This is a genomic window from Limnospira sp. PMC 1279.21 (assembly GCF_032349615.1).
Classification (GTDB): domain Bacteria; phylum Cyanobacteriota; class Cyanobacteriia; order Cyanobacteriales; family Microcoleaceae; genus Limnospira; species Limnospira fusiformis.
This window is the reverse complement of sequence record NZ_JARPLU010000001.1, coordinates 1,462-59,132: the sequence shown is the minus strand read 5'-3', so window position 1 is coordinate 59,132 and position 57,671 is coordinate 1,462. Positions and strand designations below refer to the sequence as shown.

Sequence of the window (57,671 nt, the reverse complement as noted above, 5' to 3'; positions counted from 1 at the left end):
TGATGAGTTAGGATTAGAGGCAAGTTTCGAGGATAATATAGTCCGGGTGTTACCGTTGAGAGTGCGTTACGGTGAGACATTGGTGGGGTTTCAGGGACAACTAGATTTAGATGAGCAAATACCTTCGGGTCAGTTGCGGGTTAAGAATTTCCGCTTAGAAACCATAGAAGAATTTTATGACATCCCCAATATTGCTTTGAGTGGACAATTAAACCTGCGCGCTTTGTTAGCGGGGAGTTTAGATAATCCCCAAGCCTCCGGGGAATTTACGGTACTTGAAGGCTTATTTAATGATGAACCCCTGAAAGAGGCGCGGGGTAGTTTTAACTATAATAACGCCCGGTTTAACCTAGGTGGAACGGTGTTAGTGACGGAACAAGATCCTATAGAATATCGTGCATCAGTACCCTTTAGATTACCCTTTGCTAAGGTGAGACCAGAAAGTAATCTGGTCAGCGCTGAGGTGCAAATGCTGAATGAGGGATTCAAGATTATTAATTTACTCAATCCAGAAGTGAGTTGGGTTGAGGGACAGGGTCTTGTACAAATGCGGGCGCGAGGAGTCCTAGAACAGGCTGATGATGGCTCAATTAAGAATATTCTCATAGAACCTGATGGGGTGTTGAAGCTGGAAGATGTGGTGTTGAGGCTGGCTAGTAATAACAGTTCGATTACGGGTTTATCGGGAACAGCAACTTTCCTGAGAAATCGCCTGCGGGTTAAGGGTATGGAAGGGGAATTATTGGGAGACGCTGGGACGGGAAAGGTTGTTATCGATGGGGTATTGCCAATTTTTGAACCAATGAGACCGGAAGATCCAGATATTGACTCGCCCCTGAAAATGGTTCTGGAAAATTTAAAGTTAAATTTAGCCCTATTGTATCAGGGAAAAGCGGCGGGAGAAATTGTGATTGGTGGGACGGCTTTGCAACCGGGAATTGGTGGTCAGGTGGTGTTGTTTGATGGGGCTGTAACTTTACCGGAAGCAGACCAACCCCCGGCTACGGATAACGGAGATAGTCCAGAACTGCTAAATACTGGACCGGTAGAGGTGAGCTTGAATAATTTTATGTTGACTTTGGGAGAGCATATTCAAGTGCGATCGGCTTCTATTACGCCTATTTTTGATGCCCCTGTGCTGAATTTTAACGCCAATGGCACAATTATAGTTAATGGAGATTTAGATAGTTTGGAGAGTCTTCGCCCCCAGGGAACTATTGAATTGACGGGAGGCGCGGTGAATTTGTACACGAGTCGATTTCAGTTAGACCGGGGTTATCCTCAACGCGCTACTTTTGTTCCTGAGCATGGACTTAACCCGATTTTAGATGTGCGACTGGTGACTAGGGTATCGGAAACGACTCCGGCTGTGGCTTCAACTTCTGCTTTTGAAACGGAACTTATGGAAGTACCTAGGGCTGCTCAATTTGGTACGGTACGCACTATTAGGGTAACTGCTTTGGCTCAGGGTCTGGCTTCTGAGATTAACGATATTCTGGAGTTACGCAGTTCACCACCGCGATCGGAAATTCAACTGTTAGCTTTGTTAGGAGGTAGTGCGATCGAGGGAGTAACGGGGGATACGACTTTAGTGTTGGCAAATATTGCTAGTGCGGGACTGTTTAATGAGATTCAACAGAGTGTTCTTGCTGCTACTGGGTTGACTGAATTTCGCATTTATCCGGCGCGGGTGTCTCAGTCCCAGGAACGTTCGGGTTCGACGGCTTTGGGTTTGGGACTAGAGGTGGGTTTGGATGTTACTAATGATGTGTCGGTTTCGGTGAGTCGGGTTCTGGCGGCGAACCAACCTACTCAATTTAATCTCAACTATCGGGTTAATGACCGCTTGCTTTTGCGGGGGGCTACGAATTTTGGCAATGAAAGTGAGGTCAGGTTTGAGTATGAAACACGATTTTAGTCGGGGTTTTAACAGGGCTGAATTTGGCTAATGGCAATAATTCATCAACAGCAACACGACAGTTTTTCAGGAGCAGTCAACTATGTATAACATGAATCAATCCCTGCAAGTGGCTAAACAAGCCACCAGAGATATTGAAGGCTGGTTATCTGGTCTGCCGGAAACTGTGGCTATTGAAAATGTGGAAGATAACCCGCAATATCAAAGGGTTGATGTTGATTTGATTTGGATAACTCAAACCGGATCCTATCAAGTGGAAATTAAGGGCGATCGCTACCACAAAACTGGTAATTTCTTTTTGGAAACTCACAGTAATAAGGAACGCAATACACCCGGCTGTTTTCTCTACACAGAGGCAGATTGGGTGTTTTACTACTTCGTGACTCCCCGTCTGCTTTACCAATTGCCTATGCCAGCCACCCGCCACTGGTTTCTTGAGAATATTAACCGTTTCCGCGAAAGGTCAACTACCACCAATGTGGGTAATAGCTATTATACCACGGTGGGGCGATTGGTTCCGATTAATGTGGTAATTGCTGAAGTTGCTAACATTGCCAGACATCAACTATAATCAGCATTAATTTAATTATTTAAATAATCGTTGATAATCCACATAAAATCGATTTTTATAGGTTTACAGTAGTATTAATCCGGTAAATCTCTATAATTCGCTATAGCCTCCCCCTGAGCATATTTAAATTCTGGTGGGGAAACTGACGCAGCATGATAATTATGGAAGGGGGTACTTCCAGCGATGGTTATACTGAAAGGGTTGGGTATTTCTGAACATCTCCAATCGAACGGGCCCCCCCAAGTGGTGGCGATCGCCCCTGTAAATGGCTTCTACACTGACATTAGAGGCAATTGCTCAATTAAATTTTTCTAAATTTGCGTAAATTTAGTGGTTGTCGCTGATAGGTAGATAGCACCCTAAATCGAGGTGGAACTGTCAGCGGTTTGATTTCGATAGGGAGTGCGATCGCACTTTTTGGAGGCGGTTTCGGTTGCTTACACCGGGAGGTAAGGCGATCGATGTATTCCACCAACTCGACCCAACTCATACCCAGCCAACAACATGAGCAGTAAAAAAACATTCGTCATAGTTGCCATTTCCTCAATAGCCGGAGGAATTATTGGCACATTTTTCGCTTCCCCGGTTTCCTACACGCTGTATGAACCCTCTCGAGGTCGAGGCTTTTATCGAAATTGTCAGCCATTTGGCGACCTAATTTGTAATGAAATGAGAAATCGAGAAATGTATTCGGGTCAAAGCTTCCGCACCCGTTCAGTTTTGGACTCGAGAGCCACATTAGAGCGACAATTAATGTACGGAGGAATAGGCGTTTTTGCGGGATTAACTTCTGGTTCTGTACTCGCGGGTGTCCTGTCCCAAATAATGAAAGATAAAACTGAAACCAAATCCTAAGATGCCAAGACTGGACAGGAACGTTGAAAGTTTAGACCAGAAGATGTAGTGCGATCTTCTGTTTAGACGATCGCATCATTTCCCGTTTGAGAGATTTTCGAGGTGTAAAAACTAACTGATTTCAATTCCGGCACTGGCGACATTCACCCAGGGACGAGTCCTAAATCGCGATGGCGCGATCGCCATTCATACCTTGTACTGAGAACCCATAGAAAAACGCGATCGGAATTGGGCTAAAATTGGGCATTTCGGCTGACTGTCAGTGGTTTGATTTCGATAGGGAGTGCGATCGCTCTCCGATGCCTTGATTTAGAAAAGTTTACAGTCAAAGACCCTGCCTGGTGTGATAATATTATATAAACCCATAATTCCCTGCCAAATATCATTTGGTAACAAATCCCCGCCAGGGGACGGATATCTAAAATTATCCGCTATATTTCCGCTATCTTTTGAAAGCAGAGACAGTGACTAAGAAAGAAGCAATCGCTCTCCTAAAGGAACAGGGATGGACAAAAGCTGATGCTGAACGCGCTTTAACTGCGCTTGACTTCAGTACCAACCCTGATCGCCTCGTGATCCTCGAAGCCGCCATCCAGTTCTCCGGAGCGGAACTACTGAACCGCCAGCGACTCCAAGCTGCCCAAAAAGGACAGGTCGATCGCAAGCGAAAAGAACTCGCTGAGAAAGAAGAAAAAATTCACGATCTCATCAAACAAATTGTCAACCTGAAAGAAAATGCCTTCTCTGCAGAATTAGTCGAACTCCAAGCGGAATTACAGGCTTTAGAAAGCGATCGCGATGCCATCCTAGCCGGTAAAGATGAGCTAGAGAAAAAAACCGAAAAGCTGAAAGAAGTTAACGATATGCTAATGAAAGATAACCGCAGACTCAGAAATGTGTTGGATCAGATCAAACTCAAAATTGCCCAGGACATGAAATCCCTGCTGCGATCTAAAGACAGCGAAATCCGTCGAGCGGCTATCCGTCTGTTCCAAAAAACCATCGAGTGAGAACCCTTGTAATCTTTGGAGTCATGCTTTATGGCACGTCAAAAACGAACCTTTCTGGGGATGAGTTATCGGGAAGTTCAGAAATGGAACTCTGAGAACCGAACAAAACTCGACCGTCAGCAGCAACAAAAACTGAAAGAAGAAGGCTTTCGTAACGTGGGCTGGGAATCCGTCATCGGCCTTTATCTCGCCCTGGACGCATTAATCAACTCCGAACCCGAACCCGAGTTAGAATCGAGTCTGGAAGAACTGTTTTTAGAAGCGGCACGCATTGGCGATAAATATCAAACAGAGGAAGATAGGGCGACTTTCCAAAGAGAGTTTGACCGAGAAATTGCTGAAATTAATGCCCTAATTGAAGAACAGTTCCCCCAACCTCAAACCATCGAATTTATCGACTACAGCCGATAAGTTAACTACTGATAATTTATGGCAATTTATTGACAGCAAAAATCCATGATTCCCCCAAAACCCGATCCCGAAAATCTCGAAAACCTTGACCTAAAAGACCTTTTTAAACTCGCCCAAAAAATTGGGGGGCGACGCTACCATAAATTGACTGCCGACCACTTTGCCGACTATCGCCAATTTGACTACTGGCGTTATATTAACGGTGATTCAGAATGTGGCTCGACTCCGGAAAGTAAAGAATGGGTACGGGACAACTCCGATCAAGCCTGCCCGATTTGCGATCGCCCTTATACCTATGAAAATGGTCGAACTATCGACCACAAACTCCCCCGTTCCCAATATCCATGGCTCTCCCTAGACTTCCAAAATCTCTGGGTGATTTGCCGCGCCTGCAACCAAGAAAAAGGCGAAATGCACTGGTTTGAATACGAGCATTATATTTTCGTTAACTACCCCCATTTCTACGAAGCTGTCCGAATTTATAGACCGAAAAAACTCCTCAAAACCCTAGATAAATCTACTTAAAAATATCACCCCATTTCTACCCCATCCCCATGGTAAATAGACTACTATAGTCAACCACCCACAGGCGATCGCCACCTAAAATATAAATGGGCCTATCAAATTTGGCATTTCTTCTGGAAACTGTCAGCAGACCCAAGGAAGACCGGGAGAGGGAGTCAATTGCTCTCAGCGTGGAAATTAAGGGCGATCGCTGCTACCACAAAACTGGTCATTTCTTGGGTCTCCCCCTGAGTATATTTAAATTCTGGTGGGGAAACTGACGCAGCATGATAATTATGGAAGGGGGTACTTCCAGCGATGGTTATACTGAAAGGGTTGGGTATTTCTGAACATCTCCAATCGAACGGGCCCCCCCAAGTGGTGGCGATCGCCCCTGTAAATGGCTTCTACACTGACATTAGAGGCAATTGCTCAATTCAATTTTTCTAAATTTGCGTAAATTTAGTGGTTGTCGCTGATAGGTAGATAGATGATCAGCCCACCGGATGGCCATCTCTAACTGAGGATCACTGAAATGGGAGGATAACGTTTAGAAAAGTTTACAGTCAAAAAGTAGATTTGTGTTTAATAATAAGGAGATAACATTAGGCGTTTAAGCATTAAGTTCAAAATCGTAAAAGTGCCTCACTGTAAGGGTTATAGATTCTATTGACCCACATTTTGTAGCACCCTTTTTTAGAACTTTCGCCGCAGGAGGGGCGATTTTAGATTTTAGTAGTCAAAGGAGATGCGATCGCGCTTCCTTTCATGCTTTGTATTTTCAGCAATATACAGTTAAGTTTTACTAAGTTTCACGATTGAGATATGGTTAATTCTACAGCCCCAAATATAATAGCTCTACAGGTAATTAGAGAGGCAGTTTGGCATTTAGCAAATTGGGCACAAGCCAAATGGCCCCCCAATTTTAATGTCCCAGAAGAGAATCCGGCGATCGCTAGAGCAAAACAATTGTTATCTTGGACAGAGACTAGCCAGATTCAACCCTTACACCTTTTGTTTGATGCGGTGAATCTATCACAGCCACAATCTCATCAGCATTATGTACCCGCTATCGCCATTGAGGATAGCAACCCTACAATTCCTTATCCTACAAATGAACCAGTTCAAGCCGAACAAATTAATTTTTTGCAACAAAAAATTAGAGAAACTATCGCTAATTTAAGGCTAGAAGATTGGGAAAACTTGTCACTATTAACCTTGCTTTTAGAAAAGTTTGGCTCCTGTTTATCATTAGGATTTGAAAATGTAGCTTTTTATGATTTGGTCAAATCAACTGCGGCGATCGCCGCGATTTTATCAAATGATTATCAAGCATCAAAGATTAGCTTAATAGCGGGTGATTTGTCTGGAATTCAAGACTTTATCTATACCATTTCATCTGACGGAGCCTTGAAATCACTAAGAGCTAGAAGTTTTTATCTGGAATTAGTGACGGAAGAAGTAGCCCAACAACTGCTAAATAAATTAAATATACCTCGGACTAATATTATTTATGTTGGCGGCGGCAATTTATATTTATTAGCTCCAGAACAGAATAATAATGAAAATTTAGTTGAACCCATACGAGATGCTTTCAATGAATGGCTGATTGATGAATTTCAAGGCAAAGTATTTTTAAGTCTGGGAACTCAAAATTTTGATATCGAGGAAATTGGAACGGCTAAATTTGCCCAACAATGGGCAACCATTACTCAAAACTTAGCTCTCCAAAAAGCTCGCAAATTCGATCATCATTTGGATAATTTATTAGCGATTCAGGAAACCTATGAACCTTGTCGGGTTTGCCATCGAGATGATGAGGAAAACTTAAAACCGCTTAACCATCAAGAAGCCGATTCAGTTTTAGCTTGTCCGACTTGTCGGCAGATGTTTCGCCTAGGAAGTGAACTTTTTAGGGTAGATGCGATCGTGCGATCGCCGGTTCGCGATAGTATTGCCAAAGCCTTAGATAGCTTGCAGATTAAGTTACCAGGACAGAGTATATATTATCACTTATTTCGGGGAAAGCAGCAAGTTAAAAATTTAGAAGAATCGGAAACTGTTTTTTTGGTAAATAATTGGAAAGTTGCCGACTATCAAAATGGCAACTCAGTTTCTTTATTACTCGGCAACTATGCTCAAAATAGTCAGGAAGAATATGGAACAATGACAGCCAATGAAATGGCAGATCTGGCTAAAAAAGACGGTTGTATTCCCAGAGTTGGTTATTTGCGAATGGATGTAGACAAATTAGGGCAGATTTTTGCCAAAGGTTTAGGAAATGATCAAACCTTACCTCGGTTAGCTGGATTATCGCGCCAAATGAGTTATTTTTTTAAAGTTTATTTGAATAGTCTGGCTCAATTTCGTCAGGAAAATTTACATAATACAGTGTTTCATAGACTAACTGGAGAACGCCAAAATTTAGTATTTATTTATGCGGGAGGAGATGATTTATTTGTGAGTGGCGCATGGCATGAAGTTGTGGAATTTGCTTTTGATGTTTATCAATGTTTTCGCGCTTATACTGGGCATCACCCAGACATCAGCCTTTCTGGCGGTATTAGCTTGTCAGTTGCTAAATTTCCTCTCTACCAAGCAGCAGAGGAATCTGGACAAGCAGAAGATCAAGCTAAAGCAAATGGTCGGGACAGCTTGGGATTATTTGGGAGTGTATTTAAATGGGATGAGTGGTTGGGAACTGAATTAAAAAATTTGCCAAATATGCCACGGAGTCCGCATAATTTCCTCAAACCGAAGGAATTGCAAACTTATCTTGCTAACGAAATATCACCGAGTCTTTGGGGAGTGTTGCCATTTGTTAAACAATTGCATCCATCCCTAGAAATAAACTATTCTCGAAGTTTTATAAGGAATCTATTGGCAACAGCAGAACTTCAGGATAAAATGATAAAAGAAGCTGCCAGCAAACCCCAGGAGTATCAGTGGGATGTCCGTTACTTCCTGCACCTGCCCAAAATTGCTTATACTTTAGCCAGGCTACCAGATCATGTTCGTAATCATCCTAATTTTGAACCAATTCGTACTTCTCTGAAAAACCCCTATAATGCTCCCTACTTTCGAGCGATCGCCACCTGGCTAGAGATGCTTAACCGTTCTTCAATTAACAGTGAATAAAACCCCGCCCGCATTCTCAGTCAGACCCTGCTCATATAAAAACCGGAAATTCTTATGACTTCCAATCAACCGAGACGCAATTCAACACCTCAATCAGCATCGTCCCCAACTCCGGACAGAGAGATGATTAAAGCTATTCACAAGCTGAACCAGGACAAGAAAAATGGGACTCTCAAAGATTACCCAATTCGAGATCTGGTTAAACACGCTGAGATGTTCGGGCCTTATCTCAAAAACCGGAGGTTAGAGACCAATCAGATCCGCAAGTTTTTGGATGCTATTAATCGTTTGAAAGCCAAACTGGCTCAAACTGAAGAAAATCAGAATCAGCTTTTTGCCGAAATTGAACCGGAAATTGTACTTCTCAAACCAAAATTAGCTTATGCAGCAGCCAGACAAGAGGCAGCCAAACCTTTGAGTGATGTTATGTCTGCTGCTATCGATCATGTACATTCTTTAGAAGATTTTGAACGCTTAGTTCAATTGATCGAGTCCATTATTGCTTATCATAAAGCCGAAGGAGGAAAATAATGACAGTTATTGAAAGACCTCAAACCCCCCTAGTTGGAAAGTTAAAAATTACCGGAACTTTGATTGTTGAAACCGGACTGCATATCGGTGGTGGCGGAGAAACATTGGAAATTGGAGGACTGGATAAACCTGTAATTCGCGATCCGGTGAGTCAATATCCATATTTGCCTGGTTCTTCGATTAAAGGTAAACTTCGATCAATTTTAGAAAGATGGCTTAATAAACCTTTAAATCGAGGGGGAGGAAGCGGAACATACCGTTATGAAAGTGATGATATAGAGAGTGGCTATACAGAGATTCAAGCGGATCAGTATGTTGAATATGAAGGTGCAAAAACCTGTCAAGTTAGCCGTCTCTTTGGCTCCACTGGTGGTTCTAAGTGTTGGATTCCTACTAATATTGCTCAGTCACAGGAATTAGGTGGTCAGGGAAATAAAACCATTAATGGTGTATCTCATACGAAGATTAAAGGCAGAAATTGTCCGGCTCGCTTGATTGTTCGGGATTGCCATTTAACTCCTGAATCAGCCGAGCAACTTCGTAACATTGACACTGGGTTGTATATGACCGAGTGGAAGTTTGAGAATGGATTAGATCGGGTGACAGCAGCGGCTAACCCCAGACAATTAGAGCGAGTGCCAGCCGGAGCAAAATTTACTTTTGAAATGGTCTATACTGTTGAGGATGAAAATCAGGCGATTGAAGATGTAAAAAACTTGGCGATCGCTCTGTCAATTTTAGAAGATGATGCCTTGGGAGGACATGGTTCTAGGGGTTACGGAAAAGTGAGATTTGAGAACTTTAATTTTGATTACCGTGATGCCAAACAATACGAAAATATTGCCAGTGGTGGCGGTACTTCTATTAACTTCCCATCCCTCAAAAATACGGCTGAATTTTTAAGCAGATTTAGCGAAATTCAATCTCAGTTACCAGGCAGTTAAACCTAAATTATGAGCAACTACAAGCTAGTTAGCCTCAATTTCGGACAACACTCTACCCATTTTGGTGAAGTCGGAATTGGAGTTGAAGAAACGAGCGAACGAGTGCGTTCTGATACATTATTTAGCGCGCTAATTATTGCCTATGCTCGGTTATTTGGAAAAGATGCTGTTGAAGATTTACTAAAATCTTTTGACTCATCGCCTCCTTTTCGGGTCAGCTCAACATTTATTTACTCTGAGAATGGTCAAAAAAGGATTGACTACCTACCAAAACCGCTCAAATTTCCGCGCGGGTATCCGGTGGGGAATGACTTGGAATTTACCAAGACTTACAAAAAAATTCACTACTTACCTCTGGATATTTGGCAACGCTGGTATCAAGGTAGTGGTTTTACGGTAACCGATCGCACCGAATTGATTGATTATACTAACCAGGCTAACAGTTCTGGTAATCTTAAAAATTCGGGAATTTTCGACTATAGCCAAGCCTATCAAATCCATAAAACTCCCAAAGTGGCGATCGACCGAACAACTCGGGCGACCAATTTCTACCATACTGGTTTTGTGCAATTTAATAAGTCCTGTGGATTGTACTTTTTAATAGATTTGGTTAAAGTAGATAAAGACCTAGAAAATAGACTTTTTGCCGCCTTAAATTTATTGGGGGATGAAGGCTTAGGCGGTGAGCGTTCCAGTGGCGCAGGACAGTTTAAACCCACTTGGTCAGATCTATCTGATACATGGCAAAACTTGCTTAACTGTCCTCAATCAACCGACTACAGTTTAATCAGTTTGCTTTGGGAAAATCCGATTTCGGATACACTCCATAATGATAGAGCTAGTTATGGAATACTGGAACGAGGGGGATGGATTTCCTCTCCCTTTTCTGGGCGACAACTGCGACGCAAAAAAGTGCGGATGTTTGTGGAAGGCTCGGTATTTCCGGTGCGTACTGACGGACAATTAGCGGATGTAACTCCCTACGAATTTCAAAAATTGCATAAAGTGTATCGGAGTGGAATTGGTTTTAGCTTGCCTATTATCCTATAACAACAAGAGTCATGGTTTCAGCTTTCAATATTTCCAAGCCTCAAGTTTATGAAACTAGAACAATTCAGTTATCGAGTCCGCTTTTACACATTGGCTCTGCGGTGTCTCGGCTCAACCCATTTGAATATGTTCAAACCAGTCAAAGAGTCTATCTTCCAGAGCAAGAAGCTCTGGCTAGAGAATTGTCAAATCGAGGCAAATTGCAGGATTATATCAGTGCGATAGAGCATCGACAAGAAATTCTCAGTATTCTGAGATCAACTTTTGGTGAAAATTGGCAAGATGCTAAAGATGTTTTGGGAAATCCTATTTTTCCACCAGGAGCAATTGATAGGAAATGGACTGATGAAAAAGTAACTGATTTACGGCCCATGATTCGTAATGGATTCGGACAGCTTTACATTCCCGGCAGCTCAATTAAAGGTGCCATTAGAACAGCGATCGCTTATTACTTACTCAAAAATGCTGAGAAGTACGGAGTTCCTAATTCTAACCGAGTGAGTGCGATCGAGGAACGACTGAGGCAGCAGTTAGATAATAACCACTTGCAAAAACAACAAAAGTGGGCAGACGATCAGCTATTCATGGATAGTTTATTTGCGGATTTCTCATTAAATTATCAGGGAAAATCAATGGCAGCGGCTACCGGGCCGAATACTGATATTATGCGAGCTGTTCAAGTCACTGATTCTCAACCTCTAATAGAAAGGAAAGTGACGATGAAAAATAACAAAATAGTTACTTTTAACATTCCCGTTGTAGCTGAAATTCTGGTTTCTAGTCACTTTGATAATGATAATGCTAAATACAGAGCTTCTATTTATGCAGAAGTTGTCAGAAATGTTAAAACCCAGTTTACTTTGTCCTTAGATACGGAAATGTTATCCTGGTTTCAACACAAAAGAGGCATGAAAATTCCTTTTAAATCCGTTGATGAATTGCTGAATATTTGCCAAAGTTTTGCTAAAGAACAGTGGGATGGAGAACATGATTACTGGATGATGGTCAAAAACAAACAGCATCAAGGTAAAAATCTTGATTTTGCAGCAATTAGAGATTTTTATGAACCAGAACAATGCCCTTATCATTTGCGAATAGGTTGGGCTAGTGGGATGACCGGAACCACGGTAGGATGGCTATTTGCAGATGATTTGAGATCCCAAATTAGAGATACTTGTGGGATAAGAGCTCCCCAATTTGAAGCTCCCAAATCTCGTCGTACTGTGGTCGATCCTAATGGCAATATTAAATATGTCCCGGGGTGGGTAAAGTTTCGAGGATAATTAATGCTGATTCGTTCAACTTGGACATTGACTGTTTGTGAACCGATGACACTTCCTAGGTCTTACGGCTTGGAGTTGGTCAAACAACTTCATCATCAATTGGGGTTAGGAATTGGTCTCAATATGATCCCCGACACCAGCTTTTCTAGCATCATGGGACGGTGCTTGGGGGCTGGAGATTTCATTACATTTCAACCTGAAGAGTTGTATCAGCTAACCTTTTCTGGTTTGCAAGAAAAAAGTTCTAAAGCGATCGCATCTCTTGATTTATCAGGTGGTTTAGAATTTTTAGGAGTTCAATTTAAAGTTACCGATCGCCAAGATAATATCACAAGTTACGAACAACTTTACACTACCTTAGTAGCTAATGAACCGGAGCCAATTTTTGAGTCTCAACTCAAGTTTACAACTCCCACTTCTTTCGCCCAAAAAGCCATAAAGCTCCCCCTTCCAGTTCCCGGACTGATGTTTCGGAGTTGGCTGCAATCTTGGAATAATTTTGCTCCGATTTATTTGGGTAGTGGAGAATTGATTACTTATTTAGCAAATGCGATCGCTCTTAAACGTCATCGAATTTCTACTCAGCTATGTAGAATTGGGAAAGACTCAGTTAATGGATTTGTTGGTGAAATCACCTTAAAGGCATTGTACAAAACCGACCCCCTACTGGTGAATGTCGCGAATTTGTTGGTTCAATATTCTGAGTTTTCAGGAACTGGAATTAAGACAAGATTGGGAATGGGTCATACAGAAACTTATTCAAGGATTAATTAATTATGAGAACCGCTATCACGAAAATCATTTCTTTTCTGGGATTCAACTCTTACCAAGTTACCAAATATCAACATCCTACCCAGTCAATCTCTTTAACAACCAAATATTACCAAGAGGCTTTGGCTGAATTTTATCAGCCCCAGAAAATATATATTTTCTTGACTCCAACAGTTGAAACAAAATGTCCTGGTAGGGGAGACCAGAAAGAAGACCGCTCAAATTGGCATCAACTTGAAGAAATATTGGCACACAAGTTTCCTGAACTTGAGATTGTCCCAGTCAAAAACATTCCTGAGCGGAATAGTCCAGAAGATATCTGGACAATTTTCAATAAAGTTAATGAATGTTTGGAAGATGGCGATCGCGTCATTTTTGATATTACTCATTCATTTCGCTCTGTGCCAATTGTTGCGCTTTTGGCAGTTAGTTATTTTCGAGTGGTGCGAAATATTACCATTGAAGGTTTGCTTTATGGTGCATTTGAAGCTAAGGAGAATGGCATTACCCCCACCTTTGACCTTTTACCAGTAGTCCGCTTGTTTGACTGGCTTACAGCAACCGATCAGTTTCTGAAAACTGGGAATGGTGAAGACTTGGCGAAATTGTTGCAAGAGGCACAGGGTCATACTCAAGCATTGGGCGATCGCATTTTAGAAATTTCTCAAGGTTTGCAGTTATTGCGTCCCATGGATGTCATGACCGCCGCCGCAGCTTTACCGGAAAGTATTGAACAAGGTAAACCAGACTTAGCACGAGTTGTTCCACCTTTTGAACTATTATTAAATCGTGTGGTGAGTGAGTATGGTCAATTTGCTTTAGCTGAACCGAAAAACTATCAAGTCAATGGCAAAGCTGCATTACAGAAACAGCTTTTTGAGATTGAGTGGTATGCCAAGAAGGGTCTATATGTCCAAGCTATATCACTAGGACGGGAATGGCTACCTTCTCTCCTCTGTTATCATTTTGAACTCGATCCAATGGAGAAACAAGCACGGGAGGAAATGGAAATCCTTTGTTGTGGTGGTAAAGTGGGAGAGCGTGAGTCAATTTACCGCAGTCAATATAAAGAGATTGAACCATCTAAGCGTAAGATGATCAATCAGTTATGGAATAATCCCCCTTGTAAGTTGGCTAATTTACGCAATGATGTTCTTCATTCTGGTTTCCGTAAAGATCCGAAAAGTGTTGAAGAGATCAAACAAACATTACAAAAAATTGTCGAAGACCTGAAAACAATTGCTCAGGTCTGGGGTGTATTTGATGAAGAATAGAAAAGCCCAATTTTAATAGTTAGCGTGTCATTCATTCCTCCCAACCCAGAGGGAGTCAAATATGCTTCACAAGTAAAAGTTGAGCCAGATCGCCTGTGAAAATCACTAATTGAGAACAATCAACATGAGACTTGCCATTTCGGAAACTTGGCTAACTATCAGTTAGTCACATCGGACAAGCCCCCCAAGGGGGAGCGATCGCCCCTGTAAATGGCTTCTACACTGACATTAGAGGCAATTGCTCAATTAAATTTTTAGATATTTGCGTAAATTTAGTGGTTGTCCCTGATAGGTAGATAGATGATCAGCCCACCGGATGGCCATCTCTAACTGCAATCGGAGGATAACCTTTAGAAAAGTTTACAGTCCCAAGGTAGATTCAAGTAGATTTGTGTTTGATAATAAGGGGATACCATTAAGCCTTTAAGCATTAGGTTTAATAGAGTGAAAGTGCCTCACTGTAAGGGTTATAGATTCTATTGACCCACATTTTGTAGCACCCTTTTTTAGAACTTTTGCCGGGGTGAGGGACGATCGCCTCTGGGTTAAGGTGGCGGCGCGGTGGTGGTGGGATGCGATCGCCAACTGGAAGTCTGGCCATAGACTCACCCAGAACCGATTGACCCGACCACCATGTTTAGACCTTTTTATTGGAACTTTTCCTATGGGCGTTATCTATATCGGCGATCGCAATACTGGCAAAACTTCCCTAGTCCTGGAACTGGCTCATCCCAGCAGCCAGTTCGTCAAAGTCACCGATCCCCTTTACGATCAACTTAAAGCCCTTCTGTGTGACAAGGGAAAAACCAAGGCTACCGATGCCAGCCAGGCTACCCACGATCGCCAACTGGAGATCGAAGTGACCCTGCCCAGCCGACCCAAAAACATCTATACCGAATGGATAGATACACCGGGGGAAATATGGCGCGCGACTTGGAAAAACGACAACCCCGACGAGTGGAGAAAATTTTTGAAAACCGCTCACAGCAGTCAAGGGGTGTGCCTAGTCCTGTCCCCCTACCGGGAAATTATCCGCCAGGGGGATGGCATCATTCAGGAAGACTTTATCACCCGCAAACAATGGATTAAACGATTTGAGCGCTGGGTAAAATTTTTCCGCCAAGACTGTCGCCAAGCCAAACATCTGGTTCTGTGTCTGAACAAAGCGGACCTGATCCGAGGCATCGACCTGAAAGAAGAAGCCCAAAAACTAGCCTACCATCCCGTCAATGCCGAGATGAACTGGATGCAACGCAACAACTACGTTTTCAAAAGGTTTTTCAGTCCCCTACAATCCCACATCGCCGAACTGAACCAATATACCTCCGGTTTATCCGTGAAATGTTTCATCACTAGCATTTACAGCCGGGAACTGGTGGAACTTCCTTGGATTTATCTGGGCACTTATCTTAGTAGTAACCAATAAAGGAGTCAGCTATGGGCAACATTTGCGTAATCGGCCCCAGGGCATCTGGAAAAACCACCTATCTCGCCGGACTCAGCTACTTTTCTGAGTACCGGGGTTCCCGCAGTGAATACAGCATCGAACCCCTCAACGACGAGACTCACAAGCTGGCGGAAGATGCGGAACAGACAATTTGCAACGGGTTAGCGGTTGAACCGACTGTGCTAGGCGATCGCATCAGAAGTGTGGATGACCTTCCCGACTACTCCTTTAAAATCGAAGTCAAACAGAGATTCCTCAGACCCCGAATCGATATCCAACTGACCGTTCGCGACTACCCCGGCGAAGTGTTCGATAAAATTCTCCACTCTTCCCCAGACCCGATTATGGAAGAATTTATCGACGAATGTTTTAGGGCTGACGTGGATGGTTGTTTGCTGTTGTTTACGGAGTGGGAAAGCAGCCGAGATCGTTTTTATAGCCAATTGATCAAGCAATTTTTAAAAATTATGGACGAACACGATCGCCTAAATAACTATCGCCTAGCCGTAGCCATGAGTAAATGCGAACGGGGGGAAATTTGGCCGGGAAGATTGGACCCGGAAACCGACCTATTTGGCATTTACTTGAAAAAAACCCTCAAAACCCTCAAAAAATCCGTTCCCCCCAAAAACTTGCAGTTTTACGCCATGTCAACCTTCGGCGTGTCGGGACGGTATGACCCTCGCCCCAACCGGGCGGATGCTCGGGGAACTAACGGACGAGTCTCGACTTTACGAGAACCGAACCAGTGGCAACCTTACAATTTAGTTGAACCGTTGTGTTGGTTAAGTACCGGCCAAATCTGAACTTTAAGAGTGAGTCGATCATGCTATTTGACAACCAAACCAACTCGACATCATTATCCGTCAAAACCTTGGGCGGAGATTCCGTGGTGCGAATTATCGGCGATCGCAGTTCCGGGAAAACCACTTATTTGGCATCCCTGGCTTACTGGCCCAACGCCAGCCCCGATAATCCCGTGCAAACCGTCTCCCCCGTCGGCGAAGACAGCGAGGAACTGGTAGACAAAGCCAGAGACATCCTAGAACAGGGATTATTACTGGAACCCACCAACCTCCACGATATCGACGCGGTGAAGGATTACACCCTCAGCATCACCCTCAAAGATCGCTTTTCCTGGTTGCGGGGGTCGGGAAAGATGGTGCAAATCAACGTCAGTTGTAAGGATTACAGCGGCGAGTTTTTCCGGGATTTGGTGCATAAAAGTGGCGATCCGATGCTGGATGATTACCTCGACGATTGCTGTTTGGCGACCGGGTTAATGGTACTCGTCGATGGAACCGCTCACCGCAAGGATAAGGACTATTGCGCGGGGATAGAAAAACTGTTGGTGGAACTCGATCGCGCTGAGTTGAAGAACCAACATCGACGGATTGCCTTTGTGTTGACTAAGTGCGAACAGTCGGAGTTGTGGGTGAACCGCCACGAACCGAAAAAGTTGGCAAACATGAGATTTCCCAAACTCTCCGCCCAACTGCAAAGCTATTCCAAACTAAACCGCGTGGGGGTGGAGTATTTCACTACTTCCGCCTTTGGGATTTTGGGGAAACAGTACCCCGAACCCAACTCGAAACGGTTGAAGCGATCGCGTGATGGGACAACTTCGGTGATTAAAAAACCGAGAGTCTGGCGGCCCTTTGGTTTAGTCGCCCCCATTTACTGGCTTTGTACCGGAAAACGCCACCCGGAACTCGATCGCGACTAATGCGATATTCCCGATGTCCTCATTTGCAATCTTTTCACAGCCATGACGATGATCTACATTCACGAATTTAGTACCGGAATTGAAGTGAAACGAACTTCCGATGGCGGGTGGGAATCGGGGGGATTTACCGGACAGTACATGAATTGTACCCGTGAAATTCCCCCGGAGATATTAAATGCCATTTCTAGTGGCGAATTTTCCTTGTCAGAAGGGGGCCTCCAAGATCATCCGGCGATAGTGGGGCGACAAGTCGGGGGATATTCCGTGGTAGCCGTCGTCAGCCGGGGACGGGACGATCGCGGGCGGGGCCTATCGCTATACCGCTATTTTTGGTGTGAGGGAAAGGACTATATCGAAGCAATTTTGCGAACGATGATTTCGCGACCGTCGAATAAAGTTGATCCTCTCGTCTTCGATCCCTATAACCAACCCCCGTCAACCGGATACCCTTTAAACCCGGATTCACAGCCTGTTTCATTAGATAAATTGGCAGAATATTTAGACTCATCGCCACCCATCGTTATTCCCCATGAACAACCCTGTACGCATTTGATATTAAACGAGATAGCGAAAGAGATAGCGAAACGACAAGGCCAGGACTATTCTTGGGCTTATAAGGTAGCGGCCTTAGAAAATCCCTGGTATTTCCAAGTAATTTATCCCGCCAGTTCCGAAGCGGAAGACAATTTCAAGGAAGTTTTAGCCCGTCGTCCCCGTGATTCCGTATTTATCTCTGGGGAAGCGGGGATTAAAACCGCGATCAAAGCCATCATAAAAGGTCGCGTCAAACCCGAACACATAAACAGCTTGGAAATCGCTTTAGCCCATCCCCAAATCGATGCTCAATTTTGGAACAAACTCTTAGATGGTCTAGGAGCATCCAAAGCCTACAAAGACAAAATATACTCCGAACCGATGGTTAGGCTGTTGACCTTAAAAGCCCTACTGATACCGAAATTCTTGCCCGACTTTTTGATTTGGATACAAACCGCCCCCAAGCCGGATGACTGTTGGGAATCTTGCCGGAAATTGCAGGCATCGATTGTCACAGAGTACCAAAAGAATATCGGCGGCTTGCCATGTCTGACTCGAAATGTTAAGGACGGAATTTATAGTCTTCTCTCGCGCTTAATCACCAAACCAAAATCCTCCAAATCCGACAGCACAATTAAACATAAACTCCGTGGTTTAGTGCATTCCAAATTTGATATCCCAAAACTTGTTAAAGCGACTAAATTATTACTCACCCAAAAGGATGGGTTTTGGTCGCAGGTTTACCGCGTGTCTTTCACCAAAGATTTGGCAGATGCTCTCACCCAAATACCAGATTTATGGGAACCAGGAATCATCACAAATTACCCAGAAGAACAGCAGAAATTCTTAACAAATTTACAGCCTTTTTGGAGATATCCCGGCAAAACTGACAAGAACTATTTATCCTTAGCTCAATTCTTTGAAGAAGTGGAGGAGCCACATTTCGCCGCCATTTTTTATCAAATCTCAACCGGTGAGGTTCCTGCAAATATATTTTACAGCCTATCTCGAAAGGGCAATGTTAAAAAAGGAACATTGTTCGAGATGACGCTAATTCGCAAAAAGGGATTGCTCGACCATATCCATTCTGCTTTAGATGCAGGGATTTATTTTGTCACAGAAAATTTAATATTGATTATAAGAAGGATGGTAATAGGTTTATTATTAGGTACAATAGGATTAATAACAATATTGTTAATAAGTAGTTTGTTGATATCTCTGTATGAGAAGGATTTGCAGGCAAGTATGGACGAGAAAATAGCCGCTCTAGAGGAGGAATTAAAATCTGCACAGGCATCAACAACAGACACGAATAACCCAGAGACTTTGACCGAAATTAGTCCTGAAAATCAAAAACTTTTTAACAGAACACATGAGGCAATCAAGGCAATGATTACTAATTTAACTGATTACATAAATCAACTACCACCAAACACTCTAAATAGCATAGGTATTCCCGAGAATGTACAGGATAATAACGAGTATATAGTTTTATTTTGTGTCAAAAGAAGATTAGATCTAGCCCCAAGCTTTCAATATGGAGAAATCGGTAAATATAACGAAAGATGGCAAGAATTTAGTGACGCAATTAAGGAATATCAGAAATCCAAAGGAGTAGATACTCCTGATGGCGTGATTGATAAAGATGGTCGAACACAAAGATGGTTGGAGGAAGATATCAGAAATCAATGCTTAAACCCACATGGAGGCTAAAATATGTTAATGATGTTACAGACAGGATGCCTGTGCTATGGGGTTCGATTGGTTAACGGAAACAGTACATTATGACACTCTCTGTTTATATGCTTGATTCTCCATTTAATTTGGATAAAAATGAGATTAAAAAGGCGGTCAAAGCTATCATGAATTTCCGCACACAACCGGAATACATAAACAGCTTGGAAATCGCTTTATTTCATCCCCAAATCGATGCTCAATCTTGGAACAAACTCTTAGATAGTCGAGGAGCATCCAAAGCCTACCAAGACAAAATATACTCCGAACCGATGGTTAGGCTGTTGACCTTAAAAGCCCTACTGATACCGAAATTCTTGCCCGACTTTTTGATTTGGATACAAACCGCCCCCAAGCCGGATGACTGTTGGGAATCTTGCCGGAAATTGCAGGCATCGATTGTCACAGAGTACCAAAAGAATATCGGCGGCTTGCCATGTCTGACTCGAAATGTTAAGGACGGAATTTATAGTCTTCTCTCGCGCTTAATCACCAAACCAAAATCCTCCAAATCCGACAGCACAATTAAACATAAACTCCGTGGTTTAGTGCATTCCAAATTTGATATCCCAAAACTTGTTAAAGCGACTAAATTATTACTCACCCAAAAGGATGGGTTTTGGTCGCAGGTTTACCGCGTGTCTTTCACCAAAGATTTGGCAGATGCTCTCACCCAAATACCAGATTTATGGGAACCAGGAATCATCACAAATTACCCAGAAGAACAGCAGAAATTCTTAACAAATTTACAGCCTTTTTGGAGATATCCCGGCAAAACTGACAAGAACTATTTATCCTTAGCTCAATTCTTTGAAGAAGTGGAGGAGCCACATTTCGCCGCCATTTTTTATCAAATCTCAACCGGTGAGGTTCCTGCAAATATATTTTACAGCCTATCTCGAAAGGGCAATGTTAAAAAAGGAACATTGTTCGAGATGACGCTAATTCGCAAAAAGGGATTGCTCGACCATATCCATTCTGCTTTAGATGCAGGGATTTATTTTGTCACAGAAAATTTAATATTGATTATAAGAAGGATGGTAATAGGTTTATTATTAGGTACAATAGGATTAATAACAATATTGTTAATAAGTAGTTTGTTGATATCTCTGTATGAGAAGGATTTGCAGGCAAGTATGGACGAGAAAATAGCCGCTCTAGAGGAGGAATTAAAATCTGCACAGGCATCAACAACAGACACGAATAACCCAGAGACTTTGACCGAAATTAGTCCTGAAAATCAAAAACTTTTTAACAGAACACATGAGGCAATCAAGGCAATGATTACTAATTTAACTGATTACATAAATCAACTACCACCAAACACTCTAAATAGCATAGGTATTCCCGAGAATGTACAGGATAATAACGAGTATATAGTTTTATTTTGTGTCAAAAGAAGATTAGATCTAGCCCCAAGCTTTCAATATGGAGAAATCGGTAAATATAACGAAAGATGGCAAGAATTTAGTGACGCAATTAAGGAATATCAGAAATCCAAAGGAGTAGATACTCCTGATGGCGTGATTGATAAAGATGGTCGAACACAAAGATGGTTGGAGGAAGATATCAGAAATCAATGCTTAAACCCACATGGAGGCTAAAATATGTTAATGATGTTACAGACAGGATGCCTGTGCTATGGGGTTCGATTGGTTAACGGAAAGGGTGCATTATGAGACTCTATTTCTATATACTGGCTGGTCTAATATCTGCTTTGCTGGGGTGGAATATCGCCCAGGTGTTCCTTAGCGATTTCGGCTGGCTGCAAGGGTTTCCGGAAATTGTCTTGTTTCCCTGCATGGCGATTTCCCTGGCAATTGGCAGCGTCACCAACGAGATTTTTATCAGTAACCCCACCCGTCCTAAACTGAGTGTACGGATGCTGCGAGTTCCGCTGATGTTGGCGTTTATGGTGGGACTGATAGCGGGGGGAATAGCGGGGGGTATTTCCCAAATTCTGTTCGACCCTAGCCTGGCAATTCCTCCCGTGATAATTCGGGTGTTTGGTTGGTTGGTGGTGGGAGGTTCGGTGGGTTTGGCTGAGGGGTTGAGTTGGCGGTTTCATAGCCTGGAGGCGGGAAACCCCAAACGCTTTTACCTGCGCCTATTTATCAGTATTTTGGCGGCGAGTATTGCCAGTCTCATCGCGGCGGGTATTTTTGAGCTGATGCGTTTGCTAAGGCTGATGCCAGCGGCTTTTAAACCCTACGAAGACCCGTTGGGGTTTGCAGTGTTGGGGTTGTGTTTGGGTGTGGCATTTGCCATCACGAATGCTTCCCCCACTTACCTGCCGGCTTTGAGGGCGGGAAGCGGATTTGAGTACCAGGAAGAAGATCACCAAGATATTTCTGTTTTGGATGAGGACAGCGAAGATGATGATCCGAAAATCAATTCCTCGATGCTGCGATTTATTACTTATCGATCGCGGGACGAATTTGATGATGAAAAAATCGAAGAAGGGATGTCAATCGAACTACCCAGGCGGGGCATGATTCGGATCGGTTCTTCTGTAAAATCAGAAAACAAAGCGGATATTTATCTGCCCCATCTGCTCCCGTACCTGGCAAATATTAAAATCGAAGGAAACCGGGCTTTTTTAACGCCCCATCAGAGACAATTCCTGAAAATTGCGATTAACGGAACCAAGCTGAGATCTCGACGTAAAGTTTCACTAAAACACAACTATGTTATTACATTCTATACCGAACCATCCGAAAGTTTTAAAGTCCCGAAATTCTACCGGTTTGTATTTTATAATCGCTTTTTCGATCCGATGGCTTAGTGGTAGTGCGATCGCATTGATGATCGCGTCCCCAGTTTTCGGAAAAACGGCGGAAATTGTGGGTCGTCCGAGGATAAACAATGACAATGTTACCCTGCGCCTGCAAGTCAGGGATGGGAGAGGTCGTCCGGTCATGCAATTGCAGGAGTCGGATTTTCAAGTGATTACAGATGATGAACCCGTCGGGATCAAATCTTGGCAAAGTCCCCAAGAAAGCACCCCTCCTCCGGCTTGGATTGTGGTTTTAGTTGACTTGAGTGGGAGTATGAACGAACTCGATACAAGTGGAAAGCGAAGAATAGATGGTGCCCTGGACGCGACGCGACGATTTTTAGAACAAATGAGCGATCGCGGTGGTGATACGAAGGTGGCGATCGTTCCGTTTGGGGAAGGTGGCAGAAACTGTCCGGGTTTCGAGGTGACACAGCGGGGGATTGACTCCAGATTTTTCCCGGCGAATGATATCAAACAAACCAACTTTCTGGATTATCTGGCCGCGCAAACACTTTGTGCAGCTACGGATATTTACAGTCCGTTGTCAGAAGCGATCCGAGTCCTGGGAAATCGGCAAGATCCACGGTTTTACGTTCCGGAAGATTCGGGTAGACCGGAACCTCGGCTATCGGTGATTCTCCTCTCGGACGGCTTCCACAATCAACCGAACGAACAACAAGATTTCGATAATTTAATTACCTTACTGGAGAGAAATAATAACATCATTGTTCACACTCTCGGCTATGGCTTAACCCCCCAACAGGTGGGGCAAAAATATAACTTGGGACGAGCGGCTACTCGAGCTGATGCTGATAAAAATCCCCAAGTTGCAAGGGAGTTTGTCGATAAAGAACGCCTGCAGACCATTGCGGAAACAACAGGAGGAATTGCGGAATTTTCGGGAAACGCCAATGACATTGCCAGGAACTTGCAACTTTTCCTAGATTCCCTGTTGGGAGAATACGAGATTGTTTTCCAGCAACCGAACGCGGAACGGGGAACGCAACACGAAGTTTTGGTACAAGTGACGGTTAATAATCAGCAAATCAAGACGCAACCGAAAACTTACACGATGATGGTTTTTGGGCGATCGCTTCCCCAGAAAACACGCTTAATTATGACTGGTATCCTCTTATTGGTGCTGATTTTGGGAGGGGTTATCCCTTTCTTGAGCTGGAGCAATTATATGAAAAGAGAGGCGGAGCATGATTTTTGATGATGGTTTCTATATTGTTACTTGACAATCTCAGGATAACTGTATAAAATGGGTATCATAACAAAAACAAATCAGACCGTGAAATGCTTTAAATATCGCTTAGGTTTTTTCCTGTTGAGCGGTGGGTTATTGGTGGGCTGCGAGGCTGTCTCGGAGGTGTTGCCAAGGGAGGTATTAAACCATCTCCCTAAGAGTCTGACTAACTCGTTAGAATGTCCGGAGATGCCCAGTGGTTCTTTGTCGAATCCAGAGGCGATCGCCATAGATAGCCAAAACTTTCAAGGAACGGGAATTGTGCGATCGGGTGAGGATACTGGTTTTGTGTTTTCGGGTGAAAAAGGCAAACTATTAAGTTATCGCTATAATGAGGGAGTGTGTGTTTGGATTTACGCCCCAGATAACAGTTTAGTATTGGGTAATGAATTACCTCTTAATGGGAGGTATACGGTTCATGTCGCCTCACTCGGAGGAACCAGAAATTTCGAGATAGAAATGAGTTTGTCGGCTCCAGTGGCAGCAGTACCACCACCGGCACCGGCACCGGCACGGACAGCGACACCGACAGCGACACCGACAGCGACACCGGCACCGACACCGACAGCGACCCAGACACGCACATCAACGGCAAGACAAAGACCGGAAAGAACTGCCAATGATACTGGTCGCGCGCCTAGACCTCAGAGGCAAGAAACAGCGATCGCACCCTTTAGGCGATCGGATTTTCCGAAATCAAGTTGTGGCGATCGACTGCCAACTAATCGGGCAGACTATCCAATTAGATTTTATCCGGTAAACGTTCCTGATAGTGAAAGTAACTTACAAAGAACAAAAGCGATTTTTTGTAGAGATGCCTATCGAAGATATCGTCATGCCAATGATGATTATCTGATTCAAGTTGCCTCATTTAACAGTCGTTCAAGGGCGGAGGCTTTTGCCAGAATGGTTAACGAACAAGTCTCAGGAGCAAGTGTTGGAGTAGCGAGTGTAATCAATGCACCTTGATTGAGACTGAATGAGTCGATAGCCCAGATCAACCCTATAAAATATATGGAAATCCGGGGATTAAATGCCATGATAATTAAGTTAAAGCTACTAATGCGGTTGTTCTCGATCCTATTTGTAGGAGGATTATGGGGCTGCGAGGCTGTCTCGGAGGTGTTGCCAAGGGAGGTATTAAACCATCTCCCTAAGAGTCTGACTAACTCGTTAGAATGTCCGGAGATGCCCAGTGGTTCTTTGTCGAATCCAGAGGCGATCGCCATAGATAGCCAAAACTTTCAAGGAACGGGAATTGTGCGATCGGGTGAGGATACTGGTTTTGTGTTTTCGGGTGAAAAAGGCAAACTATTAAGTTATCGCTATAATGAGGGAGTGTGTGTTTGGATTTACGCCCCAGATAACAGTTTAGTATTGGGTAATGAATTACCTCTTAATGGGAGGTATACGGTTCATGTCGCCTCACTCGGAGGAACCAGAAATTTCGAGATAGAAATGAGTTTGTCGGCTCCAGTGGCAGCAGTACCACCACCGGCACCGGCACCGGCACGGACAGCGACACCGACAGCGACACCGACAGCGACACCGACAGCGACACCGACAGCGACACCGACACCGACAGCGACACCGACAGCGACACCGACACCGACAGCGACACGGACAGCGACACGGACAGCGACACCGACACCGACACCGGCACCGACACCGACACCGACACCGGCACCGACACGGACAGCGACACCGACAGCGACCCAGACACGGACAGCGACACCGACTCAAACTCAAACTTCTAGGAATTCTCCCCAGATAGACTTGACCCAGGAGCAAGCGGTAACGTTAGTGAATAGATGGTTGAGTTCTAAAGGGCGTATTTTTGCGGCTCCTTTCGATCTTCAGTTAGTTCGCCAATATACTTCCGGTCCTTTATATAAAAATATTACACAACCTAATGGTTCGATAGATTGGCTTCGCAAAAATAACTCGTATTACACCTATCGGGAATCAAAAGTGATCAATGTTGTTTCTTTTTCGGTTTCCGGCTCTCGTCCAGAATTAATCGTTACTGTCTACGAAGATCGAACATTCCATACACCAAGGGGAATTGATTCGCGTCTATCTGGTGCGAGTAAAGGGAACTATCGATATTGGTTTGTCAAGGATAACGGACGGTGGAAAATTTACGAAAGACAAGCAGTAAATTGATATGGCAATTGCTCCGGGGAATACGATGGCTGAGACTTGAAAATCAAATTAATTTCATTTTTTAAACTTGGAAACAACCATGATAAATATAACAATGATTACCAAAAAAATATATAAACCGCTGCTATTCGGAGTCTGTGGGGGAGCCGGATGTTTGCTGGGGGCGCTAATTTTCGGTGAAATATGGCTGTATCTAACTCGACAACCTCCGGGGTTTCTCACCAAGCCTAAAGCGGTGGTCCTGCTGATAGACACATCTGGAAGTATGAGCGGCCAAAAACTGCGGGAGGTGCAAACGGCGGCATCGGAATTTGTGAGCCGACAAAACCTGAAACGCCATGATTTAGCTGTGGTAGAATTTTCCAGCCGGGCGAGTGTGGTGGCAGATTTTACCCGCAATGAAACGGAACTACAACAGGCGATCGCTCGCCTTTCCGCCAGGGGAGGAACTAACCTCAGCGAAGGCTTCAACCTGGCAACTTCTGTCCTCCAAAATAGCGATCGCACTCCCAATATCTTACTCTTTACCGACGGCGTACCCAACAATCCGCCGATGGCCGCATCCATCGCCCAACAAATCCGAGCCTCCGGAATTAATTTGGTAGCGGTGGGAACGGGAGACGCACAAATCAACTACTTAACCGCTCTAACTGGCGATCCAGATTTGGTGTTTTATGCCAACTTCGGCGACCTTGATCGTGCCTTCCGGGGGGCAGAAAAAGCGATATATGGACAACAATTGGTCGAGTCGGATGAAAGCGGTAATTATGGCTTCTTTTTCGGTGTTTTTCGTATAGGCGTATGGACGGGATTTTTGGCGATCGGAACTTCCCTCGCCTTGATTATCGGACAAAATTACACCCTGCGTCGTCGCCTCCTCTCTTTTCAAGAAGGGAGTTGGGGAGGTGGGGGTGGTTTGGTGGCTGGATTCGTCGGGGGAGCCGTCGGTCAAGTGGTGTTTCTTCCCAGTGGTTACCTTCCGGTTTTGTCGGTGGTGGCTCGGCTGACGGGGTGGACGGTACTGGGAACCCTCGTCGGCGGTGGAATGTCTCTATTTGTGCCTAATCTACCTCGGAAAAATGCGCTGATAGCGGGGTCGGTGGGAGGTGTTTTTGGTTCTTTAAGTTTTCTGGTTTTTGAATCTGTGACGGGGGTGATTTTAGCGCGTTTGGCAGGGGCGACGATTTTGGGATTTTGTATCGGTTTGGCGATCGCCTTGAGCGAACAATTTTACAGTTCCTTGTCCGGTTCTGTAGTGCTGTTGGTTCACTGGAATAACCAAGAATGTACGATGGTTGCTTTGGGAGAAAAGCCCATCGAAATCGGCAGTTCCCGAAATGCCCATGTTTACTTATCAAAAGATGCCGGATTTCCGGCAGAATTTGCCAAAATTTTCCTAGAAAATGGTAAAATTATCTTAGAATTTGACTCGGCTCTGTCACAGCATCCGAAATTTGGGAAAATGAAGCGATTTAGACAAGAACTAAATGATGGCGATCGCCGCCAGTTTGGAGATATTATATTGGAAGTTCAAGAAAGGCTTTAAATCAGGTATTATTTGATTAATTTTATGTAAATGGTTCAATATACACTTTACCTGTTAAGCACCAGTCAACCCGACCCGCATCCAGTATCCTATAATCTGAATATCAGTGAAAAGGAGGAAAACAACCCGGAGAGTATTTTTAATTCAAAATTGCGTGAAAAAATGCGATCGCAATTGCAACAACAAACCGCCTGTGCCCTGAACAATGCTAACCTCGAACAAATCATACAGACATGGCTAGAAGATATCCGAGAAGGCTATCGAACCACATCTCTCACGTTGGATTTACCTGCCCTGGAATTCGAGGAGATCCACCAAATACAAGATTCGGGCGATCGTCGAATTCCCGATTTATTCCCTCCCGATTTTTCGCAAATTGAACCCCAAGGCGGTGCTTTACCTCCCTTGGATTTTACCTAAATTTCACCAACCATGCTGAACGTTACTATCACCCCCCACTTAGAATTTCTCAATGCTGATAAAGCTGGACAAAAGCTATTTGTGATGCTGAAACTGCGACCTAATGCGGAGGTGTCCGCCAGTCGTCCCTCGACCACATTTAGCTTTGTGATCGATACCAGTGGCTCCATGTATGAAGTTTTGGAAGGGGAGGAGACTATACCCACAGGTAATAGTTATTTCCTGGATGGAAAGCAATATACACAAGTCACCGGGGGAAAAACTAAAATTGACCAGGTGATCGAATCCCTCGAAGGTCTGGTCAGTTCCGGCCAAGCTGACTCCCGCGATCGGATTGCATTAGTCCGGTTTGATGACTCCGCGTCGGTCCTGCTTCCCCTGACTGCATCGACAGATACGGCATCTTTGAAAAATGCGATCGGTCAACTCCGAAATTTCAGCGGCGGCACTCGCATGGCTTTGGGAATGGAAGAGGCTTTAAACATCCTGAAAAACTGCGATCTCAGCAGTCGCCGGACTCTCATTTTCACCGACGGACAGACTTTTGATGAAAGCGATTGTCGAGACCTGGCGACACAATTCGCTGAGGCGGGAATCCCCATTACAGCTTTGGGAGTTGGCGAGTATAACGAGGATTTGTTACTGTATTTGAGCGATCGTACTGGGGGCCGAGTTTTTAATGTTGTGGAAACACAAACCCACACCGGAACCACGGATATTCCTATTTCCGAACTTCCTAATACAATTTTTGAGGAAGTTCAACAAGCTCAATCGGAAGTGATCAATAACCTCAAGTTAAATATCAGCACAGTCAAGGGTGTCAAATTAGCACGAATTAGTCGCGTATATCCCGATAGTGCTGAAATTGCCCTGGATAAAAAGCCTTATTTAATTGGAAGTGCGATCGCCAATGATGACACGGTTTTTCTATTAGAATTTGACCTGGAAAGTCATAGCCAAGCCAAGGTTCGTATTGCCCAACTTGGTCTGACTTACGACATTCCGGGAAAGCAACGGCGGGGTGAACTTCCCCCCCAAAACCTAGTCGTTCAGTTTGTGGCAGGACAGGGAGGAAGCGCCCAAACCAACCCGGAAGTCATGGGATATGTGCAGCAGCGAAATATCAGTGGAATTGTCGATCGCGCCGCCAACCTCGCTGATCAAAATCCCGAACAAGCGGCAGAATTGCTGGAAACTGCCCGACGATTAACCGTTAAAATTGGCAACGACGCAATGGTTGAATCTCTCAACGTCGGCATTGAAGAAGTCCGCAAAACTCGCAAACTTTCTTCTGGAACCCGCAAAACCGTCAAAATGGGAGCCAAAGGTAAAACTGTGAAAATGAGCAACGATTCCGAACTGGGTCTTTCCGAAGACCAAATTCGCAATTTAACCGGATCATAAATGATTCCAACTCTCACTAAAATATTAGCCCTTTATTAGGAGATAAAATCATGTCTATTACTTGTCCAAGCTGTAGCTATGATAACCTGGATGATGCCGAATTCTGCGAGGTCTGTGGTACAGAATTGAACACTGCCACATCTGTGCCCGCACCCCCTGAACCTGTCAGTAATTCCAGCCCCGAACTTTTTCCCTTCACCCCTCCCTTTGAGGAAGTCGATCTTTTCCCCAAAAACGAACCCCTCACTTTCCCTACGGCTACCACTGCGCGTCTGGTCGCCAAACAAGCTAACGCACCTCAACCTGAATTTCGTTTAGATGGTGTGGCACTGGTGGGAGTTTTTGACCCGGATATGGGGCCGGTGGATATCGATTTAGAAAACTTTGCCGGGGGAGAAACGGTATCGCGCCATCACGGAGAAATTTACCCGGAAGCGGGTAATTGGATGATTAAAGACTTGGGTTCAACTAATGGAATTTTCATTAAACCAAAGGGTCAAAGTCGCTTCGGAGCGAGGATTACTAGCCCAACTTGTCTTAATCCCGGTGATGAGGTTGCTTTTGGAAAAGTTCAGTTTGTGTGGGCAAACTCTGAGTTTTAATTGACTCAATTAGGAGATAAAAAACTGGGATTATCTCCTGTCTTATGGTTCAACTTATACGGATTATTAAATGGGCTCGTGATTTCAGAAAATACCTGTTTACAAATCGGAGATTTTGTGGTAAGAGTTGCCGCCAACCTGGGTCAAAGCAACGATCGCATTCACTATTTTAAAGTAAGTCTGGAAAATGCAGGTAGTGAACATCCTCAACTGGGACTTTTGCGAGTGGGTTCGGCAACGGGTTTGTTGCAACAAGAATTACAATTGCGGGAAACCTTGGCGGATTATAGTTTGGTTGCACCCATACTCGCTCAAATCCAGGTTCCTGATCTGTCTAAAATTGTGCAAGAACCCTTGACAGAAGAAACCATCGAAGCTGACCATATCACCCCGGAATTAACTGCCCATCAAGACCACGAATTATCGACTTTATCGAGTCCTGATGGGTCCGAGGAAATCCCCGAAAATTCGGAGGATATAGAGCAGTTAACAAATGAAACAGAAACCGCCGCAGATACGGCAGAAAGCATAACCGAAAATCAAGAAAATCAGACCCTAGAAAATACGGCGGAAAATATCACGGATAATCAAGATTTATATGAAGGGTCTGAGCCGGAGACAGATGAGGGAGAAAATTACCTGGAACCTGAATATTATCCTGAAGAAAATCTAGCGAGTGATGAAGGCGATCGCCTATTGGTATTGACCGAATTTCCCCATCCTGAGCGGGTATTAAGTCAGTGGTTAAAAAATAGTCCGAACCCCCTGGAAGTTTTAAAAGCGATCACGCCAATTTGTCAATTATTCTGGTATTTCCATCAACGTCACTGGTGTGCGATCGACATCAACCCAGATTGGTTAGAAATAGGTCAACCCATTCGCTGTTTTGACCTGACTGGCGTTTACCCAGAAGACACCCCAATGAGTTCGGGAGTCATGGGAAATTACTGTGCCCCCGAACTATCATCCCATCCTATTCCTAGTGAAAAAAGCAGCGTTTATACCATTGGTGCTTTACTGTATCATGGGTTGTATGGAAGAGAGCCAGACAGTGATTTTCTGGGTGTAAAAAAATGCGATATGCCCCATTTGTCACAACTGCTAACTATCTCCTTGTCCGCCATTCCTGATGAGCGTTTTTCCTTGTCACAACTGCGAGGTTTGGTCATCGAAACTCGTAAACTATTGGGGGGCGATCGCGTCAATTGGGAAATCGCCAGTGAATCTACCCTGGGACTGTCTCCCCGACGACTCCAAAATGAAGATAGCTACGGAATTGCTCAAATTAATCAAGGAGCATCTGAGCAGGTTATTTTAGCAGCTTTGGCGGATGGTATGGGAGGAATGGCGGCGGGTGAGGTAGCCAGTCGTTTGGCGGTGAAAACGGTTATTGATGGATTTCGCCAGGAAGAAGAAAATATTTCAAAAAACAGCAGCCAGTGGTTAATTTCTATTGTCGATCGCGCTAACTCGGCGGTATCTGAGGCGGTACATAATGGCGGAACTACGTTAAGTTTAGCCTTGATAGAGTCCCGAAAATTGGCGATCGCTCATGTGGGTGATAGTCGCATTTATCGGGTGAGTGACGGCAAAATTGAGCAGTTGAGTGAGGATCATTCTTTGGTGGCGCTGCTGGTCGCCAGCGGTCAAATTTCCGCCGAAGAAAGCCTCGAACATCCCGATCGCAATGTTTTGACTAAATCCTTGGGCTCGAAACCCAATCTTTCCCCGGGTTACGTGCAAACGAAAAGCGATATTCAATTGCAAGATGGCGATCTAATTTTGTTATGTTCCGATGGAGTCTGGGATTTAATTAGTAATGAGGAATTTATCGAAATTTTTAGCCAATCTCAACCCTTGCAAACTGCGGTTAATGAAGCAATTAATTTGGTGCTAAAACGAGACGCACCCGATAACGCGACTTTGTTGGCATTACGATGCAGTATTACTCCCATTGCTGTTAAATTTAACAGAGTTGAACAATCCTCAAAAACTTTAATTTAATTGACGGTAACTAATTATGAGTAACATCTGTCCATCATGTGCCTATGACAACAGCCCAGGCGATCGCTTCTGCATGGCCTGCGGAGCTACTTTAACTCCCACTAGCACCACTACTACTCCCACTAACTCAGGACTGTATTTACCCACAGGTACATGGCTAAAACAGGGCAAATACCAAATCAAAAAATTTATAAGTCAAGGCGGTTTTGGGATTACATACAAAGGGATTTACTGCGCTAATTCTGCTACTGTAGCCATCAAAGAGTTGTGGCCAGAAAATGGATGCAGACAAGGCACATCTGTACTCTGGCCCTTATCAATTACCCCGGTTGATCGAAAGAAACAACTTCATGAGTTCCAATTAGAAGCTATTTATTTAAGTCGTTGTAAATCTCCTCATATTGCTAAAGTTTATGATTGCTTTGAAGAAAATTCAACTATTTATATGGTGATGGAGTTTATAGAGGGTTCAACTCTATCCAATCTGTTATTGAATAATCACCAACCCCTAGATGAGCCTCTAGTGATTAAGTATACCAAAACCGTCGCTGAAGCACTCACAATTGTTCACCAGCACAATTTATTGCATAGAGATATTAAGCCCGACAATATTATGATTGGCAGTGGCGATCGTGTCGTTTTAATTGATTTTGGAACTACCCGAGAATTTATCGCTGGAAAAACCGGAGATATGACCGTAATTTTAAGCAGAGGATACGCCCCATTTGAGCAGTATTCTAGCCAAGCCAAACGCTATCCCTCCACTGATATTTATGCCCTGTGTGCTTCTATGTACGAATTATTAACAGGAAAATTACCCGCCGACTCAGCCGATCGCGCCCAAGCTATTTCTAATAACTTACCCGATCCTCTAGTTCCCCCCCGACAACTCAACCCTAATATTAGCCCCTACATTCAAAAGGTAATATTAACCGGGTTAAAATTTCGGGTAAATGAACGCATACAAACCGCCCAAGATTTTATCGATGCCCTGGATGGTAAACTGATTTCTCCGCTTCATAAAACCGCCAAAACTTGTGTTAAAAAAGGCAAGTTAACCGATGCTGTCACCGCCTATCAAAATTGTTTAACTCAAGAACCAGACAACGCCGAAGCCCTCATAGAATTGGCGATTATATTATTATATCATCATAGCGATCGCGCTGATAGTATTGCCAGAAAAGCCCAGCAAATTAAACCCCAAGACGGTCGAATTTATGGCATTTTGGGGTTAGTTAGCTGTCGTAGCCAGCAGTGGAAACAAGCGATTCAACAATTACAGCATGGCATTAAACTTAGTCCAAAACAAGCCTGGATGCACGCTAACCTAGGTTGGGCATTGGGAAAAGAGGGAAACTGGCAAAAAGCGGATCAGACAATTCAACAAGCATTAAACCTAGATCCTAATTCTAGTTTTGCTCTGGGGGTTAAGGCTTGGATATCTTTCCATCTTCGCCAGTGGAAAATCGTAGTTCAGGCGGGAACCCAGGGAATTTTTAAATCTCAGCAGCAGCCCTCCTCGGTGGCGATCGCCCTAAAATCCTGGCTTTATCCTCTCACAATTGCCGCTTTAGAACGAGTGACAACCAACAAGTCTGGTGACATAACACGGCGACTGCAAGCCTTCACTCAACAAGTCCCCAATAATGCCTTGGCTTTAGGATTTAAAGCGTGGTATGAGTACCGTAAAAGTGATCATGTATCTTGTCGTCAAAGTCTCAATTTAGCAAGTCAGTGTCCGGAAATACCCGATTGGGTGATGAGAAATGGAGGTTTAATTTATGAACATCTGGGAGATTTTCAAAAAGCGGCTGATTGGTATAATAAAATATATCAAAAACAACCCAAAGATGCTTGGATTTGTTATCGTTTAGGGACAGTTTTAGCCGCCAGCGGTGAGTGGCATCAGGCGAAAAATTATTTGGAGAATGCAGTTAAATGCGATCGCAATTTGGCGGCAGCTTATCGAAATCTGGGCTGGGTTTTGTTGAATTTGCGAACTGCAGACGGTCAAGTTAAATCGCCCCGGGAGGTCTTAGTAGCCTATCGTCAGGCTGTGACACTGTACGACCGCCAAGACCCCCAGCAAGCCCAACATTTGCGCTCAAAGTTTCAGGCTATCAATTTGCCATTATAATAAATGGAAGGGGGCCCTTCCAGTGATGGTTATACTGAAAGGGTTGGTGCGAGACGTTGAGGAGTGAAATAGGGCTGCAATGCCTGAAATAACCTCCCAGTGGGACTTCCACTCCTTGGTGGAATATAAGGGATTCGCCACCCTGACCATCCCATAACTGTTTATATGTCCCGACGCTTGGAGAAATCTAAGCAAGGCAGGGAACTCAAGGTCATAGACAAACTGAGAAATCAGGGAGTAGAGAGTAACGGCGGTAGCCACCCCCAGTTTTGGGAATCACAACCCCAGGATTGAAGCGGGGAACGGAAGGCGTGAAGTAGAACCCACTACCAGATGCGACCACTGCCAACCATCCATGACTAAGGAAATCTGAATGTTCCGACTTGAACCATCGTCATCAGTAAGTAGCGAAATAGGTTGACACGCTGCGCTCAAAAGAGTATGGGGAAAAGTAGGAGTTTCAACTCACTACCTACACAGACCTTTAAAATTACCCCGGTGGATAGGACGAATCTAAAGATGGAATGCCCCCATAGATGGAACGTTTAAACCCCTCATTGGCTCTGCCTCACGGCAGAGCGTGAAAAGTGTAAGCGTATACCTTTAAGGGGAAAGGATGTGACTGAAAGCTAATGCCTAACTGTAATGGTTAGGATATGCCCACTAGTCACGGTGTGGATATAGAGACTGCAATAAGTAAGGGTTTAATGGCGAAAGCGAGTTGAAAGACTAACGCAGACATATAGCTTTGAAAGTTGAAGTCATCAAGCGGGGGGTTGTAGCCCTGTTCCTACTGACAATAGGGTATCCACATCAGGAGCCGTGTGCTGGGAAACTCGCAAGCACGGTTTGGAATTGGAGTTGGGGAAGGCAACTTCCCTTTCGACCATAACGGTATTTCTGAACATCTCCAATCGGACAAGCCCCCCAAGGGGGAGCGATCGCCCCTGTAAATGGCTTCTACACTGACATTAGAGGTAATTGCTCAATTCAATTTTTCTAAATTTGCGTAAATTTAGTGGTTGTCGCTGATAGGTAGATAGATGATCAGCCCACCGGATGGCCATCTCTAACTGAGGATCACTGAAATGGGAGGATAACGTTTAGAAAAGTTTACAGTCAAAAAGTAGATTTGTGTTTAATAATAAGGAGATAACATTAGGCGTTTAAGCATTAAGTTCAAAATCGTAAAAGTGCCTCACTGTAAGGGTTATAGATTCTATTGACCCACATTTTGTAGCACCCTTTTTTAGAACTTTCGCCGCAGGAGGGGCGATTTTAGATTTTAGTAGTCAAAGGAGATGCGATCGGATGTTCTCAGATTAGATTTGACTGACAACCAAAATCCCCGGGTTTCAATTAGTTGATGTAGTTTTGTTACCATCAGGTTGGAAAAATGGCAAAAATTTTAATTTCATCCATCGGGACTGGGCCTAGCACTATCACCGAACAAAAAATTCGTCAATACAAAACCGCTAAATATGAAATAGACGGCAAATACTATGAAAGTAGTTTTATTGCATCTGTTTTGTACCAACACCTCAAAATAGATGAAGTCATTTTGATCGGAACGGTAAAATCAATGTGGGAAGCTGTTTATGAGCAGTTTTGCCAAGACCGGAACATTGAAATCGACTTTGAATATTATATTCAACTTTCCGAAATTGTTGAAAGTGCCAATCATAAAAGTGACTTAAACAGCATCCAACTCGGCAAGTTAGAAAAAAGTTTAGGAGATAAATCCAAGTGTATTGCCATCAAATATGGACTCAACGAAAGGGAGATTGAGGAAAACTTTAAGCGAGTTGTTGAATTGATTGATGTCCTTCAATCCGGCGATGAACTATACATCGATATCACTCACTCTTTCCGGTCGCTGTCTTTATTTCTTTTTCTAGTTTTGACATTTATAAATGATATAGCCAGCGAACTAAATGTCAGTATCAAAGGCGTTTACTATGGAATGCTAGACATTTCTCGCGAACTAAACTATGCACCAATTGTCAACTTGCAATCTTTATTCGACATCACCAGATGGATCAAAGGCGGTTATAGTTTACAAAATTTTGGCAATGGTTATCTGATCGCTTCTCTGCTTGCAGAACAGGGTGAAAAATCCCTGGCAAATTCTATTTCAAAACTTTCTGATACCCTGAATCTGAATTACATTCCCACACTTCGCCAAAATGCCACTGACTTAAAGCGAGAACTTGATGAGACAACAACTCAAACTCCACTTCAGTATCTGAAGCCGGAACTCGAACGCTTTGTCAAACGATTTTCTCGTCAGAATATCCCCGATAGCGAACTTCAACTCGATCTGGCTCGATGGTATTTTCAAAACAAACGTTACGCAACTGGCTATATTGCTTTAGTAGAATCCATTATTACCTATAGTTGTGAGGTTCAAAATATTCAGGATATAGCTAATCATCAAGAAAGAGAAAAAGGGAAAAATTTATTATCTAATAAAAAAAACACAGCTTTGGGTGAATTATACTTTAAAAAAGTCAATCCCATTCGCAAAGCCATTGCCCATGCTTCCCTCGAAGAGCGAAGGACAAATTTAAAAACAGCCATCGACAATGCCATGAAGTATTGCGATGAAGCAAGTCGAATTTTCAGAACTAAAACCTTTGGGTAATTCTCCATTCATCAGTTCCAATCATTAAATTTCAATTGCTAATATAATGTCCAATCCAATGTCTACAATTCAAGAAATCAAAAAAGACCTCAAAATCGCCCTAGTTTGGTGTTTGGCGTGGGGAGAAGAACTACAGCCCAAGTGCGATCGCCAACAACTAGAGACCGCAGTAAATGCACTGAGAAATAATGGCGAAGTCCCCCCAGAAGTAGCAGGTATTGTCACACAAGTTGAACATCTACAAAACATCCCTGATGATGATCAACCCGAAGATATTACCGCCTTAAAAAAACTGGCGGGGGATTTGTGGAATCAAACTACACCTATTGGCTTAGTTTATGGCGGTGTCACTAAGGTTAAAGGATATGTTTTTGAGTCGGCTAACTTAATGGAAATTCGGGGTGCTTCGGCAATTTTAGACCGGATTAATTTGATTGATTTACCGGCTTTTTTGGGACAACAAAAACCTGATAATGACTTAGAAGACTATCGCAGTCCTCGTGACTGGCTAAACCGAGAATTTCCCCAACTCTCTGATGCACTTATACCGGAACTGATTATCTATGCTACGGGTGGTAATATCCTCGCTTTTTGTCCGGCTGCTTATGTTGACACTCTCGCTAATGCTATTGAAAAACGATACACCCATGAAACTTTAACCGCTAATAGTTGTGCGGTGGGGGATAAGTTCAGACTTCTAGAAATTCGCTTTGGGATGCTGGCCCCAAATCTTGATGATACCCCTTGGTTTGATTGGTATAAAAAGCAAGTTAATAATCCTTTGGTTGAGGCATATTTTGGGAATCCTAAAGCTGATAATAGTGATGTTAAGAAATGCTTTTTTAATACCAAGAGTTTCAATGAATTAACTCGCAAATTAGCCATTAGGTTTAATCAGCGTCGGAGTGGGAATGCTACGGAAAATCGTCCAAGTCGTAGCTATCCCCCACATTTAGAAACCCATCCTTATTTAGTGCGAGATACTAACGATCGCACTTCCGCAATTGATACGGTGGAGGGACTTCCCAGTAAACCCAAATTTTCGGAACCTATAGCGCGAAAATATTTCATGGGTCAAGTTACTAAACGGGATGATACTAATCGCAACTGGTATCAAAGTTTAGGCTTGACTTGGCAACCTGGATATGTTAAAAGTTGGGTGAAAAAATTTGAAAACTATCTGGATGATTCCGAGAGTGAACACCAAAAATACTATGGAGGAAACCATTCTCGAAATGTGACTGAAAGTCGGAATATGGAGGAAATTGCTAATAGTAGCAATTACTTTTTAAGCATGATTTATGCTGATGGCAATAATATGGGTGGGTACATTCAACAAATTAAGACCCCAGAAAAATACCGCCAGTTCAGTCAAGATATTTTGGAAGCTACAGAAAAGTCGGTTTATTATGCTTTAGCTAAAAACCTGCATCCTCACCAGCTTAAAAATCTCCGAAAACCGGACAATCGAAAACGCGAAAATGCCTGGGTTCATCCCTTTGAAATTATTGCCATTGGTGGGGATGATGTGATGATTATGGTTCCGGCTAATAAGTCTTTAGCGATCGCCAAAGATATCGGCGAAAAATTTGAGGAGATTTTAGCAGCCAAAGGTAGGTATAATATTATTGAGAAATCTCCCGAACCTAATAATATTATTGAGAAATCTACCGAACCTAGAAAACCGGGGAATATTCATCGCTACTTAGCCGAAAATGCTACCCACTATGATAGCATTCTCAGCACCTCTATGGGAGTTCTGACGATTAAATATGATACCCCCATCTACTACGCTAATCATTTGGTTTCTCAACTGCTGAAATCTGCTAAGGAGAAGGCGAAAAAACTCAAAAAAGATTATCATTATTTTGGTGGAACTGTTGACATTTTAACCCTAAAATCTGTTACGATGATTTCATCCAATATTAAAAAGTTTAGGGAAGATGGATTAGTGGTTAATACCCAGCCAAAACTGAAACTTTATGCAGCACCCTATACTCTCCATGAAGTTGGGGGTTTGATTAAGACAATTCAAGCATTTAAAAAGGTGGACTTTCCGCGATCGCAACTTTATCAAATCCGTAGTTTTCTGGAACGGGGTAAACGGACGGCAATTCTCAATTATCGCTATTTTTGCGTTCGTTTAAAATCCGACAATCGCCGTATAATTAAAGACAATTTTGAGGATGCTTGGTGTTTCCCAAAAGATGAAAATAATAACGGAACCCTGGCTCCTTGGATGTCAATTGTTGATGACAAGACTACCATATATGAAACTCTGTGGCGAGAAATTATTGACCTTTATCCTTTCATTGAAATAGACTATCAATCTGAGTCTGAAAAACCCCAAGAAACAGAGGTAAGTAAATCATGATTAACCTTCAGTCTATTAACCCAGCGATCGCCTCTTTACCAATTACAGCCACCATTGATACAGCCTTGTGTGTGGGTGCGGGGGGTTCCTCTGGTTCCTTGGCGGATAAACCCATCGTCCGCACCGCCGACGGCAAACTGTTGATTCCGGCTTCTCAATTTAAAGGTCGCTTGCGCCATGAGTGCGAAAAATTAGCACGCAGTTTAGGATGGAATGTCTGCGACTCCCCCAAAGCTGAAACTATGTGTCCTCAAAGAAACGGATTTTCCGATGAAGAAGAAGCCGGGTTTCAGCATCAATATCAAGCTGATGACAATGGCGATTATCACTGTATTATTTGCCAAATTTTTGGCAACCCTAGCCTTCCTGCTAGTGTAGATTTTGATGATTTGGTGTGTAATGTGACCGCCGACAATTTGCCGGAAGTTATACGTCCGGGAGTGACGATTAACCGTAGCCGTCGCATGGCGGAGGACCAAAAACTTTACTTTTTGGAAACTTCCCCAGCTAACCTAAAATTAGAGTTTACTGGACAGATCAACATTTATCCTAATGTGACTCCCCAAGCACAACTTTTAATCTTAGCTGCTTTACATCATATCACGGCTTTAGGAGGGAGTAAATCTGCTGGGCTGGGTTGGCTAACTTGGCAAATTCAACCCTCAAATATTTCTCCAACGGAGTGGAAAAAGTTAATTCCTAGAGGTGCAGCATGAAGGAAATTAAATTGACGATTATAGCTGAATCACCCTTAGCTATTGGTCGCAAAAAACCGGGTTCTGTTAGTGAAGCTGCCGATTTTATCGCGGGTTCTGTGATTCGAGGTGCGATCGCTGGCTATTTACTGCGACTAAGTAATAATCAACCTCAGTCTGATGATGATTTTTCTCAGTTATTTGTTGATGATAATCCGGCGATTTTTGCTAATGCTTACCCAACCCAAAATCAAGCCGAGGTTAAACTTTTACCTGTCACGGCTGTTAGCGCCAAAGCTAAATCGGGATTTTTACCTGATAACTGCGGGGTTTTTGATACTTTAATAGATCGCTTTTGTGCGGAAAGTTGCGGACAACTTTATGATCCCAAATGTCCTAAAGACTTAGAAAATAATGGTGACGGACGAGTTGAACCTTTTAATGGTTTCTATATTTCCCATGGGAAACAGTATCAAAGCATATCCGCTTCTAAACGATTGTTAACCAGGGTGGGAATTAACCGCCGTCGCGCTACTTCGGAAGAACAAATCCTTTACAGTTTGGAGGTTCTCAACGAGTCCCAAGTTGTTGATCAAGTTCATCAGCCGAGTCAATATCAAGGCTCTATTTTGGTGGGTGATGACGCTTTGGCGAACCGACTGACTCAGTTTCTTAATAATCATGGCGATCGCTTTCGTTTAGGTGGGGGAGTTTCACGGGGATTAGGTCGTGTGAAATTGCAGGCAAAATGCGTTAATTGGCAATCCCAGACTAAGCAGCAAATAGACAAATTTAACAAAAAGTTAAAAAACCGCTTGGAAATATGGCAGAAGTTGTATAATGTCAGTACAGAGCCACATACCTACTTTACCATTAACTTAAAATCTGATGGTATTTTTAGGGATAACTGGCGACGAACTACCGTGATCACCCCGCAGATGTTGCGCGACTTTGGTGGCGTTGCAGACGACAGCTTAACCCTCCATGCGGCTTACAGCAGTTATGACTATGTTTCCGGTTGGAATGCCGCCTGGGGATTGATGAAAGATATCGATCTAATCACCACCAAAGGCAGTGTTTATCTATTCGGAACCGAGCAGATTGACACATGGTATAATGTGTTAGAAAAGATGGAGGCTCAAGGGATTGGCGATCGCACTTCGGAAGGTTTCGGTCAAGTGGATATTTGCCATGAATTTCACCATGTATTTAGGGAGAATGCCGTATGACTACCAGCAATTCAGAGACTCAAATTGAACTAAAAATTCAGCGCGGTATCCGCCAAGCTGAAGACCAACTGGTTATAGCTATTCAGGATGCACTAGATAAAACCCAATATGAAAATTTGGAAGAGTCACAATTTCGCAACCTGGTTCGCGTAGCAGATACCACCGATAGTACAGAGGTGATTAAAAACTTCTTACTCTATCAGGTGGGACGGGAAAGGAAATGGGGAAGGGGGAAAAATTCTCTCGCCGATCGCATTATTTACGACATTGATAAAACCCTAAAAACGGCAGCAGAAAATATTGGCAAATCGGTCAATCGCAAAAATATCAATAGTATATGGCTGGAGTTGATTCGCCGCTATTTAGGTTATGGCGCACGATATCTCAAGTATAAAAACGAAATGAAAAATTCCAAATCTTGATAGTTTATTGACTCTACTTTTGCCAGCACCATGAGAGTATCTATCCGGTCTGATTGGATCACCTTGAGTGATTTTCTGCCACTCCCAAAAACCAAACCTGTGAGGGAATACATTAATGGTAAAATTTCCCTAAAACCGATGTCAAGACGACTACTAACCTGGCTAGGGACAGAAATTAATTTTTACAGCTTGTTCGGAAATCTTACTAAACATTACCCTCACCCTAAATCCCTCTCCCAGGGGGGGATAGGGACTTTGAAGGCGTATTGCATGATTACTGAAAGGGATGTAGTTGTTTGAATTTTGGTTAACGTTATTATTGTAGGTGTTCTTATGTTTGCTAGATTCAAAAACCGCTTAGAAATTACAGGAATTCTCCATACTGTAACCGCTTTACGGGTGAGTGCGGGACGTTCCCTCGAACCCATTGGCTCTGACCTTCCGGTGATTAAAGATGCTTTGGGTCGTCCGTTGATTCCGGGATCGAGTTTTAAAGGTGCTTTACGATCGCGTCTGGAAAGTTTTTTGCGGGGGGTTTTTAGTGAGATTGATGCTGACCAATTGCGTCACTTGGTCGCTAACCCGGCTAATGAAAATGAATGGTCAATTACATCCAAAGAAATGCAAGGTTTCAAAAATAGTTATAGCGATCGCCAACTAACTCAAGTTATTATCGAACATACGGATCTGGTTTCTCTGGTATTCGGTTCTCCCTGGTTGTCCAGTAAATTTCAAGTGCGAGATTTAACCATATTTGACCCCGAAAATAATTGGTTTGGTCAGTATCAAGAAAGGGATGGAGTCGCTATCGATCGCGATACGGAAACGGCGGCGGAAGGGAAACTTTATGATTTCCAAGTCGTCCCCGCTGGGACTCCCTTCGAGTTTAAAGCTGTAGTGGAAAATGCCGAAGAGTGGGAATTGGGGTTGTTAATGGTGGGATTACATCAATTTGAAACGGAACAAATTCCCCTCGGTGGAGGGCGATCGCGTGGTTTAGGAGTGGTGAGATTAGACATTGATAAAATGCAATGGGTTAATCCAGATAATCCTGAAGAATTACTGGAATATTTGGAAATGCTAGTTAATCAGGATTTGAGTTTGTATGAACTCAATGAAGATGAACAACAGGGTTACAAACAATCCTGGACAAGGGCGTTAATTGATAAACTCAGAAATGTGCGATCGCAACACTTGACGGAAACCAATGCTGTTTAATTGAGGATACCCTATGACTGCGACCCAAGAAACCAAAACCAAACTAACTTTTAGACGGTTTATTGAACAGTTACCTGATCTGGTACCGAACCGGGTCGCTACCCCGATATTACCGTTGTTGATAGGGATATTTGGGAAGCGTACCCCACCAGTTATTCAGCCTTGTTAGAACCACCGCAAATGGTTAATGAAAATGGACTGTATAAAACCAACGCCTACCGAGAAAGCGATCGCCTTATTTCCCCCACCTTTCCTGAACTGCAAACCACAGTATCAGATATCTTTAAATCCTAATTAATCGACCAAGGTTAAACTCATGCACAAAAGATTTGTTAATCACTGTACCATTGACCTGAGTATTTTGCCCTTGGGTCCCCTGTTAATTAAATCCGGTAAAGAGGGAGCAGACCCCACCAAGCCGGATATGGAATTTGTAGAAACCTACCATCAAGGGGGGCGCACAGTTTACCTTCCCGGAAGTAGTTTAAAAGGGGCAATTCGCGCCCACGCTGAACGCATAGTCCGCACCGTCGGGGAAGATAAACGCCCCCAAAATCCTGATAAACTTTGGGCGAATGACCCCCTAGATTTGAATGCGAATAAGTATCTGGACAACATTACTAACCCCGCCGAAATTTATCGCCATTCCTCATTTACCGATCGCCTTTTTGGGAATACTGCGATCGCCAGCCGTTTACGCATTGAGGACGCTTACCCCACCAAAGAACATCCCCTAAAACTCGAAGAAAGAAACGGAGTCGCTATCGATCGCGTTTTCGGTTCGGTGGCGGTGGGTCCCTTTAATTATCAAGTTTGTACTGCGGGGGAATTTCGCACTAAAATTCACCTGAAAAACTTTACTTTAGCACAATTAGCATTAATCGGTTTAGTCCTGCGGGATCTTGATGATGGATGGTTCGGTTTAGGGTTTGCTAAATCTCGCGGACTGGGAACAGTAGACGTTAAACTTAACTCCGCCGTGGTCAGTTATCCCGGTTGTATATTGGAAGGCGATCGCATTTGTTTGCTGGGTTCTGATAAATCTTGGGAACGTACCCAACTACTCGGCGCGGGCGTATTTTTAACAGAAAATCCCTATCATTTTCCTACTGATGACGCAGTGATGGTTCCCGTAGGCGGGGAATTAATGGAGTTAGGTTTTGGAGTCAAACAGACCTGGACGGGAAGCGAACAGGTTAAAGACTTATTTACCAAATCCGTTCCCAAATGGCGTAAATTATTGGGAGGTGTAGCCGCATGAGAACAGCTTTTGTAGGGACAAAAAACCAGGTTTCTGCTACGGCATTACAGGCTTTAATTCAGGAACTTTCTAAGGCGATTTACTTTGGTCGCACTGTAGATAAGGTTAGCGGATTTTGCCAGAATTTTGACCCCGACAAACTTGCCCCAACCGGACAGGTTTTTAACCAAACTGCCGAAATTCGGTGGCAACAAAAAGGCGATAGTTATGATATACTATGGTTAGGAATAGAACCCGCACAATTGCCCCCAGGATTTACTGCCATGGAGGGGGATTGGTGCTGTGACCTTCAGGATTTGCAGGCGAAAGTGTATCCGCCGACCGAAACTAAACTACCTCGCCGCCTGCGTAATTTACCGGATGAAATCGATATCAAACAGCGATATTTTCGCGATCGCCAAACTGCCACTATCCACTTTACCGCATTAACTTATCAATAATTATGGCACCTCCTAATCGACGACCAGACAACGCTTCCCAAGTTTCCAAACCTTACGAGTTTGTAGAATTTCCCCCTAATGCTCCGACCTTAACTTCTCCAGCCGGACATCATAAGTATTTAAAAAACCGAATTCATGGGATTTTGCACCTACAATTAACCGTAGAAACTGCCCTGCATATTTCCACGGGAACTGTGATGATGGGCAGGGATTTGGGACAGTCTAAAATTCCCCTAATTAAAACCATGCAAACGGGCAATGAAAAACTCACCATTCCCGGTAGTTCTTTAAAAGGAGTGGTGCGGTCAATTTATGAGGCATTAACTGTTAGTTGTGTCTGTAAGATTAAAACCCAAGGTTATCAAAAAACAAAACAAGACGGCAAGTTGCGATACTCTTTAAATATTCCTAGAGGATATAAAGAGTGCAAACCTAAAAAAAATGAAATTCAAAAACGTAGTGTAAAACTTTGTCCTGCTTGTCGAATTTTTGGTGCTTTGGGTTTTCAGGGGTTGCTTGAATTTGCAGATGCAAAAGCATCTAACATTCAGAGCCAGACAGGATGTATGCCATCACTCCATGAACCTCAGCGAAATTGTGAAGAATATTATGTTAACAATCGAAATCAGATATCACAAGGACAATTAAATGGAAATTTGAAGGGGCGTAAATTTTACTATCAAACAGAAAATGTGGCTTCAAGCAATCAACAAAAGGGAATTCCAGTCCAGCAAGCTAATCGGCAGTATGTCTTTGAGAATAAACTTCCATTTAAGAATTTGACACTGGCAGAATTGGGAGCGCTGTTAGCTTCTTTGGGACAGGATCAAGATTATCCATTTTCCTTAAAAGTGGGAGCGGGAAAACCTATCGGCATGGGAACTATGACGGTGAAAATCACGCAAATTCAAAGAACTGAATCAATGCGCGATCGCTATAGCGATTATAACACAGAGCCGCCCAGTTTAACAGGTTCTGAATTGCAAACTTTTATTAAACAAGCGATCGCCGCCGCGCACCAACAAAAACTGCTGGAACTTCCCCAGTTAAAACAACTGCAAAAAATCCTCGCCTATCCCACCAACCGGGAAGCGCGAGCGGAGTATTAACCAAAGCTGATGGGTTAATTATTACTAATCCCTAAATACAGCGATTAAGCAACTCCTGACACCCTCAGAAAATCACATCATGGTAACTTCAACTTTAACCAATTATTCTCTCTCTGAACGCCAATGGCAAATTGCCCACAAAATAGCTATCGATTTAGTTATCAATGGAGCCGATGTTAACGAACTTGGAAAAGCCCTGTTTTATTTGCGGGCAATCCAACAGGAGCCCGATGCCGGAAAGCGGTTTTTAACATACTTAGAAACCCTAGTTAAACAAGGCAATCGCATCGGATATAGCAAAACAACACCACAGTATTTTGCCATGATTGAAAGTGTTTGTAAACAGCACCTTAAGGGAGATATAGAAAACAGTGTCACCATGCTGAAAATTCTGGGTTGGTCGTTTCGTTTGATGCGCTATTACAAGAATGGTGGTGTACCCCCAGAAACCCTCAGAACAATACGGGATAAAATAAAAATTCCAGACCCAGATGAATCCGATACCCAAAAAAAAAAGAAAGAAATAATGAAAGCAGCTAATCTATCTGTGGGTAGTCAATTAGATGCCATAGTAACAGGAATTAAGGGACATAAGGTGACTTGTGAAATGCTGGGTACAATTCGCCTGAGTCCGAAGGAACCCAGAAAGGCCAGTTCCCTGTCTGAGGGTCAAACTGTGCGGGTAGAGATTACCGAGTTAAAGGATGATGGGACAATTAAGAAAATTAAGTTGATTGATTAATATCAGTTGAGTTAGACATTAAGAACACGAGATGCAGATGTCCTTTAGTGCAATTTTGGGGTAATTGACCATGACCATTAACGAGCAGGATACCAAAGAGGAGTTGGGATTAAAACTGGTTCTCCCTGACCTGGCTTCACCCACTCCTGAGAGTTTCCCTATTTATCCCAAAAAAGTGAAGCCGTAACCATTCAGTCGTCAATCCAGAGATTAAAAAATCATGCAAACTATCATTATGACTGTAGGAACCTCCCTACGCACCAACCCCGATCGCAATCTTCCTGAAGACAAAAAACGACCTTGGGCGGGAAAGTTTGTTCCCAACAACGAGCGAGCATTTTCCAGTTTAGAAGAACCGCTAGCATGGATGAAAACCGCCGATATGGAAGCAATTAGTGCGGAAACCAATACGTTCTGGCGACTCGATCCGCTAGAGGACGATCGCATCCTTTTACTTCATTCTGATACGCCTTCCGGTCAAGAATGCGCCGAAGTTCTGCAAGCGTATCTCCAGGAATGTCACGGACAGAAATATGTGACCCTGGAAAAAATTCCCGATATTAACTATGAACTTGACGAAGGGGGTTCTGCACTCGATCGCATGGCGCAACTGCTACGCACGCACATTCAGGAAGCCCAGGCTGCCGGACTACTGGTGACACTGGCGGCGACGGGGGGTTTTAAAGCTCAAACGATGGTGATGGGATTGGTGGGAAACGCCCTCGGCGTTCCGGTCTGCTACGTTCACGAGTCTTACAAAACCCTGGTTTATCTGCCCTACATCGATACGGGGGGTCTGCCTCAGCCGATGGTTCGCCGTGCCAATTTACCAGAATCAGGGCGATCGCGGGATGATGTGATTCAAGTCCAAGGGGACAAAAAAGGACATCACCGCCCAAAAAGCTGGAAAAAAGTTGAAAAACTCCTTCAAGACCTACCGTGGGTTGATCTTGTTCGTTTTGATAAAAATGCCTTTAGCGCCCCCAAAAATGGGGTGAAATCCGCACGCCAGAAAACGACAGACGGTTGCCATGTTCTTTGGTTGCACTTACACGACAGCGATACCCACCATATTGCGGTTTCAGTTGAAACGACGGGATACAAACCCGAACATCTGACCGAAGCGACTGCGGAACTTCGAGAAAAACTCGGTCGTATTGTGTAAATCACACCTAAACTCCCAACAATAAATCGGAGATAATCATGAGAAATACACTCATTTGCACCGTGGGAACTAGCCTGCTGAATAACCTAAAACGCTCTGATGATGCGGCTATTCAAGGGGCTTTTAATGCCCAAAACTGGAAACAGTTATCCCTTCTGCTGCTGGAACGTAGGAATACCGATCGCCTTTGTGGGGCGGAAATTAACTCGATCGCCAGTATTTGTGATAAGGGCTTTTTGGCAGACCGCAACCGTCTGATATTTTTGGTATCAGATACTGATGATGGCAGAGCCATGGGAAATCTGCTGAAACTCTATTTTGATTATACCAGAAATCCCCTCAATTTTCAACAGGTTGAATATCGAGTTTTGAGCGGACTGCGTGATGATAGCGTCCAGGATTTTCGACAAAAAGGCTTGAAAAATTTGGTTAAGGAAATTAGCACCGAGGTTCGCACGTTTTCCCCGGAAGCGATCGCCATTAATGCTACGGGTGGATATAAAGCCCAAATTTCCTTCGCCGGAATGATTGGACAAGCCCTAGGAATTCCCGTCTATTACCTATTCGAGAAATTTTCGGAAGTCATCGAACTTCCCCCCCAACCAGTCGCCCTAGATTTAGCTTTTTGGCTGAACAACTATTTACTGTTTGAATATCTGGAAACTGAACAAACGGCTGAAGTCTCCCTAGTAGAATCTGACATCGACGACCCCTATTTATCATCTTTGATAGACCGGGAAGATGATTTGATTAGTTTGTCGGCTATGGGGGTGCTATTTAATGAGCGATCGCGCCTACAATTCGCCAAACAGGAAACGGCAATTTTAGCGCTAATTCCCCAAGATGACACTAAACCGGAGGCGAAAAATATCAGTTTGCGAGATGACCATGGCAAAGATGTATTGATGGCTTTTTCTCAAAAAGTTCGCCGTTCACCCTATGTCAAAAATATTGTAAATTCTCTGCCTTTTAACTCTCAGCAAAAAACACCGATTCGCCGCACCTACCCCAATGGGATTGTGGAGTTTGTGCTAACTTGGACAGATGCGGGTTATGGTATTTGCATCCAGACCACGGGACGAAATCTCGCGGAAACCAATACCATTGCTATTCATCTCCAACAGGAATTTAGCCAGTAAATTCACCTTGTAAATCCCATCGATTTAAGCGGGGGTGACTCAGCGGCAACCCCAGGGATTTTGATTTGATGATTTCTGGGAGAGAGGGGGGGTGGCGTTGGCGGTTGCACTTGGGGTATACAATTCTGGAGCATCCGACATCAGCATTTCCCAACCATTGCGCGGCGACAGAGATAACATGGGGCGATCGCTCACCACCTCGGAGTTTGCTCAATCCCTCAACCTCAGTTTGGGAACCCTCTGGAACTGGCTACCACTAGCCTCAGTACCGGACACAGAATCTGAACCCCTGACAAATCCCCCTAACATCGCTGCTGATGAGACAATCGCATCTTCGGTTCTAAATCGCCAAGGAAACTTAATTTGGTATGGAATGCAACAAATTACACCGTATATCCTGAAGATATCGATGTTTCACAAAACTCAACAGTGAAGTCTTGGATAAGTTACAATTAGACTTATTTGAGTCTATAGGATAAAAAAATGAACAATAATGGTAGTGACAAAAGTAAGTTTACTCCTTTAGTATGGTTTTTAATGGGAAGTGGTGTCTCCTTGGTTTTACTTTTAGGGGGTTGGGGATTATGGTTTTTTGGGGGAGCTAGTGAATCGTCGAATTTTCTCAAGATTTCACTAACATCTAGTAGGAATGAAGCCAAAGCTGCTGATCAGTTGATAGGGCATTGGAAACTGGAAACTTTCAATGATGAGATGCCACCGTCTTTATTTTTTACAGAGGACAATGTTTTTTTAGTGGGGACTTCAGAGAATCAAGCCGATGTAGTCGCTTCTTATAGTATTGAGTCAGATGATCAGGTCAACTATTTGTTGATACTTGGTTCTGACCATGAAAATTCTCCCCAATTTCTAGTAGCTATCTTTGATTTTCCTGACCGCGACCAACTCAGGATAGAATTTTTGATGTCGGATAATTCAGATGGTTCTCGTCCTGCGACTTCTCTTAATTTTAGTAATGACGCTGTTGTTTATGAAAGAGTCTCTACTGTTATTTCTGATAATATTGAGATACATTCTCAGGAGCAACAAAAAGCCAGGGAAATGCAAGTGGAACCCCAACAGTTCATCCGCTCAATTCTGAGAGCTCAACAAGCTTTTTACATGGAGAGAGGACAGTTCTCAGATTCCCTGCGAGCCTTGGGTCTTGGTCTACCGGATGAAACAGATAATTACTCCTATAAATTTGTTTACATTGACCAAGATAGGATGGTTCAGGTGGCAGCACAAGCTAAAAAATCATTTTTAAAAAGCTACACAGGAATCGTGTATTTCTCTGGTGGCATAACGTCTATTATCATGTGTGAAAGTAATGAAACAACCACAGAGTTACCGCCTCAAGCCAGATTGAATCAAGATGGAAAATTTGCTTGTCCCGATGGTTATTCAGAGCTATAAATTGCCAGGTCTCCTGCCCGATTTGAGAATTAATGAGTTGCCAAGATGGCTTTAACTTCGGGTTCAGGACAACCAGAAAAATGGCGATCGCTCACCATTCCTCGGGCTAGAGAAATCTCGAAAATTAAGACTGTATAGGTGATGACAGTAAATCATCCCAAAGGTGCGATAATTACAGCAGGGAAATAGCCGGAAAGATTACCCTCACCCTAAATCGGAATCCCAGGGGGGAGGGGGACTGGGAAACCATATTGCATGATTACCAAAAGAACTGTCATAATTGAGCAATCCAAAGGTTCCACAACTTGCCGCCTAGCGGAAATTGATTTAGTGGTGATACTTCCGGGCGTTCAGTTAACCGATAGGGCGATCGCCCAACTTCTTGATCGTGGCATCGAAACCATTTTCCTACGCCAAGACGGACGGTTTCGCGGCCGTCTCCAGGGACACTTTCACACCAACCCGACGGTAAGACTCGCCCAATATCGCGCCCTGGACACCACCTTCGGCATGGCTCTGGCCCAAAAGCTAATTTTGGGGAAAGTCCGTAACCAGCGATACCTTCTCCAGCGACGCAACCGAGAAACTCACGGTAAAATCACCCAATTAACTGAAGCGATCGACACGATCGCCTCCTACCTTCCCCGCTTGAAACAGACAGAAACTCCCCTCGCGCGCGATGAATTGATGGGAGTTGAGGGGCTCTGTGCCCGCATTTATTTCCAAGCCCTAACCCACTGGTTTCCCCCGGAGTGGAAGTTCACCGGACGCAACCGCCGCCCACCTAAAGATCCCGTTAATGCCCTATTGAGTTGGGGTTATGGGGTTTTGTTGGCGCGGGTATTTGCGGCGACTGTTCAGGCGGGGTTCGACCCTTATTTGGGGTTTTTTCATGCGATCGCCCCATTTCGGCCCAATTTGGTACTAGATCTGATGGAGGAATTTCGCCCGGTGGTGGTCGATCGAGTGGCGATCGCTATAGTTAACAGTCGGTTGATTGATCCTAACGATTTTGAACCCGCACCGGGGGAGGAGGAGGGGATCTGGTTGGGACAAACGGCGAAAAAGCTGTACTTGGGACACTTGGAACGCCAACTCCAGGATTCTATTTTATATCCCCCCCAACATCGGAAGCTGAAACTAAGTCAGATCCTTTTGGAGCAGGCGCGATCGCTGGGTCGTTGTCTGGTAGAAACTCGCCTGGACTATGAGGCTTTTATTTTTCGGTGAACTAATCGGTGCATCAGATCCTACTCTCAAGTCTTTAGAAGGATATCATTATGGCGAATTTTTGGTTGGTTTGCTACGACGTGAGGGACGACAAGCGTCGCCAACTTTTGGCGAAGTTGTTGGAACAGCGGTGTCAGCGGGTTCAGTATTCGGTGTTTGAGTGTCCCCTGGAGGAAAAAATTCTGGAGGACTTATTGAATAAGCGGTGGCTAAAGGTTTTGAATTTAGAAAAGGATAGTCTGCGGGCTTATCCCCTCAATCCCTCCACCAAAGCTCAGGTTAAGGTCTACGGGGGACCGCTTCCCTACGAACCACCAGACTTTCTCATTTTGTAAGGGTTGCGATCGTCTCATTTTTCATCACTTTGGGGCTGAAATGCCTTTGAGCCAATGATTTTCAGCAATGTAAAGTTATATTGCATTTTTTAATAATATGGCGCGACGAGGATACAACAGAAACCTGATATAAACTTGAGCTAAAAAAAGAGAAATTTGTTTTTTGGGGGGTTGACAGTCTCGCACAACTCCTGATAATATAAAAACATCGCAAAACAAACGAATTTACTCGCGCCAAACAGGCCTGTAAAGTTTTGTTAAGCACCTTCTACGTGCTCTCGCGCAAACGCACCTTGAAAACCGCATACTGTAAGGTTTCCAAAGGTATAGGGTCCAACCCTACCAATTCCCCGTCAGGGGACGGAAACAAAGGTTCAGCCCCTTTCGCACCATAAAAGAACCTACTCGCGTCCAACCCTACCAATTCCCCGTCAGGGGACGGAAACTGTTTTGCTTTTTTCTTGACGATTTCCTCGGATTGTTTTTTCGGAAAAACGTCCAACCCTACCAATTCCCCGTCAGGGGACGGAAACTTTGTAATAGCTGGTCGCCCAGCTATGAATTAACTTCTCATGTCCAACCCTACCAATTCCCCGTCAGGGGACGGAAACTATCAACACAAGGACTGGGTGAATGTTTATCAGGACTTGGTCCAACCCTACCAATTCCCCGTCAGGGGACGGAAACTAAGTATGTATATCTCTAATTATAAAAATAAAAGGACTGAAAGAATAAGTCCAACCCTACCAATTCCCCGTCAGGGGACGGAAACCAAAACCTCACACAGCATATTCCTGCTGTGCTTGAGTTACATAGTCCAACCCTACCAATTCCCCGTCAGGGGACGGAAACTTTACCCACGCATATGACGTCCCCCCAGGTCTGTGAGGCCCAATTGTCCAACCCTACCAATTCCCCGTCAGGGGACGGAAACCGCAATTTGTTGGGCGTTGTAGCTTTTTCGAGTTTGATTCTGAGTCCAACCCTACCAATTCCCCGTCAGGGGACGGAAACAATTTTGTCACGTGCACGAATCTGTCATCGACCCAGCAAAAAGTCGTGTCCAACCCTACCAATTCCCCGTCAGGGGACGGAAACCCATTAAAAGGGTCTAAGACTACATCTCCAGGGTTGCTCCATAGGTCCAACCCTACCAATTCCCCGTCAGGGGACGGAAACAAGCCTCGTTAGGGAAGGTTTTTTAGAATTAACACCACTGTCTCCAAGTCCAACCCTACCAATTCCCCGTCAGGGGACGGAAACGGAAGTGATCGCGAGAACGATCGCTGCTAGAGCGATCGCTATGTCCAACCCTACCAATTCCCCGTCAGGGGACGGAAACCCTCGCGGTCCCCCAATTCCTCAAGCTCTCGCGCCAAGTCCTGTCCAACCCTACCAATTCCCCGTCAGGGGACGGAAACTGCTTGCATTTAAACCCAGGTAATAAATCTTTGTGATAAGCAAAATCCGTCCAACCCTACCAATTCCCCGTCAGGGGACGGAAACGGTTCCTATCAACCCAAGCCGCGAAATGAGTTATACCTTGTCCAACCCTACCAATTCCCCGTCAGGGGACGGAAACCGGTTATGTAGTATATTTTAAAATTCTCCCGTTGCCATGTCCAACCCTACCAATTCCCCGTCAGGGGACGGAAACTCCGCTTTCGCGGACTGGACATCGAATCTTGCCGTTGCAATATTAAGTCCAACCCTACCAATTCCCCGTCAGGGGACGGAAACGAAAATGAATATGGATTGGGGATGTTTTTTCCCATCCCCAAGTCCAACCCTACCAATTCCCCGTCAGGGGACGGAAACTTTTTTACAACAGAAAGTCTACGGCTTTCGCCAGGGTCCAACCCTACCAATTCCCCGTCAGGGGACGGAAACCTTACAATTCTTGAGTCTGACTCACAAATTGTATACGAATAAAGTCCAACCCTACCAATTCCCCGTCAGGGGACGGAAACTAAACACCCCTGGGCAGACCCCGTCAACTCCCTCTTCGGGTCCAACCCTACCAATTCCCCGTCAGGGGACGGAAACACTTTTTCGCGGATCATAATGGGGTGGAAGTTTCTTTCCACCGTCCAACCCTACCAATTCCCCGTCAGGGGACGGAAACTCGATGATATCATATTTCCATCGAAGATATTTTCCAGCTTTTGGGTCCAACCCTACCAATTCCCCGTCAGGGGACGGAAACGCAGTCGTCCCATACAACTTGACAGGTAGTAACTCCATAGGTCCAACCCTACCAATTCCCCGTCAGGGGACGGAAACTATCACTCTTATATTCCTCCCAAGCATAAAGCTTGGCTGTCGTCCAACCCTACCAATTCCCCGTCAGGGGACGGAAACAAATATCAGGCAAGTCTAAAAGGTTTGCTAAACTTACGCAAGTCCAACCCTACCAATTCCCCGTCAGGGGACGGAAACCGCAACTTTTTTATCCCTTGGTTATGAAGTTGCCGCACCCGTGTCCAACCCTACCAATTCCCCGTCAGGGGACGGAAACTCCACCCCAAATTTGGGCCCACCTTCCCGGTCCTCATGCCGGAAGTAGGTCCAACCCTACCAATTCCCCGTCAGGGGACGGAAACCTCCAGTAAGTGGCTCCCCAGTCTGGTCTGGGTCTGCGAGTCCAACCCTACCAATTCCCCGTCAGGGGACGGAAACCAGAACCTGATGATGAACTTCTAGCCGCCGCATAGATAGCAAAGTCCAACCCTACCAATTCCCCGTCAGGGGACGGAAACCCAGAAAAAGAGTCTAGGGCGGGATGTATCATGCACAAATCAAAAGTCCAACCCTACCAATTCCCCGTCAGGGGACGGAAACACGCACACAACTCCTGAAAACGTGCGTTTCTATCATGATGTCCAACCCTACCAATTCCCCGTCAGGGGACGGAAACGCGTTTTCCCCTTCTTCTTTTGAAATTCGACCGTTAACCATTGGTCCAACCCTACCAATTCCCCGTCAGGGGACGGAAACTTGGCAATAGAAGGGGCTGAAGGAGCCACCTGAGTTTTTGGTCCAACCCTACCAATTCCCCGTCAGGGGACGGAAACTAACTGTAGTGCTTTTCTGCAATCTGAGAGCGCTCGGTGTCCGCCATGTCCAACCCTACCAATTCCCCGTCAGGGGACGGAAACGGCGCGATCGCCCTCCATTTTGGCGTCAGTGTCCAACCCGACCAATTCCCCGTCAGGGGACGGAAACGGCGCGATCGCCCTCCATTTTGGCGTCAGTGTCCAACCCGACCAATTCCCCACCAGGGGATGGAAACCCGCGATAAAACCGAGTGGTCAAAAAAGCGCCAATGGTGAAGTCTTGTTAATCAAGGTGTGGGGGGGGTTGGGAAACCGTGTGAGGAGAAGATATTTCCCATCAATTAACCTTCCACTTCCTGATTAGTTGGTTGGGGGGAATTTCCTAACCTCACCTGCTTACCAATGAGACTTAAAAAAGTCGAACCAAAATGCTGAATTTCCAGAAAGTTAGCATAAGCAGGCGCGGGTTTATAAATCCTAAAACTCTTCATAATTCCCAGCGTCGCGGCGCTTTCCAGGGGACCCACAAAACTACTATCGCGGTCTAAAAAATAAGGCTGTTTTACCCAATGTTCCATCTGGTTATTATTCAGGAAATAACAGCCAGCGTGGGGGTTTAAGCTGCGATTAAATTGAATGGGTTGTTCCATCACTTTACCCACCAATTGGGGGCGATCGCGTATATTTTGAAACTTCGCGGTTACATGGGGTAATAAATCCCCATCCACATAGGCTTTATTAATCGGTCCGTAGGGGGATACCTCATAACGATTAGGTTGCAAAAGGCAATCATCCCCCCCATAAGCATTAAACCAAGCCAACTTGACAAAAAACCAGGGGTCATGGAGAATTAAATCATCCTCCATATAACAATAATAATCATACTTTCCCAGAGCATCTCGCAGCAAGGCTTGACACTCAAACCCCAATTTCATCGGTTCCGCTTCGGTGGGACAATGGCGGTAAAACCGAGGGGGAAGTTGCAGTTGATTAAGCAGGTGACAGTCCTGGGTGGTACAAAGGAGAATATCAAGTATATTATCCTGGGCGTTATTAACCCCAAAAGCCTCACATTTCCCAATATCAATAATACATTGGCGTTGGTCATAGAGGGCGCGCAATGCGGTTAAACTCATGGTTAGTCCAATTAACCTTGGTCGCGGATCCTTACTCAGAGACCCGTGGGTAGCGTCTCCCTGGGAGTTAAAAAAGTGGGGAATAGTAACTAAAATTCGCATGGCGCGGGTTGACAATAAGTTAAACTGCTAGAATCTAGGGAGTCTCTCAAACGGCTTGAGTCTGTGTCAAAGGCGGTGTCCTGGCTTGACGGAGGGTAGCGGCTTGGGTTAGTAATGACTCCGCAAAGGCGATCGCCTCTTGAACCGATCGCCCACTAGCCAACTGAGCCAATTCTTCCCGCCGCCCCGGAGTATCCAGGACCGTTACCCGCACGACCGTCCGCTGTTTAACCGCCTCCTCCGTATCCTGGGGAGAGTTACCAATAACCACCTTCGCCACCCGAAAATGATGATCCGCCATAGCCGCCACCAGAGGTTGATGAGTCACACACAGAACCTGATGACAATGACTAAGCTGGTATAATTTTTGAGCGATCGCCGTAGCCACCCGTCCCGACACCCCCACATCAATTTCATCAAAAACCAAAGTTCCCGACCCCTCAATTTGGGAAAAGCAGGCTTTCAGGGCTAACAGAAACCGACTCATTTCCCCCCCAGAAGCGGTCTCACTCAAAGGTTTAATCGGTTCACCCGGATTAGGACTCAAACAGAATTGTATCTGGTCAGCGCCCATTGGTGACGGGGAAGTGGGGGTAATTTGCACCTGAAACCGGACACTATCCATAGCCAAAGGCTGCAACTCGGCGATCAGATGAGTTTCCAGACCACGGGCGATTTTTTCACGTTCCCCCCTGAGAAGGTCGCAGACTTGTTTAAGTTTCCCCTGCGCCTCAAAATAAGCCTTCTCCAGAGTTTCCAGGGAATTTTCCCCATCCTCCAGTTGCGCCAACTCCTGCTCAATGGCATTATAATAATCCATCACCTCACGGAGAGTCTGACCATATTTCCGACAAATCTGTTTGAGGTCAGCAATGCGGTCTTCCACCTCCTGGAGTCTTTCCGGGTCCGACTCCAACTGTTCACCATAGCGCCCTATTTGCTGTCCGGCTTCCGTCACTTGTGCTAAAGCATCTTCCACCATAGCCAAAATAGGTTGCAGTTGGGAGTCATATTCCACCAAGTCCCGCAAAACCATTTCCGCCTGACTCAACAGATCCGCCGCGGCCAATTCTCCCTTATCATTCTGATAGAGGGCTTGACAAATGCCATAACTTTGGTGCTGCAACTCCACCACATGACTGAGGCGCTGTTGTTCCTGTTGTAGAGCCTCCAACTCCCCCGCATCCGTCAGATTAGCATTTTGCAGTTCCCTAATTTGATATTGCAATAAATCTATACGCTGTAGCCGTTGCTGGGAGTCTTGGCGGCGTTTTTGTAGGGCGTTTTGCACCTCCCTAGCGCGCATATAAGCCTCCCCAACCCTTTCCCGCAACCGGAGAGTATTACTTCCCCCATACAAGTCTAACCATTCCCGTTGTAGCGCCGGTTTCCCCAACTGTACCGTCTGACCTTGGGCGGTAATTTCCACAAAGCGATCGCGCAGACGGTCTATAATTCCACGACCGACCAGAATGCCATTTAATCGGGATCTACTGCGAAACTTATCCTGATTTACCACCAATTCCCGACAACAGACTACCAGGGAACCATCTACCAGGTCAATTTCCTGTTGTCGAAACCAGTCAATCAAACCAGGGTCTACCTCAAAGCAAGCCTCCAAAATAGAGCGATCGCAACCTGTACGAATACTACGGCGATCGACCTTTCCCCCCAAGACGGCATCAACTGCATCCAAAATAATCGACTTACCCGCCCCAGTTTCCCCGGTAAACACATTCAACCCCGGTCCGAATTCCAGGTCCAGGTGGTCAATTAAGGCAAAATTTTCGATCCGCAGTGATATCAACATATACAGCCTGTTCAGAAATCATCTGATCACATCTCAAAGTCCCTTCTCAAAGTCCCTCTCCAGCCTGTTCAGAAATCATCTGATCACGTCTCAAAGTCCCTTCTCAAAGTCCCTCTCCAGCCTGTTCAGAAATCATCTGATCA

General features: G+C 44.4%; 48 protein-coding genes and 1 CRISPR repeat array (1 of these 49 running past the window's edge). Of the genes, 45 read left to right on the top strand and 3 right to left on the bottom strand.

What is annotated here, in order from left to right:
• A protein-coding gene (locus P5683_RS00250) for a translocation/assembly module TamB domain-containing protein (RefSeq protein ID WP_315638888.1) crosses the window boundary here: on the top strand, window positions 1–1,918 show its final stretch. Its footprint begins 4,241 nt before the window's first position; 1,918 of the gene's 6,159 nt are visible here — the last part of the coding sequence; its start codon lies beyond the left edge, outside the window; the stop codon is at window positions 1,916–1,918.
• An 82-nt stretch (window positions 1,919–2,000) separates the two neighbouring features.
• The gene (locus P5683_RS00245; RefSeq protein WP_035759361.1) at window positions 2,001–2,489 is read left to right on the top strand and encodes a hypothetical protein; all 489 of its coding nucleotides are present in this window, start codon (window positions 2,001–2,003) and stop codon (window positions 2,487–2,489) included.
• A gap of 301 nt (window positions 2,490–2,790) precedes the next feature.
• On the opposite strand, the gene P5683_RS00240 is transcribed toward P5683_RS00245, so the two are convergent.
• Window positions 2,791–2,979 (bottom strand): hypothetical protein, encoded by a 189-nt coding sequence (locus P5683_RS00240; protein WP_006624598.1) that lies wholly within the window; start codon window positions 2,977–2,979, stop codon window positions 2,791–2,793.
• Between the two features lie 14 nt (window positions 2,980–2,993).
• Here P5683_RS00240 and P5683_RS00235 point away from each other — a divergent pair, with 14 nt between their 5' ends.
• The 43 genes from P5683_RS00235 to cas2 all read left to right on the top strand — a co-directional run bounded on the left by P5683_RS00235 (window position 2,994) and on the right by cas2 (window position 51,424).
• The gene (locus tag P5683_RS00235) at window positions 2,994–3,344 is read left to right on the top strand and encodes a hypothetical protein (protein WP_006624599.1); all 351 of its coding nucleotides are present in this window, start codon (window positions 2,994–2,996) and stop codon (window positions 3,342–3,344) included.
• A 464-nt stretch (window positions 3,345–3,808) separates the two neighbouring features.
• Window positions 3,809–4,354, top strand: a complete 546-nt coding sequence (locus P5683_RS00230) for a hypothetical protein (protein ID WP_035759363.1) — start codon at window positions 3,809–3,811, stop codon at window positions 4,352–4,354.
• Window positions 4,355–4,384: 30 nt separating this feature from the next.
• Window positions 4,385–4,765, top strand: coding sequence for a hypothetical protein (locus P5683_RS00225; protein ID WP_006624601.1), 381 nt, complete (start codon window positions 4,385–4,387; stop codon window positions 4,763–4,765).
• Between the two features lie 45 nt (window positions 4,766–4,810).
• Entirely contained in the window at window positions 4,811–5,290 is a 480-nt protein-coding gene (locus P5683_RS00220) for an HNH endonuclease (RefSeq protein ID WP_006624602.1), read from the top strand.
• A gap of 804 nt (window positions 5,291–6,094) precedes the next feature.
• On the top strand, window positions 6,095–8,407 hold the full coding sequence (gene cas10, locus P5683_RS00215; RefSeq protein WP_315638880.1) for a type III-A CRISPR-associated protein Cas10/Csm1: 2,313 nt from the start codon (window positions 6,095–6,097) through the stop codon (window positions 8,405–8,407).
• A gap of 54 nt (window positions 8,408–8,461) precedes the next feature.
• Window positions 8,462–8,938, top strand: a complete 477-nt coding sequence (csm2, locus tag P5683_RS00210) for a type III-A CRISPR-associated protein Csm2 (protein ID WP_228116368.1) — start codon at window positions 8,462–8,464, stop codon at window positions 8,936–8,938.
• Window positions 8,938–9,882, top strand: a complete 945-nt coding sequence (gene csm3, locus P5683_RS00205; protein WP_006624608.1) for a type III-A CRISPR-associated RAMP protein Csm3 — start codon at window positions 8,938–8,940, stop codon at window positions 9,880–9,882. The genes csm2 and csm3 overlap by 1 nt, the downstream gene beginning before the upstream one ends.
• Window positions 9,883–9,891: 9 nt before the next feature.
• Window positions 9,892–10,932 carry a type III-A CRISPR-associated RAMP protein Csm4 gene (csm4, locus tag P5683_RS00200; RefSeq protein WP_006624609.1) on the top strand — a complete coding sequence of 347 codons (1,041 nt, stop codon included), beginning with the start codon at window positions 9,892–9,894 and terminating at the stop codon, window positions 10,930–10,932.
• 11 nt (window positions 10,933–10,943) lie between these two features.
• Entirely contained in the window at window positions 10,944–12,215 is a 1,272-nt protein-coding gene (gene csm5, locus P5683_RS00195) for a type III-A CRISPR-associated RAMP protein Csm5 (protein ID WP_046320902.1), read from the top strand.
• A gap of 3 nt (window positions 12,216–12,218) precedes the next feature.
• Window positions 12,219–12,989, top strand: coding sequence for a CRISPR system precrRNA processing endoribonuclease RAMP protein Cas6 (gene cas6 / locus P5683_RS00190; RefSeq protein WP_006670428.1), 771 nt, complete (start codon window positions 12,219–12,221; stop codon window positions 12,987–12,989).
• A 2-nt stretch (window positions 12,990–12,991) separates the two neighbouring features.
• Window positions 12,992–14,260 carry a TIGR02221 family CRISPR-associated protein gene (gene csx2, locus P5683_RS00185; protein WP_006624612.1) on the top strand — a complete coding sequence of 423 codons (1,269 nt, stop codon included), beginning with the start codon at window positions 12,992–12,994 and terminating at the stop codon, window positions 14,258–14,260.
• Window positions 14,261–14,810: 550 nt separating this feature from the next.
• On the top strand, window positions 14,811–15,686 hold the full coding sequence (locus tag P5683_RS00180) for a GTPase domain-containing protein (RefSeq protein WP_081593260.1): 876 nt from the start codon (window positions 14,811–14,813) through the stop codon (window positions 15,684–15,686).
• An 11-nt stretch (window positions 15,687–15,697) separates the two neighbouring features.
• A complete protein-coding gene (locus P5683_RS00175) occupies window positions 15,698–16,513 on the top strand; it encodes a hypothetical protein (protein WP_315638872.1) in 816 nt (271 codons plus the stop codon).
• Between the two features lie 20 nt (window positions 16,514–16,533).
• Entirely contained in the window at window positions 16,534–17,433 is a 900-nt protein-coding gene (locus P5683_RS00170; protein WP_008051089.1) for a hypothetical protein, read from the top strand.
• A 42-nt stretch (window positions 17,434–17,475) separates the two neighbouring features.
• Window positions 17,476–19,680 (top strand): hypothetical protein, encoded by a 2,205-nt coding sequence (locus P5683_RS00165; RefSeq protein ID WP_315669407.1) that lies wholly within the window; start codon window positions 17,476–17,478, stop codon window positions 19,678–19,680.
• 71 nt (window positions 19,681–19,751) lie between these two features.
• Entirely contained in the window at window positions 19,752–21,305 is a 1,554-nt protein-coding gene (locus tag P5683_RS00160) for a hypothetical protein (protein WP_315669406.1), read from the top strand.
• A 71-nt stretch (window positions 21,306–21,376) separates the two neighbouring features.
• Entirely contained in the window at window positions 21,377–22,486 is a 1,110-nt protein-coding gene (locus P5683_RS00155) for a hypothetical protein (protein ID WP_315638865.1), read from the top strand.
• A gap of 19 nt (window positions 22,487–22,505) precedes the next feature.
• On the top strand, window positions 22,506–23,696 hold the full coding sequence (locus tag P5683_RS00150) for a VWA domain-containing protein (protein ID WP_008051085.1): 1,191 nt from the start codon (window positions 22,506–22,508) through the stop codon (window positions 23,694–23,696).
• 48 nt (window positions 23,697–23,744) lie between these two features.
• Window positions 23,745–24,698: a hypothetical protein gene (locus P5683_RS00145; protein WP_006670435.1), complete on the top strand. Its 954-nt coding sequence runs from the start codon at window positions 23,745–23,747 to the stop codon at window positions 24,696–24,698.
• Window positions 24,699–24,767: 69 nt separating this feature from the next.
• A complete protein-coding gene (locus P5683_RS00140) occupies window positions 24,768–25,895 on the top strand; it encodes an ARC6/PARC6 family protein (RefSeq protein WP_315642346.1) in 1,128 nt (375 codons plus the stop codon).
• A 79-nt stretch (window positions 25,896–25,974) separates the two neighbouring features.
• Window positions 25,975–27,441: a VWA domain-containing protein gene (locus P5683_RS00135; protein ID WP_006670437.1), complete on the top strand. Its 1,467-nt coding sequence runs from the start codon at window positions 25,975–25,977 to the stop codon at window positions 27,439–27,441.
• Window positions 27,442–27,471: 30 nt separating this feature from the next.
• Complete coding sequence (locus P5683_RS00130; RefSeq protein WP_006624626.1) at window positions 27,472–27,861, top strand: hypothetical protein; 390 nt, start codon at window positions 27,472–27,474, stop codon at window positions 27,859–27,861.
• Window positions 27,862–27,873: 12 nt separating this feature from the next.
• Window positions 27,874–29,265, top strand: a complete 1,392-nt coding sequence (locus P5683_RS00125; protein ID WP_006624627.1) for a VWA domain-containing protein — start codon at window positions 27,874–27,876, stop codon at window positions 29,263–29,265.
• A gap of 50 nt (window positions 29,266–29,315) precedes the next feature.
• Complete coding sequence (locus P5683_RS00120) at window positions 29,316–29,867, top strand: FHA domain-containing protein (RefSeq protein WP_006624628.1); 552 nt, start codon at window positions 29,316–29,318, stop codon at window positions 29,865–29,867.
• A 78-nt stretch (window positions 29,868–29,945) separates the two neighbouring features.
• Window positions 29,946–31,871 (top strand): protein phosphatase 2C domain-containing protein, encoded by a 1,926-nt coding sequence (locus P5683_RS00115; RefSeq protein WP_315641705.1) that lies wholly within the window; start codon window positions 29,946–29,948, stop codon window positions 31,869–31,871.
• A 16-nt stretch (window positions 31,872–31,887) separates the two neighbouring features.
• Window positions 31,888–34,008 carry a protein kinase domain-containing protein gene (locus P5683_RS00110; protein ID WP_315641704.1) on the top strand — a complete coding sequence of 707 codons (2,121 nt, stop codon included), beginning with the start codon at window positions 31,888–31,890 and terminating at the stop codon, window positions 34,006–34,008.
• 1,396 nt (window positions 34,009–35,404) lie between these two features.
• Window positions 35,405–36,652 carry a TIGR02221 family CRISPR-associated protein gene (gene csx2 / locus P5683_RS00105; RefSeq protein WP_008051068.1) on the top strand — a complete coding sequence of 416 codons (1,248 nt, stop codon included), beginning with the start codon at window positions 35,405–35,407 and terminating at the stop codon, window positions 36,650–36,652.
• Between the two features lie 58 nt (window positions 36,653–36,710).
• The gene (gene cas10 / locus P5683_RS00100; protein WP_315641703.1) at window positions 36,711–39,026 is read left to right on the top strand and encodes a type III-B CRISPR-associated protein Cas10/Cmr2; all 2,316 of its coding nucleotides are present in this window, start codon (window positions 36,711–36,713) and stop codon (window positions 39,024–39,026) included.
• Window positions 39,023–39,742: an RAMP superfamily CRISPR-associated protein gene (locus tag P5683_RS00095; protein WP_008051064.1), complete on the top strand. Its 720-nt coding sequence runs from the start codon at window positions 39,023–39,025 to the stop codon at window positions 39,740–39,742. Before cas10 (P5683_RS00100) ends, P5683_RS00095 begins: the two co-directional genes overlap by 4 nt.
• On the top strand, window positions 39,739–40,950 hold the full coding sequence (csx10, locus tag P5683_RS00090) for a CRISPR-associated RAMP protein Csx10 (RefSeq protein ID WP_008051062.1): 1,212 nt from the start codon (window positions 39,739–39,741) through the stop codon (window positions 40,948–40,950). The genes P5683_RS00095 and csx10 overlap by 4 nt, the downstream gene beginning before the upstream one ends.
• On the top strand, window positions 40,947–41,372 hold the full coding sequence (locus P5683_RS00085; protein ID WP_008051060.1) for a hypothetical protein: 426 nt from the start codon (window positions 40,947–40,949) through the stop codon (window positions 41,370–41,372). The genes csx10 and P5683_RS00085 overlap by 4 nt, the downstream gene beginning before the upstream one ends.
• Before the next feature lie 333 nt (window positions 41,373–41,705).
• Window positions 41,706–42,590, top strand: coding sequence for a CRISPR-associated RAMP protein Csx7 (gene csx7 / locus P5683_RS00080; RefSeq protein WP_046320893.1), 885 nt, complete (start codon window positions 41,706–41,708; stop codon window positions 42,588–42,590).
• Between the two features lie 162 nt (window positions 42,591–42,752).
• Window positions 42,753–42,884, top strand: coding sequence for a hypothetical protein (locus tag P5683_RS00075; protein WP_315640005.1), 132 nt, complete (start codon window positions 42,753–42,755; stop codon window positions 42,882–42,884).
• 22 nt (window positions 42,885–42,906) lie between these two features.
• Window positions 42,907–43,851 (top strand): RAMP superfamily CRISPR-associated protein, encoded by a 945-nt coding sequence (locus P5683_RS00070; RefSeq protein WP_046320892.1) that lies wholly within the window; start codon window positions 42,907–42,909, stop codon window positions 43,849–43,851.
• On the top strand, window positions 43,848–44,291 hold the full coding sequence (locus tag P5683_RS00065; RefSeq protein WP_273247315.1) for a hypothetical protein: 444 nt from the start codon (window positions 43,848–43,850) through the stop codon (window positions 44,289–44,291). The genes P5683_RS00070 and P5683_RS00065 overlap by 4 nt, the downstream gene beginning before the upstream one ends.
• A gap of 2 nt (window positions 44,292–44,293) precedes the next feature.
• Window positions 44,294–45,400, top strand: a complete 1,107-nt coding sequence (locus P5683_RS00060; RefSeq protein WP_315641702.1) for an RAMP superfamily CRISPR-associated protein — start codon at window positions 44,294–44,296, stop codon at window positions 45,398–45,400.
• Between the two features lie 79 nt (window positions 45,401–45,479).
• Entirely contained in the window at window positions 45,480–46,142 is a 663-nt protein-coding gene (locus P5683_RS00055) for a hypothetical protein (RefSeq protein WP_315640000.1), read from the top strand.
• A 220-nt stretch (window positions 46,143–46,362) separates the two neighbouring features.
• Window positions 46,363–47,307, top strand: coding sequence for a putative CRISPR-associated protein (locus P5683_RS00050; RefSeq protein ID WP_315639998.1), 945 nt, complete (start codon window positions 46,363–46,365; stop codon window positions 47,305–47,307).
• 38 nt (window positions 47,308–47,345) lie between these two features.
• A complete protein-coding gene (locus P5683_RS00045; RefSeq protein WP_315639996.1) occupies window positions 47,346–48,446 on the top strand; it encodes a putative CRISPR-associated protein in 1,101 nt (366 codons plus the stop codon).
• A gap of 97 nt (window positions 48,447–48,543) precedes the next feature.
• The gene (locus P5683_RS00040) at window positions 48,544–48,879 is read left to right on the top strand and encodes a hypothetical protein (RefSeq protein ID WP_315641701.1); all 336 of its coding nucleotides are present in this window, start codon (window positions 48,544–48,546) and stop codon (window positions 48,877–48,879) included.
• 50 nt (window positions 48,880–48,929) lie between these two features.
• On the top strand, window positions 48,930–49,859 hold the full coding sequence (locus P5683_RS00035) for a type IV pilin-like G/H family protein (protein ID WP_315641700.1): 930 nt from the start codon (window positions 48,930–48,932) through the stop codon (window positions 49,857–49,859).
• A gap of 255 nt (window positions 49,860–50,114) precedes the next feature.
• The gene (cas1, locus tag P5683_RS00030) at window positions 50,115–51,089 is read left to right on the top strand and encodes a CRISPR-associated endonuclease Cas1 (protein WP_006624640.1); all 975 of its coding nucleotides are present in this window, start codon (window positions 50,115–50,117) and stop codon (window positions 51,087–51,089) included.
• Window positions 51,090–51,139: 50 nt separating this feature from the next.
• Entirely contained in the window at window positions 51,140–51,424 is a 285-nt protein-coding gene (gene cas2 / locus P5683_RS00025) for a CRISPR-associated endonuclease Cas2 (protein ID WP_006624641.1), read from the top strand.
• Between the two features lie 331 nt (window positions 51,425–51,755).
• A CRISPR array of direct repeats spans window positions 51,756–54,716; the repeat unit is 37 nt; unit sequence GTCCAACCCTACCAATTCCCCGTCAGGGGACGGAAAC.
• Between the two features lie 105 nt (window positions 54,717–54,821).
• Here the strand turns inward: cas2 and P5683_RS00020 are convergent.
• Both P5683_RS00020 and recN read right to left on the bottom strand, forming a co-directional pair.
• The gene (locus tag P5683_RS00020; RefSeq protein WP_006670771.1) at window positions 54,822–55,718 is read right to left on the bottom strand and encodes a hypothetical protein; all 897 of its coding nucleotides are present in this window, start codon (window positions 55,716–55,718) and stop codon (window positions 54,822–54,824) included.
• Window positions 55,719–55,764: 46 nt separating this feature from the next.
• The gene (recN, locus tag P5683_RS00015; protein WP_006624648.1) at window positions 55,765–57,528 is read right to left on the bottom strand and encodes a DNA repair protein RecN; all 1,764 of its coding nucleotides are present in this window, start codon (window positions 57,526–57,528) and stop codon (window positions 55,765–55,767) included.
• Between the last annotated feature and the right edge of the window lie 143 nt (window positions 57,529–57,671).

Excerpts from the sequence above, each read along its gene's own strand:
- P5683_RS00070 (WP_046320892.1), top strand. The coding sequence starts at position 42,907 with ATGCACAAAAGATTTGTTAATCACTGTACCATTGACCTGAGTATTTTG.
- csm5 (WP_046320902.1), top strand. The coding sequence starts at position 10,944 with ATGGTTTCAGCTTTCAATATTTCCAAGCCTCAAGTTTATGAAACTAGA.
- P5683_RS00245 (WP_035759361.1), top strand. The coding sequence starts at position 2,001 with ATGTATAACATGAATCAATCCCTGCAAGTGGCTAAACAAGCCACCAGA.
- csx2 (WP_006624612.1), top strand. The coding sequence starts at position 12,992 with ATGAGAACCGCTATCACGAAAATCATTTCTTTTCTGGGATTCAACTCT.
- P5683_RS00085 (WP_008051060.1), top strand. The coding sequence starts at position 40,947 with ATGACTACCAGCAATTCAGAGACTCAAATTGAACTAAAAATTCAGCGC.
- csx2 (WP_008051068.1), top strand. The coding sequence starts at position 35,405 with ATGGCAAAAATTTTAATTTCATCCATCGGGACTGGGCCTAGCACTATC.
- P5683_RS00130 (WP_006624626.1), top strand. The coding sequence starts at position 27,472 with ATGGTTCAATATACACTTTACCTGTTAAGCACCAGTCAACCCGACCCG.
- P5683_RS00125 (WP_006624627.1), top strand. The coding sequence starts at position 27,874 with ATGCTGAACGTTACTATCACCCCCCACTTAGAATTTCTCAATGCTGAT.
- csm3 (WP_006624608.1), top strand. The coding sequence starts at position 8,938 with ATGACAGTTATTGAAAGACCTCAAACCCCCCTAGTTGGAAAGTTAAAA.
- recN (WP_006624648.1), bottom strand. The coding sequence starts at position 57,528 with ATGTTGATATCACTGCGGATCGAAAATTTTGCCTTAATTGACCACCTG.
- cas10 (WP_315641703.1), top strand. The coding sequence starts at position 36,711 with ATGTCTACAATTCAAGAAATCAAAAAAGACCTCAAAATCGCCCTAGTT.
- P5683_RS00110 (WP_315641704.1), top strand. The coding sequence starts at position 31,888 with ATGAGTAACATCTGTCCATCATGTGCCTATGACAACAGCCCAGGCGAT.
- P5683_RS00020 (WP_006670771.1), bottom strand. The coding sequence starts at position 55,718 with ATGCGAATTTTAGTTACTATTCCCCACTTTTTTAACTCCCAGGGAGAC.
- P5683_RS00155 (WP_315638865.1), top strand. The coding sequence starts at position 21,377 with ATGAGACTCTATTTCTATATACTGGCTGGTCTAATATCTGCTTTGCTG.
- P5683_RS00045 (WP_315639996.1), top strand. The coding sequence starts at position 47,346 with ATGAGAAATACACTCATTTGCACCGTGGGAACTAGCCTGCTGAATAAC.
- P5683_RS00145 (WP_006670435.1), top strand. The coding sequence starts at position 23,745 with ATGGGTATCATAACAAAAACAAATCAGACCGTGAAATGCTTTAAATAT.
- P5683_RS00140 (WP_315642346.1), top strand. The coding sequence starts at position 24,768 with ATGATAATTAAGTTAAAGCTACTAATGCGGTTGTTCTCGATCCTATTT.
- P5683_RS00065 (WP_273247315.1), top strand. The coding sequence starts at position 43,848 with ATGAGAACAGCTTTTGTAGGGACAAAAAACCAGGTTTCTGCTACGGCA.
- P5683_RS00225 (WP_006624601.1), top strand. The coding sequence starts at position 4,385 with ATGGCACGTCAAAAACGAACCTTTCTGGGGATGAGTTATCGGGAAGTT.
- P5683_RS00240 (WP_006624598.1), bottom strand. The coding sequence starts at position 2,979 with ATGAGTTGGGTCGAGTTGGTGGAATACATCGATCGCCTTACCTCCCGG.
- P5683_RS00235 (WP_006624599.1), top strand. The coding sequence starts at position 2,994 with ATGAGCAGTAAAAAAACATTCGTCATAGTTGCCATTTCCTCAATAGCC.
- P5683_RS00060 (WP_315641702.1), top strand. The coding sequence starts at position 44,294 with ATGGCACCTCCTAATCGACGACCAGACAACGCTTCCCAAGTTTCCAAA.
- cas6 (WP_006670428.1), top strand. The coding sequence starts at position 12,219 with ATGCTGATTCGTTCAACTTGGACATTGACTGTTTGTGAACCGATGACA.
- P5683_RS00220 (WP_006624602.1), top strand. The coding sequence starts at position 4,811 with ATGATTCCCCCAAAACCCGATCCCGAAAATCTCGAAAACCTTGACCTA.
- P5683_RS00120 (WP_006624628.1), top strand. The coding sequence starts at position 29,316 with ATGTCTATTACTTGTCCAAGCTGTAGCTATGATAACCTGGATGATGCC.
- P5683_RS00170 (WP_008051089.1), top strand. The coding sequence starts at position 16,534 with ATGCTATTTGACAACCAAACCAACTCGACATCATTATCCGTCAAAACC.
- csm2 (WP_228116368.1), top strand. The coding sequence starts at position 8,462 with ATGACTTCCAATCAACCGAGACGCAATTCAACACCTCAATCAGCATCG.
- P5683_RS00165 (WP_315669407.1), top strand. The coding sequence starts at position 17,476 with ATGACGATGATCTACATTCACGAATTTAGTACCGGAATTGAAGTGAAA.
- P5683_RS00175 (WP_315638872.1), top strand. The coding sequence starts at position 15,698 with ATGGGCAACATTTGCGTAATCGGCCCCAGGGCATCTGGAAAAACCACC.
- cas1 (WP_006624640.1), top strand. The coding sequence starts at position 50,115 with ATGATTACCAAAAGAACTGTCATAATTGAGCAATCCAAAGGTTCCACA.
- csx10 (WP_008051062.1), top strand. The coding sequence starts at position 39,739 with ATGAAGGAAATTAAATTGACGATTATAGCTGAATCACCCTTAGCTATT.
- P5683_RS00055 (WP_315640000.1), top strand. The coding sequence starts at position 45,480 with ATGGTAACTTCAACTTTAACCAATTATTCTCTCTCTGAACGCCAATGG.
- P5683_RS00150 (WP_008051085.1), top strand. The coding sequence starts at position 22,506 with ATGATCGCGTCCCCAGTTTTCGGAAAAACGGCGGAAATTGTGGGTCGT.
- P5683_RS00035 (WP_315641700.1), top strand. The coding sequence starts at position 48,930 with ATGAACAATAATGGTAGTGACAAAAGTAAGTTTACTCCTTTAGTATGG.
- P5683_RS00160 (WP_315669406.1), top strand. The coding sequence starts at position 19,752 with ATGACACTCTCTGTTTATATGCTTGATTCTCCATTTAATTTGGATAAA.
- P5683_RS00135 (WP_006670437.1), top strand. The coding sequence starts at position 25,975 with ATGATAAATATAACAATGATTACCAAAAAAATATATAAACCGCTGCTA.
- csm4 (WP_006624609.1), top strand. The coding sequence starts at position 9,892 with ATGAGCAACTACAAGCTAGTTAGCCTCAATTTCGGACAACACTCTACC.
- P5683_RS00050 (WP_315639998.1), top strand. The coding sequence starts at position 46,363 with ATGCAAACTATCATTATGACTGTAGGAACCTCCCTACGCACCAACCCC.
- cas10 (WP_315638880.1), top strand. The coding sequence starts at position 6,095 with ATGGTTAATTCTACAGCCCCAAATATAATAGCTCTACAGGTAATTAGA.
- P5683_RS00095 (WP_008051064.1), top strand. The coding sequence starts at position 39,023 with ATGATTAACCTTCAGTCTATTAACCCAGCGATCGCCTCTTTACCAATT.
- cas2 (WP_006624641.1), top strand. The coding sequence starts at position 51,140 with ATGGCGAATTTTTGGTTGGTTTGCTACGACGTGAGGGACGACAAGCGT.
- csx7 (WP_046320893.1), top strand. The coding sequence starts at position 41,706 with ATGTTTGCTAGATTCAAAAACCGCTTAGAAATTACAGGAATTCTCCAT.